At 59.7% G+C, this 57671-nt stretch carries 56 protein-coding genes, 1 tRNA gene and 2 pseudogenes (1 of these 59 only partly in view); 35 read left to right on the plus strand and 24 right to left on the minus strand.

Annotated elements, in window-relative coordinates; genetic code table 11:
* The first annotated feature begins 117 nt into the window (after positions 1-117).
* The 3 genes and pseudogenes from RXV90_RS12990 (at position 118) to RXV90_RS13000 (ending at position 1882) form a co-directional block, all read left to right on the plus strand.
* A pseudogene (locus tag RXV90_RS12990) lies at positions 118-911 on the plus strand (IS5 family transposase).
* A gap of 188 nt (positions 912-1099) precedes the next feature.
* Entirely contained in the window at positions 1100-1444 is a 345-nt protein-coding gene (locus RXV90_RS12995) for a DUF883 family protein (RefSeq protein ID WP_316649193.1), read from the plus strand.
* Entirely contained in the window at positions 1445-1882 is a 438-nt protein-coding gene (locus RXV90_RS13000; protein ID WP_316649194.1) for a phage holin family protein, read from the plus strand.
* Between the two features lie 172 nt (positions 1883-2054).
* Here RXV90_RS13000 and RXV90_RS13005 read toward each other — a convergent pair.
* Positions 2055-2312, minus strand: a pseudogene (locus RXV90_RS13005) (transposase); the annotation flags it as partial.
* Between the two features lie 462 nt (positions 2313-2774).
* On the opposite strand from RXV90_RS13005, the gene RXV90_RS13010 reads away from it, so the two are divergent.
* From RXV90_RS13010 to RXV90_RS13020, 3 genes are all read left to right on the plus strand, one after another.
* Entirely contained in the window at positions 2775-4829 is a 2055-nt protein-coding gene (locus tag RXV90_RS13010) for a mechanosensitive ion channel domain-containing protein (RefSeq protein WP_316649195.1), read from the plus strand.
* 6 nt (positions 4830-4835) lie between these two features.
* Entirely contained in the window at positions 4836-5093 is a 258-nt protein-coding gene (locus tag RXV90_RS13015; RefSeq protein WP_316649196.1) for a hypothetical protein, read from the plus strand.
* A gap of 177 nt (positions 5094-5270) precedes the next feature.
* Complete coding sequence (locus RXV90_RS13020; protein WP_316649197.1) at positions 5271-5564, plus strand: hypothetical protein; 294 nt, start codon at positions 5271-5273, stop codon at positions 5562-5564.
* A gap of 568 nt (positions 5565-6132) precedes the next feature.
* Here RXV90_RS13020 and RXV90_RS13025 read toward each other — a convergent pair.
* Positions 6133-6837: an IS6 family transposase gene (locus RXV90_RS13025; protein ID WP_316649198.1), complete on the minus strand. Its 705-nt coding sequence runs from the start codon at positions 6835-6837 to the stop codon at positions 6133-6135.
* Positions 6838-6868: 31 nt separating this feature from the next.
* A complete protein-coding gene (gene terL, locus RXV90_RS13030) occupies positions 6869-7270 on the minus strand; it encodes a phage terminase large subunit (protein ID WP_316649199.1) in 402 nt (133 codons plus the stop codon).
* Positions 7271-7509: 239 nt separating this feature from the next.
* Here terL (RXV90_RS13030) and hypE point away from each other — a divergent pair, with 239 nt between their 5' ends.
* Positions 7510-8562 (plus strand): hydrogenase expression/formation protein HypE, encoded by a 1053-nt coding sequence (gene hypE / locus RXV90_RS13035; RefSeq protein ID WP_316649200.1) that lies wholly within the window; start codon positions 7510-7512, stop codon positions 8560-8562.
* Between the two features lie 6 nt (positions 8563-8568).
* Here hypE and hypD read toward each other — a convergent pair whose 3' ends face one another.
* From hypD to RXV90_RS13065, 6 genes are all read right to left on the minus strand, one after another.
* The gene (gene hypD, locus RXV90_RS13040; RefSeq protein ID WP_316649201.1) at positions 8569-9711 is read right to left on the minus strand and encodes a hydrogenase formation protein HypD; all 1143 of its coding nucleotides are present in this window, start codon (positions 9709-9711) and stop codon (positions 8569-8571) included.
* A complete protein-coding gene (locus RXV90_RS13045) occupies positions 9708-9998 on the minus strand; it encodes a HypC/HybG/HupF family hydrogenase formation chaperone (protein WP_316649203.1) in 291 nt (96 codons plus the stop codon). The genes hypD and RXV90_RS13045 overlap by 4 nt, the downstream gene beginning before the upstream one ends.
* 75 nt (positions 9999-10073) lie before the next feature.
* On the minus strand, positions 10074-10850 hold the full coding sequence (locus tag RXV90_RS13050) for an ABC transporter permease (RefSeq protein WP_316649204.1): 777 nt from the start codon (positions 10848-10850) through the stop codon (positions 10074-10076).
* A 71-nt stretch (positions 10851-10921) separates the two neighbouring features.
* Positions 10922-11887, minus strand: coding sequence for an ABC transporter permease (locus RXV90_RS13055; protein ID WP_316649205.1), 966 nt, complete (start codon positions 11885-11887; stop codon positions 10922-10924).
* 6 nt (positions 11888-11893) lie between these two features.
* Complete coding sequence (locus tag RXV90_RS13060; protein WP_316649207.1) at positions 11894-13453, minus strand: ABC transporter substrate-binding protein; 1560 nt, start codon at positions 13451-13453, stop codon at positions 11894-11896.
* A 78-nt stretch (positions 13454-13531) separates the two neighbouring features.
* Positions 13532-14440: a CobW family GTP-binding protein gene (locus RXV90_RS13065; RefSeq protein ID WP_316649208.1), complete on the minus strand. Its 909-nt coding sequence runs from the start codon at positions 14438-14440 to the stop codon at positions 13532-13534.
* Between the two features lie 39 nt (positions 14441-14479).
* Between RXV90_RS13065 and RXV90_RS13070 the strand changes: the two genes are divergently transcribed.
* From RXV90_RS13070 to RXV90_RS13130, 13 genes are read left to right on the plus strand one after another with little or no spacing between them, the layout of a single operon-like run.
* Complete coding sequence (locus RXV90_RS13070) at positions 14480-15334, plus strand: ATP-binding protein (RefSeq protein WP_316649209.1); 855 nt, start codon at positions 14480-14482, stop codon at positions 15332-15334.
* A 9-nt stretch (positions 15335-15343) separates the two neighbouring features.
* The gene (locus tag RXV90_RS13075; protein WP_316649210.1) at positions 15344-15763 is read left to right on the plus strand and encodes a helix-turn-helix domain-containing protein; all 420 of its coding nucleotides are present in this window, start codon (positions 15344-15346) and stop codon (positions 15761-15763) included.
* 57 nt (positions 15764-15820) lie between these two features.
* Complete coding sequence (locus RXV90_RS13080) at positions 15821-17074, plus strand: NADH-quinone oxidoreductase subunit B family protein (protein ID WP_316649211.1); 1254 nt, start codon at positions 15821-15823, stop codon at positions 17072-17074.
* A gap of 9 nt (positions 17075-17083) precedes the next feature.
* A complete protein-coding gene (locus RXV90_RS13085; protein WP_316649212.1) occupies positions 17084-17365 on the plus strand; it encodes a hypothetical protein in 282 nt (93 codons plus the stop codon).
* A 10-nt stretch (positions 17366-17375) separates the two neighbouring features.
* On the plus strand, positions 17376-17699 hold the full coding sequence (locus RXV90_RS13090) for a hypothetical protein (protein WP_316649213.1): 324 nt from the start codon (positions 17376-17378) through the stop codon (positions 17697-17699).
* A 4-nt stretch (positions 17700-17703) separates the two neighbouring features.
* Positions 17704-18000, plus strand: coding sequence for a hypothetical protein (locus tag RXV90_RS13095; RefSeq protein WP_316649214.1), 297 nt, complete (start codon positions 17704-17706; stop codon positions 17998-18000).
* On the plus strand, positions 17997-18290 hold the full coding sequence (locus RXV90_RS13100) for a hypothetical protein (RefSeq protein WP_316649215.1): 294 nt from the start codon (positions 17997-17999) through the stop codon (positions 18288-18290). The genes RXV90_RS13095 and RXV90_RS13100 overlap by 4 nt, the downstream gene beginning before the upstream one ends.
* 3 nt (positions 18291-18293) lie before the next feature.
* Complete coding sequence (locus tag RXV90_RS13105) at positions 18294-18566, plus strand: hypothetical protein (RefSeq protein WP_316649216.1); 273 nt, start codon at positions 18294-18296, stop codon at positions 18564-18566.
* Positions 18567-18591: 25 nt separating this feature from the next.
* On the plus strand, positions 18592-20472 hold the full coding sequence (locus RXV90_RS13110) for a nickel-dependent hydrogenase large subunit (RefSeq protein WP_316649217.1): 1881 nt from the start codon (positions 18592-18594) through the stop codon (positions 20470-20472).
* Positions 20473-20476: 4 nt separating this feature from the next.
* The gene (locus tag RXV90_RS13115; protein WP_316649218.1) at positions 20477-21133 is read left to right on the plus strand and encodes a hypothetical protein; all 657 of its coding nucleotides are present in this window, start codon (positions 20477-20479) and stop codon (positions 21131-21133) included.
* Positions 21130-21489 (plus strand): hypothetical protein, encoded by a 360-nt coding sequence (locus RXV90_RS13120; RefSeq protein ID WP_316649220.1) that lies wholly within the window; start codon positions 21130-21132, stop codon positions 21487-21489. Before RXV90_RS13115 ends, RXV90_RS13120 begins: the two co-directional genes overlap by 4 nt.
* A 14-nt stretch (positions 21490-21503) precedes the next feature.
* Positions 21504-22226, plus strand: a complete 723-nt coding sequence (locus RXV90_RS13125) for a Rieske (2Fe-2S) protein (protein WP_316649221.1) — start codon at positions 21504-21506, stop codon at positions 22224-22226.
* 8 nt (positions 22227-22234) lie between these two features.
* A complete protein-coding gene (locus tag RXV90_RS13130; protein WP_316649222.1) occupies positions 22235-22711 on the plus strand; it encodes a hydrogenase maturation protease in 477 nt (158 codons plus the stop codon).
* An 11-nt stretch (positions 22712-22722) separates the two neighbouring features.
* On the opposite strand, the gene RXV90_RS13135 is transcribed toward RXV90_RS13130, so the two are convergent.
* The 5 genes from RXV90_RS13135 to RXV90_RS13155 form a co-directional block, all read right to left on the minus strand.
* A complete protein-coding gene (locus tag RXV90_RS13135; RefSeq protein WP_316649223.1) occupies positions 22723-23463 on the minus strand; it encodes an ABC transporter ATP-binding protein in 741 nt (246 codons plus the stop codon).
* Entirely contained in the window at positions 23460-24509 is a 1050-nt protein-coding gene (locus RXV90_RS13140; protein ID WP_316649224.1) for a FecCD family ABC transporter permease, read from the minus strand. The genes RXV90_RS13135 and RXV90_RS13140 overlap by 4 nt, the downstream gene beginning before the upstream one ends.
* Before the next feature lie 9 nt (positions 24510-24518).
* Positions 24519-25571: an ABC transporter substrate-binding protein gene (locus RXV90_RS13145; protein ID WP_316649226.1), complete on the minus strand. Its 1053-nt coding sequence runs from the start codon at positions 25569-25571 to the stop codon at positions 24519-24521.
* A gap of 86 nt (positions 25572-25657) precedes the next feature.
* Complete coding sequence (locus RXV90_RS13150; protein WP_316649227.1) at positions 25658-26278, minus strand: glutathione S-transferase family protein; 621 nt, start codon at positions 26276-26278, stop codon at positions 25658-25660.
* Entirely contained in the window at positions 26275-26814 is a 540-nt protein-coding gene (locus RXV90_RS13155; RefSeq protein WP_316649228.1) for a hypothetical protein, read from the minus strand. The genes RXV90_RS13150 and RXV90_RS13155 overlap by 4 nt, the downstream gene beginning before the upstream one ends.
* Positions 26815-27114: 300 nt before the next feature.
* Here RXV90_RS13155 and RXV90_RS13160 point away from each other — a divergent pair, with 300 nt between their 5' ends.
* Positions 27115-27393 (plus strand): integrase core domain-containing protein, encoded by a 279-nt coding sequence (locus RXV90_RS13160; protein ID WP_316649229.1) that lies wholly within the window; start codon positions 27115-27117, stop codon positions 27391-27393.
* Between the two features lie 297 nt (positions 27394-27690).
* On the opposite strand, the gene RXV90_RS13165 is transcribed toward RXV90_RS13160, so the two are convergent.
* A complete protein-coding gene (locus RXV90_RS13165) occupies positions 27691-28395 on the minus strand; it encodes an IS6 family transposase (protein WP_316649230.1) in 705 nt (234 codons plus the stop codon).
* A gap of 123 nt (positions 28396-28518) precedes the next feature.
* Between RXV90_RS13165 and RXV90_RS13170 the strand changes: the two genes are divergently transcribed.
* The 4 genes from RXV90_RS13170 to RXV90_RS13185 all read left to right on the plus strand — a co-directional run bounded on the left by RXV90_RS13170 (position 28519) and on the right by RXV90_RS13185 (position 33925).
* The gene (locus RXV90_RS13170; protein ID WP_316649231.1) at positions 28519-29493 is read left to right on the plus strand and encodes a helix-turn-helix transcriptional regulator; all 975 of its coding nucleotides are present in this window, start codon (positions 28519-28521) and stop codon (positions 29491-29493) included.
* A 119-nt stretch (positions 29494-29612) separates the two neighbouring features.
* Positions 29613-31196, plus strand: coding sequence for an arylsulfatase (locus RXV90_RS13175; protein WP_410482366.1), 1584 nt, complete (start codon positions 29613-29615; stop codon positions 31194-31196).
* A gap of 253 nt (positions 31197-31449) precedes the next feature.
* Entirely contained in the window at positions 31450-33192 is a 1743-nt protein-coding gene (locus tag RXV90_RS13180) for a HEAT repeat domain-containing protein (protein WP_316649232.1), read from the plus strand.
* Positions 33193-33211: 19 nt separating this feature from the next.
* Entirely contained in the window at positions 33212-33925 is a 714-nt protein-coding gene (locus RXV90_RS13185) for a hypothetical protein (protein WP_316649233.1), read from the plus strand.
* Here RXV90_RS13185 and RXV90_RS13190 read toward each other — a convergent pair.
* Both RXV90_RS13190 and RXV90_RS13195 read right to left on the minus strand, forming a co-directional pair.
* Positions 33915-35041 (minus strand): IS3 family transposase gene (locus RXV90_RS13190; protein ID WP_316649234.1). Its coding sequence is split into 2 segments (ribosomal slippage): positions 33915-34777 and positions 34777-35041, totalling 1128 coding nucleotides; the frame shifts between segments, so codons are not numbered across the junction. The genes RXV90_RS13185 and RXV90_RS13190 overlap by 11 nt on opposite strands.
* A gap of 258 nt (positions 35042-35299) precedes the next feature.
* Positions 35300-36268, minus strand: coding sequence for a helix-turn-helix transcriptional regulator (locus RXV90_RS13195; RefSeq protein ID WP_316649235.1), 969 nt, complete (start codon positions 36266-36268; stop codon positions 35300-35302).
* Between the two features lie 433 nt (positions 36269-36701).
* Between RXV90_RS13195 and RXV90_RS13200 the strand changes: the two genes are divergently transcribed.
* The gene (locus RXV90_RS13200; RefSeq protein ID WP_316649236.1) at positions 36702-38279 is read left to right on the plus strand and encodes a L,D-transpeptidase family protein; all 1578 of its coding nucleotides are present in this window, start codon (positions 36702-36704) and stop codon (positions 38277-38279) included.
* Positions 38280-38378: 99 nt separating this feature from the next.
* The gene (locus RXV90_RS13205) at positions 38379-39041 is read left to right on the plus strand and encodes a TetR/AcrR family transcriptional regulator (protein ID WP_316649237.1); all 663 of its coding nucleotides are present in this window, start codon (positions 38379-38381) and stop codon (positions 39039-39041) included.
* A gap of 167 nt (positions 39042-39208) precedes the next feature.
* Here the strand turns inward: RXV90_RS13205 and RXV90_RS13210 are convergent.
* A protein-coding gene (locus RXV90_RS13210) for an IS3 family transposase (protein ID WP_316649238.1) occupies positions 39209-40320 on the minus strand; the annotation gives its coding sequence in 2 pieces (ribosomal slippage) (positions 39209-40065 and positions 40065-40320; 1113 coding nt in all).
* 327 nt (positions 40321-40647) lie between these two features.
* Between RXV90_RS13210 and RXV90_RS13215 the strand changes: the two genes are divergently transcribed.
* From RXV90_RS13215 to RXV90_RS13235, 5 genes are all read left to right on the plus strand, one after another.
* Positions 40648-42114 (plus strand): sulfatase-like hydrolase/transferase, encoded by a 1467-nt coding sequence (locus RXV90_RS13215; RefSeq protein WP_316649239.1) that lies wholly within the window; start codon positions 40648-40650, stop codon positions 42112-42114.
* 115 nt (positions 42115-42229) lie between these two features.
* Entirely contained in the window at positions 42230-44149 is a 1920-nt protein-coding gene (locus RXV90_RS13220; protein ID WP_316649240.1) for a DUF3604 domain-containing protein, read from the plus strand.
* A 31-nt stretch (positions 44150-44180) separates the two neighbouring features.
* Positions 44181-46064, plus strand: coding sequence for a DUF3604 domain-containing protein (locus RXV90_RS13225; protein ID WP_316649241.1), 1884 nt, complete (start codon positions 44181-44183; stop codon positions 46062-46064).
* A gap of 60 nt (positions 46065-46124) precedes the next feature.
* Positions 46125-46934 (plus strand): peptidylprolyl isomerase, encoded by an 810-nt coding sequence (locus RXV90_RS13230; protein WP_316649242.1) that lies wholly within the window; start codon positions 46125-46127, stop codon positions 46932-46934.
* Positions 46931-47935, plus strand: coding sequence for a HupE/UreJ family protein (locus RXV90_RS13235; RefSeq protein ID WP_316649243.1), 1005 nt, complete (start codon positions 46931-46933; stop codon positions 47933-47935). Before RXV90_RS13230 ends, RXV90_RS13235 begins: the two co-directional genes overlap by 4 nt.
* A gap of 191 nt (positions 47936-48126) precedes the next feature.
* On the opposite strand, the gene terL (RXV90_RS13240) is transcribed toward RXV90_RS13235, so the two are convergent.
* Genes terL (RXV90_RS13240) through RXV90_RS13250 form a run of 3 tightly spaced genes read right to left on the minus strand, consistent with a single transcriptional unit; the run spans position 48127 to position 51516 of the window.
* Entirely contained in the window at positions 48127-49581 is a 1455-nt protein-coding gene (gene terL / locus RXV90_RS13240) for a phage terminase large subunit (RefSeq protein ID WP_316649244.1), read from the minus strand.
* Positions 49556-49993, minus strand: coding sequence for a DUF5681 domain-containing protein (locus tag RXV90_RS13245; RefSeq protein ID WP_316649245.1), 438 nt, complete (start codon positions 49991-49993; stop codon positions 49556-49558). The genes terL (RXV90_RS13240) and RXV90_RS13245 overlap by 26 nt, the downstream gene beginning before the upstream one ends.
* Positions 49993-51516 (minus strand): DNA modification methylase, encoded by a 1524-nt coding sequence (locus tag RXV90_RS13250; RefSeq protein WP_316649246.1) that lies wholly within the window; start codon positions 51514-51516, stop codon positions 49993-49995. The genes RXV90_RS13245 and RXV90_RS13250 overlap by 1 nt, the downstream gene beginning before the upstream one ends.
* A gap of 323 nt (positions 51517-51839) precedes the next feature.
* Here RXV90_RS13250 and RXV90_RS13255 point away from each other — a divergent pair, with 323 nt between their 5' ends.
* From RXV90_RS13255 to RXV90_RS13265, 3 genes are read left to right on the plus strand one after another with little or no spacing between them, the layout of a single operon-like run.
* Complete coding sequence (locus RXV90_RS13255; protein ID WP_316649247.1) at positions 51840-52076, plus strand: DUF3489 domain-containing protein; 237 nt, start codon at positions 51840-51842, stop codon at positions 52074-52076.
* Entirely contained in the window at positions 52073-52480 is a 408-nt protein-coding gene (locus RXV90_RS13260) for a DUF2924 domain-containing protein (RefSeq protein ID WP_316649248.1), read from the plus strand. The genes RXV90_RS13255 and RXV90_RS13260 overlap by 4 nt, the downstream gene beginning before the upstream one ends.
* Positions 52480-54135: a recombinase family protein gene (locus tag RXV90_RS13265; protein WP_316649249.1), complete on the plus strand. Its 1656-nt coding sequence runs from the start codon at positions 52480-52482 to the stop codon at positions 54133-54135. The genes RXV90_RS13260 and RXV90_RS13265 overlap by 1 nt, the downstream gene beginning before the upstream one ends.
* 368 nt (positions 54136-54503) lie before the next feature.
* Here RXV90_RS13265 and RXV90_RS13270 read toward each other — a convergent pair.
* The 3 genes from RXV90_RS13270 to RXV90_RS13280 form a co-directional block, all read right to left on the minus strand.
* Positions 54504-54593, minus strand: a tRNA-Ser gene (locus RXV90_RS13270).
* Between the two features lie 54 nt (positions 54594-54647).
* The gene (locus tag RXV90_RS13275) at positions 54648-57005 is read right to left on the minus strand and encodes a DUF3772 domain-containing protein (RefSeq protein WP_316649250.1); all 2358 of its coding nucleotides are present in this window, start codon (positions 57003-57005) and stop codon (positions 54648-54650) included.
* Positions 57005-57671, minus strand: the 3' portion of a protein-coding gene (locus RXV90_RS13280; RefSeq protein ID WP_316649251.1) for a cysteine synthase A. It continues 365 nt past the right edge of the window; 667 of the gene's 1032 nt are visible here — the last part of the coding sequence; the start codon falls outside the window, past its right edge — the gene reads right to left on this strand; the stop codon is at positions 57005-57007. Before RXV90_RS13280 ends, RXV90_RS13275 begins: the two co-directional genes overlap by 1 nt.

Here is a 57671-nt window from a genome sequence, read left to right on the forward strand (position 1 = left end):
CCGGCCTCGGCTAAGGTCGGTGACGGGGTCAGATTAGCAGACCGGAGATACAGAAGGCTCAGGACCCATTGATCGGGTTCTGCGCTTGTGATTCACCGGCGAAAAACGAGTGGTGACATGAGCAGTCTCTTCTGGCTGACCGAGGCGCAGGTGGCGCGCCTCGAACCTTACTTCCCGAAATCACACGGCAAGCCACGTGTTGACGACCGGCGTGTGCTCAGCGGGATTATCTTCATCAATCGCAATGGGTTGCGGTGGCGCGATGCGCCTGCGGAATACGGCCCACACAAGACACTCTACAACCGCTGGAAGCGATGGAGCGACAAGGGCATCTTCGCACAGATGATGGCCGGGTTGGCTGCCAAACACGGCGAAGAGAAAACCGTCATGATCGATGCGACCTACCTCAAAGCCCACCGAACAGCGTCCAGCCTGGGCGTGAAAAAGGGGAGCGCGGACGCCTGATTGGCCGGACAAAGGGCGGCATGAACACCAAGCTGCACGCCATCTGTGATAGATGAGCCATGAAGCGCCATTGGTCCGAGCGACAATGGCGAATGGCGCCCGCTCAGCCTGTTTGTGACCGCCGGAGAGGTCAGCGACTACATCGGCGCGCGGGCTCTGCTGGGCAGCTTGCCGAATGTGGAATGGCTCCTCGGCGACCGCGGCTATGATGCCGATTGGTTCCGGGAAGCATTGAAAGACAAAGGGATCCGGGCCTGTATCCCTGGCCGCAAACAACGCAAGACCGCTGTGCGCTACGACAAGCGTCGATACAAACGGCGCAACCGGATCGAGATCATGTTCGGCAGGCTCAAGGACTGGCGGTGTGTCGCGACACGGTATGATCGGTGCCCAAGGTCTTCCTCTCCGCAATCGCCCTCGCAGCAACCGTCATCTATTGGCTATGAGTCCTGAGCCTAGCCCCTCTGTCCGATCTGCGGCTTCGATGGGCATCGCGACGACCTTGTCCGGCGGCTCTTCGTATCCGATCCCAACGGTGGAACGGACAAGGAGACCGCGGCCGTCCTGCCCCGGCTAGAGTCAAGTACTTCTGACGAGACCCTCGATCAGGCTTGAACAAGTGTGCTACTCTGCAATGCTTACGCACGCATATTACTTTGTGGAGGGCACAATGACACAAAACTCTCATCCAGGTGGCGAAGATATCGAAGAACAGTTCAAGCTTGTCCGGGATGACGTCGCCCGACTTGCCAGACTTATAAGGCAGATCGGCGAAACGAAGAGCACCGAAGCACGTGATGCGGCTCTTGCAGAAGCCAATAAACTATTAGAACGGTCGCAAAAAAAGCTCGATGAGGGGATGACTCGAGCAGAACGAACAGCGTCTTCAGTCGAAGAGTACATCCACGACAAGCCGGTGCAATCCACCCTAATCGCCCTCGGTATTGGCATTCTCGTCGGCCTCTTGGCCCGACGCTGATTGGATCAAGAAGTCATGCTCAGCAATATAATCGGCGCTGTCTTGCAGGCTAAGGCGGCTGAAATAAAAAGAAAGGCAACTGGCGCAGTGGTGCAAATGGCTGCGTTCGGGCTTTTTGGTGTATCTTTAATATTTGGCATTGTTAGCGGATTTCTTTGGCTTGCAGGCAAAATGGATCCTTGGCTGGCTGCTCTTGCGATCGCGATCGTGGTGCTGATCGCTGCAATTGTATTGATGCTGATCGGTCGGATGATCATGCAGCAGAAATCCAAAAGAGATCGCGAACAAACTGCTCGAGCGCTCGGTGAATCCAACGCTATTGTCCAAGCCCTGACCGGCACCAACATGGACGGCAAAGGAACCAACAATCCGAGCCTTGAACTGATTGCTGCAGCCCTTGCAACGGGTATCATTTTAGGGCGTTCCCTCGGCCGCTAGATCAAAATCGCAATAATCGCTGATCACAGATCTTTATAGATCCCATTCGGGGTCTATAAAGTACAAAGACGTACTGGCACCCTTGGAGCAAACCTATCTGACCAAGGACTATCGTCTCGCGAGACCCCGGCCGCAATTTAGCATGCGCCGCAATCATTCGGCGCCGTCAGTTCTTTCCCAACAGATCCTTGAGTACGACGTTGTCCAGCATGGCGTCGGCCAACAGGCGCTTGAGCTTGGCGTTCTCGTCCTCCAGCGTTCTCAGCTTGGCGACTTCCGACACTTCCATGCCGCCGTACTTCGACTTGTACTTGTAGAACGTGCCCTGGCTGACACCGTGCTTGCGGCACACCTCCGCCGTCGCCATCCCGGCTTCCTGTTCCTTGAACATCCCGATGATCTGCGCCTCGGTGAAACGGCTCTTTCGCATTCGTTTGCTCCTTCGAAAGGTTGAGCAAACTCTACGCTAGAACGAGGGAAGTTTCGGGGGGCAGGTCACGCCGGATACGATCATTCAGCAAATGGTCTGGAGCCCGCAGTTTATACCTCTATGTTAGGCCGCAAACCAATCTGCCTTGAAAGTTCTATGACGCAAATCGAAAAGCTGAAATCTGCAATCCGTGCCTTGGCCATTCTCTGCATCTTCGCGTTCACCCCAACTGTAGCGATAGCGCAAGATGCAGCATCGCAAGCGGCAGCCACTCAGTAAGAGAGCGGCGCGGCCCCGGAAAGCCAGACAGGACGTCTTCTGGAAATCCTGAAGGACGAGACCTCCCGCGCCGCCCTGATCGAAGAGCTTGAGCGCGCGGTTGCGGCGACGCCGGAGGGCGCCGCGGATATCGCAGCGGCGGCCCCCGAAGAGCAACCTGTATCTCTTGGTCGTCAGTTTGCGTTGATTACTCAGCAGGTAGCCGAAACCGTCGCGGATGGGGTGGCGCAGACCTGGTGCAGCCTCACGCGCAGCCAGAGCGTTTTCACCAGCCTCGGCACGGATGAGATTCGCATTCTTGCCGATGCCCTTCGCGATCTTTTGCTTGTCATCCTGATAACGACCGCCGTGTATCTCACGCTCCGCAGGGCGATGATGCCGGTCTACAGGCGCATGGGAGAGCGCGCGAAGGGCATGGCCATGGTGCCGACGGCGCTTTTGTTTTCGGGCTCCGTCGCGCTCGATGCCCTGACGGCGATGGCCGCCTGGGGGATCGGCTATGCAATCTTGGTGCTGGCGGTGGGTGAATTCGGGACAATCGGCATCCGTCAGTCTCTGTATCTGAATGCCTTTCTTGTCGTTCAGATGACGAAGGTCGTGCTTCGGGCACTGTTGTCGCCTTCCACGGCGGGTTTGCGCCCGGTGCCGCTTTCTGACGACGGCGCGCGCGACGTCTACCGCAGTGCCGCGCTTGTAGTCAGCGTGCTCGGTTTCGGTCAACTCCTGGTGGTTCCGATCGTCAACGCCAACGCTTCCTACTTCGCCGGTCGCGGGGTTTCTGCGCTTATCCTGCTGTTCGTCCTGGTCTATCTGGTCGTCTTGGTCATGCGTCGCCGCAAGACCGTTTCGAACTGGCTGATTTCCCGGCTGGTGGCAAAGTCGGCCGCTCCAGAAAGCGACATCGAGCCTCTCGACGCCGAGCCGGAAGCCGAGCCGCGTGCGCCGCGCGCCCTGGCGGCAATCGCCCAAAACTGGCACTGGTTCGCCTTTGCCTATCTTGCAGTGATGCTCTTCATCGTTCTGACGCGGCCTTCTTCGGTTGTTTTCGCGGCGGTGCTCGCTTCCCTGAAGATCGTGCTCGCGCTTGTCGTCGCGTCCCTCGTATCCGCCGTAATAGCGCGGACCATCGCCCAGGGGATCAGGCTGCCCGAACATGTGAACAGCCGTCTGCCGCTTTTGGAACGGCGGGTGAACCAGCTGGTGCCGTTCATCCTGATCGGCATCCGCTTCCTCATCATGGCGGCGGTCACGGTGTTCGCGCTCGACATGATCGGGGTGATCGAGATCGCCTCATGGTTCCAAAACCCTCTAGCCCTGCAGGTTACCGGCACAAGTGCCAGTCTTATCTTGATCCTGGGTCTGTCATTTGCCATCTGGCTGGCGGTAGCATCCTGGGTCGAATACCGGCTCAACCCCGACTACGGAGCTGTGCCAACGGCGCGCGAGCAGACATTGTTGACGCTACTGCGCAATGCAGTTGCAATTGCCCTCTTCATCTTTTCACTAATGTTCTGCCTGTCGGAAATCGGCATCAACATCGGCCCGCTGCTGGCCTCTGCCGGGGTGCTGGGGCTTGCCATCGGGTTCGGGGCGCAGAAGATGGTGCAGGACATCATCACCGGCGTCTTCATCCAGTTTGAGAATGCGATCAACGTGGGCGATGTCGTCACCGCTGGAGGCATTACGGGGGGTGTGGAGAAGCTCACCGTCCGCTCGGTCAGCCTGCGGGACGTGAACGGCGTGTTTCACATCGTGCCGTTTTCCTCTGTGGACATGGTTTCGAATTTCACCCGGGACTTCGCCTACTTCGTGGCTGACATGGGTGTTGCCTATCGCGAGGATACAGCAGAGGCAAAACAGGCGATGATCGATGCATTCGACGAACTGCGGGCAAGCGACGAGCATGGCCCGTCGATCATCGGCGATTACGAGTGGTTCGGGCTCAACAGCTTTGGCGCTAGCGAAATTATTCTTCGTGGAAGGATCAAGACCCTGCCTGGAAAGCAATGGGGGATCGGTCGGGCTTACAATGAGATCGTCAAACGGGTCTTTGACGAAAGGGGAATCGAGATTCCCTTCCCGCATCAGACGATTTACTTTGGGGAACGCAAAGACGGCACGACGCAGACGATCCATGTCGCCACGGACGGACTTTCGGAAGGGATTCAGAGCGAGACGGAGCCGAAGCGGTTGACCAAAGAGGACCGAAACCCGCCGCATCGTCGACGTGCTCACTGAGATGGAGTGCGTATCGCCGGCAAAAAGTCGAACCTCGTTTGGCTTCTTTGTTCGGCGGAATCGAAGGATGGTCGCGACACTTCAACTTTGAAGCAGGATGAAGTGTTTGAGATGGGCTTTCGGCGCCGGATCTGTTTCACGGAGAAGCAGAAGGCAGAAATCTGGGATCGCTGGCAACGCGGCGGGTCTATGAGTTCGATCGGCCGATTGTTCGATCGCAACACCGAGTTTTGTCAACGCAACCGGCTCTACGCGGCCATCTGAGAGTTTGACTCATTTCCGCACCGGCGTGGTAATCACGCTCAGTAGCAACTCACTTGAAAGCACTTGCATATCTATACGAACACTGAAATTTTTGTCGAGTGAAGCGGGCTTTTTAGGACGTACTGGTATTGGTAGGCCTGCTCACACAGAAGACATCTGACCAACTGGGAGAAGAGAATGATCCACAAATTGATTCTGCCCTTGGCGGCGACCGCAGTCGTCGCATCCGTTTCAACGGCCTCTGCAGATATAACCTTAGTAAACTGCACAGAGTTCACGATCGGTATCAGGGAAGACATTGCCATTCAGGCGGAGGTGCGGGCAGGCTCGCTGGATGCAGCGAAAGAGATGATTTGCGCCACTGCTGAGCAACTTGAACGCCCGGATGGTACCGATCCAGAGCGCAAGCTGGTCCACATCATGCCTGCCGATATCCATACGGTGGTTGTCTACTTCCCAAGGGCGAACTAAAAGAGTTTCGCGGACTCGCACACCAGCAGGCCCCGGACCCATTCGGGGTCTGCTCTTGTTTTGGATATCGATATATGCGGCTTCCGAACTATCACTTAGCGGCACATTTGGCTTTGTTTTGGTAGAGGATCTACACCGGGCCTTCGGTCGTTAATTTGGCGCGCGGCGCTGCCGGAGCGGCGCTGCGGGTTCGAGTGATATAATGAAATTGGCCGGGTAGTCTGGATGATGGCGCCAGAAACCGGCCCTGACCGCGGTTTCATCGAGATGCTCATTGATCTCAAAGGAGGAAGCCGGATTCGAACTCTGGGATCGGAATCGCGAATATCATTGTAGAACTAGCTTTTTTGTTGGCTCCACTCCTTGGCGCAGCGGCTTCCTACCAAGCTGCGATTACTCGAGACTTCGCCCGATGCGTAGGATTGTGCATGTTGTGCTTGTAGGGGCGACTGAAGAACCAGAGAGCCTGTGAGAGCGCATCGACCTGGTCATTGTTGGCACCGTTTGGAAACGCGGGTGCTGTCAGACCAATGCGAACCAGTCTCTGCTAGGACAGTGTGACTGTCCCTTATGCCGCGCCAAGCTCGCGCCACTCGGCAAGAGCAGCGGCGCGGTTCTGCTTGAAGAGGTTTCGGGAGGAGAGGCTGCGCTCGTGGTTGAAGTGGTTCGTGACAGAGGCGTGGACGGAGGCGAACATCTGTAGACTTCGGATGCGCCGGAACCGCTGCATCGCCCGCTCCCGCCGTCGGAACGGCAGGTGTGAATTCTCGGCGCGATTGTTGAGCCAACGGCCGGTTTCGTGGCGGTCTGCCGCACCGATCTCCTTCAGTGCTGCCCCATAGGAGCGGAGTTGGTCCGTCACAAGCACCCCTGCACGGCCGTGTTTCTTCATTGCTTTCTTGAAGAATTTCAGTGCTGCCTTCTTATCCCGCGTCTTGGTCACGAAGCTCTCCAGGACCTCGCCCTCATGGTCAACCGCCCGCCAAAGGTAGTGCATCTCCCCATTGATCTTCACGAACATCTCATCGAGATGCCATCTCCACTGGCTCGAACGCATCCCCTCGATCCGCCGCTTGCGGATCTCTGCGGCAAACATCGGTCCAAATCGATGCCACCAATAGCGCACCGTCTCATGGCAGACGTCGATCCCGCGCTCATGAAGCAGGTCCTCGACGTTTCGTAGCGAGAGCGGGAACCGGACGTAAAGCATCACCGCCAGCCGGATGATCTCAGGGTGCGTTCTGAAACGGCGAAACGGATTGGGCTTGGTCATTCGCGGACGCTATCCACGGCCACTACACCACTCAAGCCGGTTTAGTCTGACAATGCCCGTCAACCTGATCGTCGTTGGCACCACTGGGGAAGGCTAGCAACTCGCGGATCAGCTCAGGTAACCACTCGGCGTCGTCCGGAAGATACACTTTGCCGGCTGCGATCGGCACCATGGCAAGATCCATGCGCACCTCCTTTGAGTCTTTCGGGGTGTAGGTTTGGACAACATGTGAGCGCTGTTCCGGAGGGATCAGCCCCTGAAGTTCTTGGGCAAGCGCCCGTCCGCTTGAGGCGTTCTCGATAAGGAAAAAATCAGCCGAGAAGGGTTTTTTCAGCAGGAGTGCCCGTTTACGCAACTCGGGGAAGGCCCAGCGACCTCTCGAGGACCCCAAGAGATAGATGTTACCATCCGTGATCTGCCAGCACTGGATCACGGAGTAGGAACCTGAGTCCGATCCCGAGGCCGCATCGAGGTACTGTCAGAACAAAAGTTGGTGCCCGTCCTTCCCCGACCACCTGCTCCGGCACAGGGTCAATTTTTCCTTGTTTGCTTGACTACGATCAAGCACGCGACAGTGACCAGCGCTGAAATTCCCGCCTCGAACCTGACAGGGCCAGTTTAATCTGACAAGACCGGACAAGCTGCAGTAGCCCTAGCCCGGAGCACCAAGTAATGACGTCTCAACAAGCCCAAATAGCGAAAGCGGGTATTCGCGATGAACGCGTTTCCCTGGCCCACGGAGGCGGGGGCAAGGCGATGCAGGCCCTGATTGCCGATGTCTTTGTCCCAGCATTCGATCCACCGGGAATGGAAGATCAGGCGCGGCTTCCTGCGCCCACCGTGCTTTCTGAGGGAGGCGAACTTGCTTTTACCACCGACAGTTTCGTTGTGACCCCCCTGGAGTTTCCCGGCGGCGACATCGGATCTCTCGCCATATGCGGAACTGTGAACGATCTCGCCGTTGGCGGCGCGCGGCCGCTCTGGCTGTCTGCATCGTTCATCATCGAGGAAGGGTTCGAGGTGGCGCGGCTGCGGCGGATCGTGGCAACAATGGCGGAAGAAGCGCGAAAGGCAGGTGTGCGGATCGTCACGGGCGATACGAAAGTTGTCGAGCGCGGTTCGGCGGATGGCCTCTATATCACGACCTCTGGCATAGGCGTCATCGAAAAGGGCCGCGCGCTCTCCTCCAAGCGGATCGAACCTGGAGATATCGCGATTGCAAGCGGTGTCCTCGGCGATCACGGAGCGACGATTTTGGCCGCCCGCGGCGACCTTGCGTTGTCGGCACCGATTGAAAGCGATTGCCAGTCCCTTGCCGCATTGATGGAGGCGGTTCTGCACGCGGCCCCCGGAGTTAAGGCCGCGCGGGACGCCACGCGGGGTGGGCTCGCTTCGGCGCTGAACGAGATGGCTGAGGCAGCGGGCGTCACCATAAAGATTGACGAAGACCGGCTTCCGGTCCGGGCCGAAGTCAACGGAATGTGCGAGATACTCGGCCTGGACCCGCTCTACCTGGCGAACGAGGGAACACTTGTTTTGTTCGTACCTGAGTCGGAGGCCGATGCGGCGCTGGAAGCGATGCGTGCAACAGAAGCCGGTCGCGGCGCGGTCGTGATCGGACAGGCGGTCGCTCGGGGGCCAATTCCCGTCGTCATGAATACCTCGTTCGGGGGGCAGCGGGTGGTTGATATCCTCGTGGGCGATCAGCTTCCGCGTATCTGCTGAGGCGCCCTACTCTGCCGCGTGGCGGCGGCCGCCATACTGCCAATAGGCAGCACAAGCGCCTTCCGACGAAACCATGAGAGCGCCCAAGGGCGTCTCGGGGGTGCAGCCCGTTCCGAATTGCGCGCAATCGGTGGGCTTGCAACGGCCGGCCATGACGGCCCCGCAGGCACAGCCATCGGCCTCGGGGGTGACTGCGCGGTCCTTGCCGGCCCCGTAGCCGATTGCGAATTTCACCTCAGCATCATAGGCTTGGTAGGCGTCCCTTATCCTGAGCCCGCTTGCGTCGATCTCTCCCAGACCACGCCACTCAAAAGACGGGCGCGGCTCGTAGACATCCGCGATAGCGGCGATACTCACCGGGTTGCCGTGTTCGGGCACCACCCGGGCGTACTGGTTCTCGACCTCGGCCCGCCCGTCTTGGATCTGCCGAAGAACCATCAGCACCGATTGCAGAAGGTCGAGCGGTTCGAACCCTGCGACGACGATCGGCTTGCCGAATTCCTCGGCCACGAAATCGTAAGGGTGGGTCCCGATCACCATCGAGACATGGCCCGGGCCCACGAAACCGTCCAGCACCATATGCGGATCGTTCAGGAGCGTGCGGATCGGGGGCGGCACCGTAATGTGATTGCAGAACACCGAAAAGTTCGTCAGCTCCTCGCGTGCCGCCTGCTGGATCGAGAGCGCGGTCGACGGTGTCGTCGTTTCGAAGCCGAGGCCAAAGAACACCACTTCCCGTTCCGGGCTGCGCCGGGCGAGTTCGAGGGCATCGAGCGGCGAATAGACCATGCGGATGTCGGCGCCGTCGGCCTTGGCCTGAAGCAGCGATTTCTTCGTTCCGGGCACACGCATGGCATCGCCGAACGTGGTGAAAATCACCTCGGGGCGTTCCGCGATTTCGATGCTTTCATCGACGCGGCTCATGGGAAGCACGCAAACGGGACAGCCCGGCCCGTGGATGAACTCGATCCCCTCGTGTACCATCCTGTCGAGCCCATGACGAAAGATCGCATGGGTATGCCCGCCGCAGATTTCCATGATGTTCACCGGCTTATCGCGGGTCGCCCCGATATCTTCGGCGACGCTGGCAATGGCCGATAGTACCCGGCGGGCCGCTTTCGGGTCGCGGAATTCCTCGACGAATTTCACGCCCTGCCAGCCACGGCACGGTCGCCCGCGAACATTGCTTCGAATTCTTCCTGCGCCTCGCCCAGGTCGATCAGCGTTTCCATCGTCTTGCGCGCCTCGTCTTCGTCGATGAGGGCCATGGCGAAGCCGACATGGATCAGGACCCATTTGCCGACCAGATCGTCAATGCCACCCCCCATTACGCAGGTCACGTTGACGTTGCGCCGCACGCCAGAGACATCCGCGACCGCGATGTTCGTCGTCGCGTCTACGATTTCTACGATCTGTCCTGGAATTCCAAGGCACATGGGCGACAACTCCTTATCTCATAGACAAGGTATTGATATGCTGCCTCTTGGCAATAGGCATCCGGACCTCTCCGGTCACCTCTCGGTTCCCGCCGAAATCTCTGTCTCGTAAAGCCCCAGGAGGGTCAGCCCAAGGCATGACAGGACAATGGCCAGGCCGGGAAAAAGCGATAGCCACCAGCCTTGATGAAAAAAGCTCTGACCGTTCCGGATCAGATCACCCCAGCTGATCAGGTCGGGATCCGACAGGCCGAGATAGCTCAAACCAGCTTCCGTCAGAATGGCCGCGGTTGCGATGGGACCGATGACGGACAGCGCGGGGCCAATCGCCGCGGGCAGGATGTGGCGTCGGCCGATACGCCAATCAGTGGCGCCAAGGGCATGCGCGGCGAGAACGTGTTCGGCGTATTTCTGCGCCCGGCTCTCGGCCCGGACGATCCTGGCGAGCCCTGGCCATGACATCAGCCCGATCGTCACGGCCGCAAGTTCGAGCGACGGGCCAAAGAGTGTCGCAAGCAAAAGAAGCACGAGAAGCCTGGGCATGATGGCGACGAATTCCGCAAACCGGGTAATGACCGCATCGACAAGACCGCCGGCCAGCCCGGCGGCAACCCCCAATATGCCGCCAACCAAAAGGGTCAGGATCACCGATACTACGGCGAGGATCGCCGCACTGCGCGCACCATGTACCAGCATGGAAAACAGATCTCGGCCAAGATCGTCGGTTCCGAACAAATAGTCGGCACCCGGCGGCGCGAGGGCCGGGCCCACCGCCGCCTGTGGATTGTAGGGGGCGATAATCCCGGGCATCAGGGCCGCAAGAACCACCGGCACAAGGATAACAAAAGCCAACCGGCGCGCCTGTCTTTCCGAGGCATTCTTTGCACCGACGGGTGTGCTTGGGGCGTTTCGCTCGATTGCCATCATGCCGCACCAGCTTCGTTGCGGAGCCGCACATCGCTCGACATCTGCGTGAGATCGGCCAGGAGGTTGCCCAGCATCGTGAACAGACAGCCGACCAGAACGATTCCCACTACCAGCGGCGTATCGCGGTTCTGGATCGCTGCGACAGTCAATTGCCCCAATCCCGGCCAGGCAAAGACCACCTCGACGAGGATCGCGCCCGACAGGAACCAGCCGATCCGGTTGCCGAAAAGCGCAATGATCGGAGGGGCTCCATTCGGCAGTGCGTGTCGCCACTCTACACGGCGCCGAGACGCCCCTTTGGCAAAGCCGGTCTGGACATAGGGGCGTGTCATCTGAGCCTTCATGGCCCGCCGGGTGATCAGCACGGTATAAGCCATCTGATGCAGAACCAGCGTCAGGCACGGCAAGATGGCATGATGCGCTACGTCGAGGGCAAAGGCGGCGCCCTCGTGAAACGCTCGCGCATCCGTCATGCCCTGAACCGGGAAAATCTGTCCGACGCCGGGAGAAAGCCGCAGCATATGCCCAAGCCAGAAGATCGGCATCGCGAAAGCGACCAGCGCAGCGGCAACAATCAGCCCGGATGTCCGGCCCGGGCGCACGGCCCGGATTCCGAGCGGCAGTCCCAGAAGAGCTGCCAGCAGGATGGCCGGAACGGCAAGGATCAGCGTCGCGGGAAGGTGCGCCCAAACCACGTTCAAGGCCGGGCGTCCGTACGTGTAGGAGTGTCCAACATCCCCCGATGCCAGCAGACCAAGAAACCGGCCGTAGCGTTCACCCAGTGGTCGATCGAGACCAAGGCGCGTCTCGATCCGGGCAACGGTGTCGGCGTCGGCAAACTCGCCCGTCAGTGCGACCACTGGTCCGCCGGGCACCGCCTCCAGCAAAAAGAACAATGCCGTCGCGACCGCCCAGAGCATCACTACAGCCTGGGCGCATCGCAGAAGCGTGACGCGCAGCATCGCGGCCTATTCGACGATCTGGATGGTCTCCAGATAGTGACCGGTCCAGGGCCGATAGCCCGTGAAGCCGTCGCTTGCCGCAGTAATTCGAACCGTCTCCACCAACCAGAAATATGGAAGATCTTCTGCGAGGATCGTCTGGATCTCACCATAGGCCCTCGCGCGCTCCCCCTGATCGGCAGTGCTACCGGCGGCGGCGAACAGGGCGTCTACCTTTTCGTTGCGATAGGCTGACGCGTTCGAGAACGGAATGGGACCGATATTGTTCGATACATACATCCGCTTGATCCCGATCTCGGGATCAACCCCGTTGCAGTATGAGATCAGGTTGGTGTCAAAATCCCGCGCTTTGAAGATTGCGTCGATGGCAGCCGGCCGATCGAGCGGCCGTGATGTCAGCCTGATCCCGACCTTTGCCAGATCCTGCGCCATCAGTTCAGCGTATTTGCTGAAGGTTGGGAAATGAACCATGTCGATCTCGGCCCGTATGCCGTCAGCACCGGGTTCGAGCCCGGCAGCGTCCAGAGCCGCAGACGCCGACGCGGGATCATGGCCGAGGGAGGAAAGCGACCCGGCAGCATGCGCCCAGCCGATGGCGCTGGAAAACGGCGCTTCGGCCACGTTGCCACGACCGAAGAGCACCTGATCGTTCAGACGCTCGCGGTCGATCCCAAGCGCGATGGCACGGCGCACGTCTGCCGGCTGCAGCAGCTCGCTTTCGAGGTTGAAGGACACGGTCATAATGCAGTTCCCGCCGCCGGGTCCGGCCGTTGCGGTCAGCACCTGCCCGGCATCCTCGGCGCGCACGATATTCTGGCCGCCGATGCGGGGGATATAATCCACTTCGCCGCGTTCGAATGCCAGAAGCGCGGTTTCGGCATCCTGGATGATGCGAAAAACCACTTTGTCTACATCCGTCGTGTCGCCCTTGAAATAGTCACTATTCTTCTCAAGCACCACGCGGTCGCCGGGCGCGTGAGAGACGAAACGATAGGGTCCGGTGCCAACCGGGGACGCGTTCTGTGCCGCCTCGGTCGGATCTCCTGCCCCCTCGTAAAGGTGTTTGGGCAGGATCGGCGCCTCGGTCACGTCGAACCGGCGCAAGAGCGCGGGATGCGGTGAGGAAAGTCGGAAGACGACCGTCCTCGGATCGGGCGTCTCGATGGACGAAACCACGCCGCTCAGTCCCGATTTCGTACGGGCGTGATGCTGGAACAGCACTTCTTCGAAGGTAAACTTCACATCCTCGGAGGTAAACGGCGCTCCGTCGTGCCAAGCGGCCTCGGCGAGAGTGAAGGTGTAGGTCGTCCCGTCATCTGAAACGGTCCATGAGGTCGCGAGGTCTGGAATTGGCTCCAAATTCTCGTCTAGCGCGACGAGACCGTTGAAGATCGAGTCTGCCACTGCATGCACGTGAGCGCCCGTCGTGATCGCTGGATTGAACTGGCCGGGATCCGACGGGACGGCGACGATGAACGTGGTTTCGGCAAGCGCAGAGGCACCGAATGCCGCGGACGCAACCGTCCCGAGGATGGTCGACCGGACGAAGTGACGGAATTGAATCATTTTTTCCTCCCAAGACGGGGGAAGGCTAACCCTGGACTTGGAAGTTGAGAAGCGCTTTAGACCCCAGTTGCCCGGAAATTATGTGCACCGCTCGATATCTTTACGAATTTCTGCTTCAGGCAGGTCGAACCCGATGAAAACGAGCGCCGAAGGGCCAGCGTCATGCAGCGGGACAATCTCGGCAACATCGTGCACGACATTTAATAGCCGCGCAGTATCTTCGCCCCGAAATCGGACTATACCTTTAATCCGCAAAATGCGCTCCGCATGACGCATGATCCAGAAAGACATAACATCCCGAAAACGGTCCGCGTCGAGCGGTTCCGGCAACGGCACGGCGAATGTCGTGATCCCGTCGGTATGCTTATGCTGAGTATCGTCCGGCACCGAGCGCGGCTGTTCGGGTGGGCGGAACATCTCTGCGATATCGATTATGCCGTCCGATACTTCGATCTCAGCAAGGGGATTTCGCGTCGCCAGTTCCAGCATCGCGCGCGCAACGCTGTCCCTTCCGGCGATGTCCGCCTTAGTCGCCAGAATCCGGTCGGCGAGCGCGATCTGCGCGGCGGCTTCTGGGAAGCGGCGTAGTTCCGATGCAATGCTGGTCACGGCCGCGACCGTCAGTGTCTGGCGCACGGCGACAAGGGATCGAAGCCGAGGGTCATGAGCCATCCCGCGCAAGATGCTTCCCGGTTCGGCAAGTCCCGTCGTCTCAATGACACAATGCCGGATTCCGGAGCTCTCGCACCCCACCGCAACTTCGATGAGCGCTGCAGCCAGATCCTCCTGGACTTCACAACATACACAGCCATTTGGCAGCGTCATAAGGCGTGCCTCGTCCTGGGCGCTGCCGAGGACGGCGCCATCAACATCGACCGCACCGAACTCGTTAACCAGCACTGCGGTGCCTTCGCCTTGCGGACTTTGCAGATAGCGATTCAGAAGCGTTGTTTTCCCGGCCCCCAGAAAGCCGGTGAGGATCGTCACGGGCAGCAAGTCGTCGGGTGGAATTGACTTGTTCATAAGATGATTTTTACCCATTCTTTGGCTAAACGGACATTCTCCAATCAGTCGGAGATCTCACTGCACAAAGAGGATCGCATGAAAATAGCAACTGTTGGCAAGGGCGGATCAGGGAAAACAACGATTGCGGGCACGCTTTCACGCGTTTTTGCCGAGAATGGACGCAAGATCCTCGCGATCGACGGCGATCCCAACCCCAACCTGGCACTGACCCTCGGTATGAGCCGGGAAGAGGCAGACGCCATCACCTATATTCCGGCTTCAATCATGCAGCGGGGCGACGAGGTGGATGGTGTCATACAGATGGTCCCAACCATTCCGCGAGAAGAGATCATGTCGAATTACGCGTCCGCGGCTGCCAAGGACGTGGACCTGATTGTCATGGGTCAACCGGCGCATGGCACCGCCGGATCGGGATGCATGTGCGCCTCACACCGGGCCGTGCGCGGCCTTGTCGCCGAACTAACCTCTTTCGGGGAGCACACGGTGACGGACATGGAGGCCGGTCTTGAACATCTCAAACGCGGCACGGCGCGCCATGTGGATATGATGCTCGTGGTGGCTGAACCCTATTACCGCTCTCTGGAGGCGGCGATGCGGACGGCGGACCTGGCGAAGGAATTGGGCATCCCGCACATCAAGGTCGTCGCTAACAAGGTGCGTAACGAAGATGACATGGCCGCGATACAGACATTCTGTGACCAGCATGGAATGGAAATCATCGGCACGGTTCCGCTGGACGACGAGATGGTTGCCGCCGAACGCAAGGCACAGTCTCCCTACGATTTCGCACCACAGTCCGAGGGCGTCACGGCGATCCGCAGGATCGCGGCGGAAATCGACCTTCTGGCTGCCTGAGCCAGCATCATGCAGATCGGCGAACTTGCGGCGGATCTGGGTGTATCGACCAAGACCCTGCGCCACTACGAGCGCATTGGCCTCTTGCCTGCCGCCGTACGGCGTGAGAACGGCTATCGGGATTATCCGCCGAAGGCAGTTGCCCGTGCCAGACAGATCGTTGCCCTGCGCGCGCTGGACCTACCGTTAAACGCTATTGCCGACCTGCTCGCGGAAGAGGAAATCGAGTTACGGAAATCGCTGCTGACCCTCCTGGACGAAAAGCGGAGTGCGATGTCGCTTGAGATTTCGATCCTCCAGGGGAAGCTCGACGAATTGGACATGCGGCTCATCAATCTTCTTCGGACGCCGGACGACCGGCCGAAAAGCTGTATCTGCGCCCTTCTAAACGAAGACTGCGCCTGCGAAAAAAAGCTGGACGAAGCTTGACCTTGCCCTAAGGGCAATGCCCCATAGTCGTGTCGTCGACAGATCCGGGAGGTTCTCATGGCGACAGACGGCATCCGCGCTACGGCGCGTCCGGCAACCCGGGAGGGCTATATGCCCCGTTTCGGGCTCGATAAGGGGCCGGTAACCGAGGTTCACGCGTTCTGGCTTGCAGGCATGAGTTGCGACGGCTGCTCGATCGCGGCGGTGGGCGCGCAGAACCCTACCGTCGAACAGCTCATTACCGGCTCTATCCCCGGCCTGCCGAAAGTCATATTGCACCATCCCGTGCTGTCCGTGACCGCCGGGAAGGATTTCATGGCGGCGCATCACCTCGCCAAGTCGGGCAAACTTGGCGCCCCTTATGTTGTCATCCAGGAGGGCTCGGTCGCGGATGAGGATATTGCCGGTGCCTTTGGCGGCTACTGGTCGGGTATGGGTGTCAATCACGAAACTGGCCAGCCGATCCCGACGGCGCATTGGCTGCGCGACCTCGCCCCCGGCGCAGCGGCAGTGATCGCCGTCGGCACCTGTGCGACCTGGGGCGGCATTCCGGCGGCCACGGGCAATGTCACAAACTCGATGTCCGTCATGGACTACCTGGGCAAGGATTATCTCTCGACCCTCGGCCTGCCGCCGATCAACATCCCCGGCTGCGCGCCGCTGGGCGACAATATCACCGAAACCGTGGCCTCGGTCCTGATGTTTCTCGCGGGAGTAGGCCCACTGCCCGAGTTCGATGAGCTTGGCCGCCCGGCATGGATGTTCCAGTCGACCGTGCATCGCGGCTGCGTCCGCGCCGGGAACTACGAAGAGGGCAAATTCGCAGACGAGTACGGTCAGAAAGAATGTCTTGTGGAGCTCGGCTGCTGGGGGCCGGTGGTTCAGTGCAACATGGTCTCGCGTGGGGCAATCGGCCACAACGGCGGCTGCATGAACACCGGTGGTATCTGCATTGGTTGCACCATGCCGGGGTTCCCGGACGCCTTCGCGCCTTTCTATAAGAAACCGCCTGGTACAATGGTGTCATCGAACCTTTCGCGTGGCGCCGGGTCGTTCATTTCGTATCTGCGCCGCTTCACGCAACGCAGCCGCAATATGACGACGCGCTGGAAAGAAAGCGGAGAAGTGCCGTCGGGCTGGGCGAATGTCAACGGGAGCCCCGGGCCAGTCGACAGCGCGGTCAGCTATTTCTACGAAAAGATCAAGCTGGCCGGCACCGAATTCTCACCCGGCTCAGACCGCCAGAAGGCGCTGCAAAAATCGGCCCGTCGGTTCCTGGACAAGGCACCCGACAAGATGGCGGCGGAATAGGAGGATCTGATGACACTCTGGACACTGGGATTTGTTGTCGGCGTGGTTGTCGTTCTGGTGGTCGCACTGCTGTTGATTGGAATCCTCATGCAGGCACGACGGATACGCGGGCTGGCAGATGCCGCGGCGGGGATTGTCGCCGAGATCGACGCGAATACGCGGTCGGTCTGGGCTTTGAAAAACACAAACGCCGTGGCGGCGGATCTGCTGGAGGGCGCGCGTGCCATCGACACAAACGCGGCGGCCATCGTGAAGGCCGTGAGCCACGAAGACGAAACGACAGCGGCGTGAGGAGGGAGATATGGGACTAATTACCGGAAACGACCCGATCGCAAGCTGGTGGCTGGCGGTCGTCGTCGTCGTGGTCGTGACGGTCGTAGTCGCGATCTTGCTGCGTGCCATCATTCGCGAGGCCGCCGCAATCGAGGACGGGGTTGCAGTGGTCTGGGCCAACGGCCAGCGGGTAGCCAACAACACGATCCACATCGCCGCGCTCTACAAGACCCATGAGTTCGTCGAGGGTATCCTGGGTCGGGCGGGCCGGATCGCGGGCAGCGCCAAGGCGATCGAGGAGCATGCTGAACATTGCGATAGCTGCCCGCGCTGCATCTGGCACAAGGGGTAGGACAATGATCACGCTGCTTACCCTCATCACTTGCCTCGCCGCACTCGTCTTTCTTGCAGTCGTCGCACTCGCGCTCGTCCGGATCGTGGCACTTCTAGAAAGCATCGGCGGCAAGGGGGACAGCTATCTTGCGAAGCTGCGCCTGGGTCTCCGGGCCATCGAGCGGGAGACATCGCATCTCCCGGCCGCCGCCCCGGCGCTCAACCGCGATCTCGGAGCCATCGCCGAGGGCCTGACTGCGGTCGACGCTACCCTGGGTCGGGCGCACGCCGCCATCGTCGCGCAGGAGGGCCGATCATGACCGGCGTCGCACTTACCATATGGATCGTCACACTGCTGATCGTCGTTGTGGTGATCGTCCCCGTAGCACTTTCGCTTCTGAGCCGGGCGCTCAACGCCGCACAGGCCATCGAGCGCTACCTCGCCGACATGCTGGAGGCGGGCGTCAAAATCGTGGGCCACACCGAAGCGGTGCCGGCGCTAGACGACACGCTCGCGACAGCCGGGGCCATGGGCCCTGTGGCAGAGGCCATCGAGGCGAAGACAGGCGCGGTTGCGGCGCTGCTTTCAGAACGCGCGAAGGAGGGCTGAAGCATGATCGTTCTTCTTGGATGGGTCTCTCTGATCGTCGTCCTCGTTATCGTTGCGGTCGTCGCGTACCACCTGATCGGCATCTACGTCGCGCTGAAACGCGGAGCTGATCATCTTGAGAAACTCGCCGGAGGCCTGACGGCGATCCGCGACAACACCGCCCCCCTGAATGGCCGGGTCGATGACATCAACGTCGGGCTTTCGGGCCTGATAGCACCGCTTCTGGCGGCCAACGGAAATCTTGCGGCGATCGTTAAGGTCGCGGGAAGCCGCTAAGGGACTACGGGGAAGGAACCGCCGCATGTGTTTTGAACATCTGCCGATTGAGTTTGACGAGAACGGAAAGGCGCATCTGAAAGAGGGGATCAAGAATCCCTACGAATACCAGACCCGGACACTGGAACAGCGCCAGGCGGCGCTGCGCGAGATCGCGGCAAAGAACGGCCAATTAGCAGATGTGGATTTTGATCCGGTGACGCGAGTTGCCGGGGCGCTGGCCTTTCATTCAACCGTCGATCTGGGCGAAGGCAAAGTCCTTGAGACCAACGCAATGGCCACGCTCTTTCGTGGCTATGAGGTGATCCTGCGGGGCCGCGATCCCCGCGACGCGGCCTTCATCTCTTCCCGCGCCTGCGGGGTCTGCGGGGGCGTGCATTCCACGGCCTCGGCGCTGTCGATCGAAATGGCTCTGGGGATCAAGCCGCCGCCCCTGGGCGTAGTCGTCAGGAACCTGCTCCTGAGCTGCGAATACCTCTACGACAACCCGCTGCACCTCTTCGTGCTGTCGGGACCAGACTTTTCCGAGAGCCTCGTGAAGGCCACCAATCCGGAGATATGGGACAAGGCGGTCGACTCCGCCGCGCCGGGAAAGGATATCCACGGCTACGGGACGATCGGCGAAATCATGACCGATCTCAATCCGCTGACCGGCAAACTTTACCTTGAAGCCCTGCAGATGACCCGCGTGGCGCGCGAGGCATATGTGCTGCTCGGTGGCAAGTATCCGCACCCCGAGACGATCATTCCCGGCGGCGTGACCACGACGATCACCACGTCCACCTTCAACGAGTTCTACCTGCGCATTCAGGAGTTCTTCGACTACGCTAAGAAATGCGTCGCGATCTGGGACGACGTGTTTGACTTCTTCTACGAATGCGATCCCAAATACCGCGATGTCGGCCGCATCCCCGCAACCATGGTGGATCTTGGTCAGTGGGACCACGAGGACTACTACGACGCGACCTATGAAAACTGCAACGCCTGGGGCGAAAAGCGCTGGTCGACGCCCGGTGTCGTTGTGGACGGCAAGCTCGTGACGACACGCCTGACTGACATCAATGTCGGCCTCGAAGAGTTCATCGAGCATTCCTATTACGAACAGTGGGAGGACTATCCGTTCAAGACGGATCCCCTTGGCAATCCCCTGTCGCCGAACCACCCTTGGAACAAGACGACGATCCCACGTCCGGGCGCGCAGAACTGGAAGGAACGCTATTCCTGGTCGACAACGCCCACCTGGGACCGCCAGACCTTCGAGGCGGGCGCCTATGCCCGCGTGTACATCTCGGCCTTGGCCCAGAAGATCCCTCATAGCGAATATTTCCAGTCCACCGGACATAGCCTCGTGCTGAACATTCCCGAAGGGGCCGCCCTGCCCGCACAGAGGCTGGAGTGGGAGGTGCCCGAGGTCTGGAACGCCTTCGAGCGGAACCGTGCGCGGGCCTATGCCGTGGCCTTCAACCTCTTGGTCACTATGGAAAATCTCGTTCGTGCCTTCGATCTTCAGAAACAAGGCGAAACCCAGGTAGCGACCCCGTTCGAGATCCCGTCGAAGGGCCACGATATCGGCGTCGGGTTCTGGGGGGCAGGTCGGGGCTTTCTGACCCATCATTGCGAGATCAAGGACGGGCTTCTGGCCAATTACCAGATCGTCACGCCCTCGACCGTGAATGCCTGCCCCGCTACACCCTGGGGCGAGCACGGGCCCTACGAACGCGCGGTCCTTAACACGCCGATCATCGAGACGGCGTTTAAGGACGAGAGCGACTTTCAGGGGATCGACATTCTGCGCGCGCTCAGATCCTTCGACCCCTGTATGCCATGCACCACGCATGTGATGGTCGAAGGCTCGGACAAAGTCGTCACGCGCGAGGTCACGACCTGCGCCTGCGGCATCGACTAGACTCTTGGGCGGGGGCGGCGGCACCATCATCGGGATCGTCGGCTATTCGGCGATCCTCGACCCCTACCCGCTCGGCCCCCCGTTGATGACCGGTCTCACCGAGGCCGTGGCCGATCGGCCGGACGTGCGCGTCGAAAATTTCACCTGGAGCCCGGTTCACGTCGTCCAGAGGTTCGAAACCGGTGAGATGGCCCGGCCCTCGCGGATCGTGCTGATCGGAAGTGCAGCCGTATCCACCGAACCCGGGCTCGTTCGCGCATTCCGCTGGACTGGCGGGGAGCGCGACCCTTTGGAGGTGCAGGAACGTATCTATGAGGCCGTCACCGGGATCGTGGACCTGGAAAACACGCTGATGATTGGCGCACAGTTCGGCGTCTGGCCCGAGGAAACCTTCACCGTTGAGGCCGACCTTCCGTCTGACACCTTCGGGCGCATGGTCATGGCCGACAACGATGGCGTATCGGACGATGCGGGCTTTGAGGAACGGATCGGTTTCTCTCCGGCGCGACAGCGTCAGGATCTCGTCCGCACGGCGGCCGCGTTGGCACGGCACGGCCGCACTGCTGAGATCTCCTGGCTCGATAAGAGCGCCGACAGGCTTGCGCGCGTCCGCCCCTTCACCGAAACTCACTTTGCCGTCGCTTCAGGAGGCAGAACATGACCGACGAGAAAGTTCCGGGCGCACTCGACCGGATGATCGTGCGCGAGGACGTGCTGCAGATCTGCTACTGGTTCCAGGGCGAGGGGTTCGGCGATGCGTTCACTCCGCAGGCGGTGATGCCCTTTCTTCAAAGCGACCCGGACATGGTCGAGATCGTCATGGAAGAACTTGCCGCCGAAGGGACGCTTGCGCGGGACGGAAATACCTATCGCTTTAGTGAAGGTGGAAAGCGCAAGGCAGGCGTGATGTTCTACGAAAGCTTCACCGAGTTTCAGCAGGGCACCCATGGCGAGTGCAACGCCGGCTGCTGCGATGGGGATGAGGTCTGCGACCACGAGCATCATCACCACCACTGACGGAGACGCACACCATGCCGGACACGAGCTCCGATCAAGCTCTGGTGGGATACCGCAGCAACGAGGAGTGGCAGGACCTCCTTGCCCAGACGGCTGCGATGATTGGCGGTCTTGAGGAAATCATGGACGAAGATGTGCGCGCGCAGGTCTTTGGCGCCCTGGCCGGCATCGATGCGGTCCATCGCGAGGCCCTTCACCGCCTGGTCCGGCTGTTCAAAGAAGGCGTGCTTGAGCAGGTGGTGACCGACCCCGCGATCAATTCGTTGATGGGGATGTACGATCTTTTGCCACCCGAGACGCCGGGTTGCCAGAAGGTCTGGGACTTCCTCGACGAGGATGCGGTGCCCGACCTCGGCACACGCAATTCCGACATCGGCACCTCGGCGATGCCCGAGCCGCCACACTGGTCGCCCGTGCCGGACGCCGCCGTTGCCGAAGAGGGCTCCGCCTATATGTGCGAAATGGACGAGGGACCCTTGCTCGTGTTGCGCGTGGGCAAAGCAGATTTTGCGTTGTCGGCCGTGTGCCCGTCTCACCGCGCCACGCTGGAAGGCGGAGCGCGGGACGGCTTTACCTGGCACTGCCCGCACGGACCGGGTTGCTCCTATGATATCCGCAATGGGAACCGCCTGGGCGGCGGCCCAGGCCTTCAGCCATTTCCCGTGCGCGACGAAGGAAGCGGGCGACGCATGATCGGCTTCGGCGTGCCCTTCGAACCCAAACTTCCCGCGTTCTGATCGCTGACGTGAGGGTTCTCGCCGCAGGCGTTGGTAACGAACTCAAGGGCGACGACGCCTTCGGCCTTCACGCGGCACGCGCCCTAGGGTCCGATCCACGCCGACCGGCGGCTTGCACGGTGATCGAAACCGGCATCGGGGGCATCCACCTTGTTCAGGAATTGATGCGAGGCTACGACGCCCTGATCCTGTTTGACGCCTTCGATCGGAAGGGCGTGCCTGGAGATCTCTGGCTTCTGGAGCCCGAGCTGCCACGGGCAGAAGAGATGGACGACCGCGCACGCCGCGATTTTTTCGCTGACGTGCACTATGCCACGCCGATCCGCGCCCTGACGCTTGCGCAATCCGTGGGCGCGTTGCCGCCCCTGGTGCGCATCGTGGGGTGCCAGCCTGCCGATCCGGACAGCTTCGAGATCGGCATGTGTGACGACGTCCGGGAGGCGATCCCCAAAGCCGTCGAGATGGCGCTTTCCGTTATGGGATAGGGCCGCCGAGGTCAGAGGAAAAGCGGAACGAGTGCGTTTGCGGTCCGTCCGCGATGTTGGAGTTCCAATGCCTTGATGGGCACGCCGTAGAGCGCCTCAAGACGATCCTCCGTCAGCATGTCGACCGCCGCGCCCCATTCCTGACGGTCGGGCCCATGCATCAAAAGGACCTTATCCGCGAGGAGTTGCGCGTGCTGCGGGACATGAGACGTCATCAGCACGGTCAGACCGTTTTCCGCCGCGATCCGCTCTAGCATCTCGAGGATCAGTGCCTGGTTCGAGAAATCGAGGGCCGAGGTCGGCTCGTCTAGGATCAGGATGTCGCAATCCGACGCCAGGGCCCGGGCGATCATCACAAGCTGGCGTTCTCCGCCCGAGAGATGAGTGTAAGGGCGATCCGCGAATCCGCCGATCCCCAGACGGTCAAGGGAATGACGGGCGATTCTGTAATCTTCGGCCCCGGGGGTCCGGAACAGTCCGACATGTGACGCGCGCCCCATAACGACAATATCGAGCACCCGGTAAGAGAAGGCCATGTCGTTGCGCTGTGCCACGTAGCCGATCCGCCCCTCGGTCGTGGCCACCCCGGCTGTCAGGGTCAGAAGTCCGACAATGGCCTTCAGCAGCGTCGTCTTCCCACGCCCATTGGGACCAAGGATCACACCAGTTTGCCCCCGCTCCAGGTCGAAACTCGTCCCACGAAAAACCCTTACGTCCCCGTACTGAACCTCTGCATCCCGAACCCGGATCATTCCGACGACCAACCCTTGTTGGCCGCACGGCGCAGGAGATAGGCGAAGACGGGTGCCCCAAGAAGGGCGGTGATGATGCCAACAGGTATCTCTGCCGGGATCGACGCCCGGGCGACATTGTCCACGTGGATCAGGTAAATCGCTCCTATAAGCGCAGATGCGGGGATCAGGAGCTTGTGATCCGGGCCAGTCAGCATGCGTGCGAAATGAGGGATGACCAGCCCGACCCATCCCACGATGCCCGCCGCCGCAACGACGGCAGCGCTGATCAGCGCAACCGCCACAAGGACGATCCAGCGGGTTCGCTCGACCTTGAGGCCGAGCGTCTGTGCCTCTTCGTCGCCCAGCGACAGCACGTTTATCTGAAACCGCATAAGGTAGACGACAAGCGTCCCCGCAACGACCGGAATCGCAATCAGAAGAACCTTATCATAGCTTGCCGAGGCGAAACTTCCCATCAGCCAGAACACGATCGCCGGCAGTTTATCGTCGGGGTCAGCCACGAATTTCGTGATCGACACGAGGGCAGAGAAGAATGCGCTTGTGACGATACCCGACAAGACCAGCATAAGGATCGAAGCGCGTCCCTGCTGGCGGCTGATCGTATAGACGACGACCATCGCCAACAGACCGAAGCCGAAAGCGCCGCCAATCAGAAGAACCTGACTTTCCGAAACGAGGATCGCAAAGGCGCCTCCGAACGCCGCACCTGACGAAACCCCGATGATCTGCGGCCCTACGAGAGGATTCCGGAACACGCCCTGAAGTGCCGCGCCCGCGACAGCAAGCCCCGCCCCCGCGAGCCCCGCCATCAGTATGCGCGGCATCCGAATGAGCTCGACGACACGCTCCTCGACGACCGGCCAGGCTTGCTCAATTGGCAGGACATTCGATATCAGAATGCCCGCCACATGAGAAATCGGCACGGCAAAACGCCCGATGCCGAGCGAGACGAGAACGGAGGCTCCTAGCAGGATGAAGAGCACACCCCACAACCCGAACCGACGTCCAGCGGATCGGGCCGTGTCCTCATTCGTGATGCTCACCGCGCTGGCCTAGCCATCCGCAAAGATATCGTAATGCGCAGCATCCGCGTTCATATCGAAGCGAAGGATATTCCTGACATCCTCGTCTGTGACGCCCTGCCCGTATATGAACTCGTAATTGCGGTTGATCCGGTCGTTCAGATCCCAGTCGAACTTGTCGGGGTGCAGCACCATCGAAAGCCATAGCCACGTCAGGGGGCTCTCCTGGTTCGGCGGATCCCAGCGATATCCGCCGAGCGGCATTTTGTAGACACGGCGGTTTTTGACCGCCGACACATCTGCCAGAAGCGGGTTGTCGTAGACATCCTGCGGCGACAGTTTTGCCTCGAACCCATTCAGAAGAATGACTTCCGGATCCCATGCTATGATCTGTTCAACGCCAACTTCGACGAACATGCCGAGATCGGAGGCAACATTCCTGCCACCAGCAAGGTCGATGTAGAAGTTGTTGTAAGATTTGCCGCCGGCAACCCTGAGGCTCGACAGGTAATTCATGAAGTAGAGCGTCCGTGGACGGTCCTCCGTCCCGATTCCGTCAGTCGCAGCCTTCACTTCCGCAGCGACCGTGTCACGCCAGTCGATCATCGCCTGGGCCTTCTCCGGCTTACCGGTCACCGCGCCCATCATTTCAAGCCATTTCCGGGTGAAGGCCTCCTGCCCGATTTTGATCAGCGCGACGTTCAGACCGGCATTGACCAGCGGGTCGATGATGTCGTCGTTCAGATGACCCCATTGAAAAACGAGATCCGGTTCGAGAGCTAGTAGCTCCTCGACATTAGGTACGAAGCTAAAGCCCTTGCCCGTAATGTTCGACGGAATGGCCAGCGCATCGGGAAAAAATCGCTCGAGAATGTGACCTTTAATTGCGGTCTTGGACAATTGATGCATGCCAACGAGCCGGTCCGTGCCGCCATCGACGGCAATGAACATCGAAGCGGCCGGGATCGGAATGGTGACAACCCGCTGCGCCTCTCCTTCAAGCTCTACGCTCCGATCTCGCTGATCGATAATCTCAATGGGGTCGGCGAACGCGCCCTGAACGCAAAAACTGGCACCGAGCACAGCCGCAAGTATTGGCAATCGCATAACAATCCTCTCCCTGTTCCGTTGGCAATGAAGACAGACCGGGGGTGACTGTCAATGCATTCTCAGGTGGAGGGGGCATCAATCTGCGCCGCGCGAAACTCCGCAAGCGCCTCGGCTTGCCCGGTCGCCGACCAAAGACCGGGCAGATCGTCTTGTTGAAGCGTCCCCGGGAAGATGTGATTGACGAAGGTAAAGCCCACTGCGGATGTAATATCGGGTTGGCGCAGCCTCGCACCATCGAAGAAGTCCTGGTCGCGCTCGAGCGCCTCGAACCCCTGTCGGCATTGCCGGAGCAACCGGTCAATTCGCACCGGATCAGGGTTATCACGACGCCGTTCCGCATTCGCTGTCATCGCTCGGTCAATAGCGCCTGTTGCAATCGCAATGCGCCGAAGCGCATCGCGCCTTTCGGACCCGGATACGGGGATCAGCGCCCGTTCGGGTCCGACAACCTCATCGAAGTGATCAAGTATCGCGGCGCTGTCGATCAGGACTTCTCCGGATGACAATTGCAGGGCAGGAACGCGACCCACAGGATTGATCGCTTCCCGCTTAGACTCATCTCCGATGGCAGACACGACCACGTGCGAGAACTCGATCCCGAGGAGGTTGAGACTAACGGCCACGCGGCGCACGTAAGGCGACAGCAGACGTCCGAAAAGGATCGGATCGTTTGTGATCATGTCGGTACTTCGCGATGCTCAAGGACATTTATAGCGTCACTCGCCGACATGGCCCGCAACTGATCGGAGAATGCAAGTTGCAGGGCCCTGAACTCCGCTGCCTCTGCAGCAGACGCCACACCCCGTGCCAATTTGCGACGGCGTGTGACGAACTCAGGCGGAACGACCTCGGGCTTCAACCCCAGTTCAATGATGTTTCGATCATCTGACAGGCGAAAGAAATAGGCCCCCTTGGCTGCCTCGGCGACACGCGGTCCGGCCATGACCTCGGAGAGGATTTCATAGGCGCCTCGCGTCACGGCGCGTGTCACCATCTCGAACCCGTCGCGTGCGCCTGGCCCCGGGAAGCCGCTGGCAACGACGAGGCGATCACGCTCTGGAGGGGTGCCTGTCCAAGCGGTGTCCCAGGCGGCTTCCATGACCTTATAGGCGACCGTTAATCCGCAGATGCTTCTCTTGCCGTGGTAACGGACGAGATCATCAAAGTCGAATGACAGCGTCTCATCGTTTTCGGTCACAACCAGCGCAGGCAACATCGCGCCCCTTTTTCGTCTATTCTATCGAGCCCTTCGCAGTCGCAATTCGAAGGGACACCCCCTGCTCAGCAACCTCGCCAGCCCAATAAACACCGGAAACAACGTGGCAAGTAAATGTTTTCGCGCAACCATGCGGACTTGTGGCGGAGAATTTGCCCTCTATATCGGGATTTCCCGAGAAAACCCGCTTGAGAAGCGGTAGCGTCGCGGGATTGCAATCGTCCCGATCCGCTATCACCGCCGGCCCATATTGCGATGCCCGAGCCATGAAATCCGGGGCCGGAGTTTGCTGCCGAAGCGATGCAAGCATGGCTTCGAAGAGTTGGTATCAAGCCAATCCGTATCTATCCCGGATCGCCCTGGGAGAACGGATACAACGAGCGGTTTAGCGGCACGCTGTGCCGAGAGGTTCTCAACGCCGAGTGGTTCACCACGACCGAGCAGGCGCAGATCGTCATCAATCACTGGCTCAGGCAGTACAATCACACACCGCCGCATCAGGCACTCAACATGCGTCCGCCCATTCCAGAAACCATATTAGAGAAAGCCCAAATCAGTTGCCCAGAAACAGGGGGCTAGACACATCCGGTAGCTTCACTGGCTACCAGTCCGCACTTCCAAGATGTCCCTGCGCGCATCGCGTACAATTATCCAGGACCGCTTTGGCATGACTCTGCTTCCACACGCTACACATACTAAAGGTGCTGCCAGACGAATGCGAACCAGTCTCCACAAGGACAGTAGACCTGTCCCTTATGCCGCGCAGAGACCACGCCACTCGGCGAGAGCGGCGGCGCGGTTGGCCTTGAAAAGGTGTCGGCTGGGTGCTGCCAGACCAATTCGAACCCGTCTCCACAAGGACAGTAGACCTGCCCCTTATGCCGCGCAAAGCGCGCGCCACTCGGCAAGAGCAGCGGCTCGGTTCAGCTTGAAATTTGGTCTGGTGTTGAGGCTGCGTTCCGAGTTGAAGAGGTTGTAAATCGAGGCGTGGACCGAGGCGAACTTCTGCAAGCTTCGCATGCGCCGGAAACGAAGCATCGCCCTCTCCCGTCGTCGAAACGGCAGGTGCGAATTCTCCGCCCGATTGTTCAGCCAGCGACCCGTTTCCTGCCTGTCAGCTGCACCTATCTCCTTCAGCGCCGCGCCGTATGAGCGCAGCAGATCCGTGACGAAAACATCTGGACAACCATGCTTACGCATTGCTTTCTTTAAGAACTTTAATGCCGCCTTCTTATCGCGTGTCTTCGTCACGAAGCTTTCGAGTACTTCACCTTCGTGGTCAACAGCCCGCCAAAGATAGTGTCTCTCGCCGTTGATCTTCACGAACATCTCGTCCAGGTGCCATCGCCATCGACTGGATTTCATGCCTTCGATCCGGCGCTTGCGGATTTCCGCGGCAAACATAGGCCCGAACCGATGCCACCAATATCTCACCGATCCATGGCTGACATCGATGCCCCGTTCATGCAGCAGATCTTCCACATTTCGAAGAGACAGAGGAAACCGCACATATAGCATCACAGCCGGGCGGATGATCTCGCGGCTCGTTTTGAAATAGCGAAACGGATCAGGTTTGGTCATCCGACGAAGCTACGTAACTGCCCTGCACGTCTCAAGCTAGTTTGCTCTGACAGTGCCGGCTAGAGTGGTGATGAACCACCGTTCGGGTGCGGGAAGCCAGAGTTGGGGATTTGGAACCGAGCGATGAAGAGCAGATCATTTGACGTTGTGCGAGCAGCAATGCTTTTCCCAACCTTTGAGGTGCTGGAGAAGTCCGGCGTCTCAGTGAACCGCCTTCTGAACTCAAATGGCTTCCGCGCGTTTCAATTCCGAGATCCTTGCGCCACGGTGCCATATCCCCTTGTGAGCGAACTCTGGGATCGCATTCTTCGCACCGAGGGTGTTGAGGTAATCGAAGTGATCTCACGAGCATACTCAAAGGATCGAATTCCCGGCTGGGGGGCGGCGATCCTCTCGCATCCCACCGTACTGGCAGCGCTGAAAGCTGGCGCATCTCCCTCACGGCGAACGTTCAGCAGTTGGCGCGCTGGGCTCGAGTTGCGGGATGCGGATGCCGTGTACACCTCCCGAATAAACTTGAACAGCCGCGATCGGGTATGGGAAGCCGCAATCGCCATCCGCCTGACATTGGACACGTTTCGTGCCGGCGGTCAGGAGGATTGGATGCCGACGAAAATTGATCTGCCGCTGAACGTCCCTTCCATGATCGACGGGCTCTTCGACTTCGAGGCGGTTGACGTACGTTTCGGGCAAGACGCGATGCGCCTCTATTTTGATCCGATTATTCTTGGCGAAAAGCTCCGTGACAAGGGCGAGCAAGATGCCTCAAGCTTCGGCGTTCCAGACCTGACCAGCGCTAAGATTTTCGATTTGCTGCAGTCACTTAAGCCTGACTGTCGGCCGTCGATCGAAGTCATCGCAGAGTCTTTTGAGGTCTCACCGCGAACAATCGAGAGACGGCTTGAACAGGAGAACACAACGTTCCGCGGGGTGCTCAAAACCTGGCGCACTGGACGAGCCCTTGAACTTCTACAGAATTCACGTTTGTCCATCGAAGAGATTTCGACAATCCTGCACTACAGCACGGCGTCGCACTTCCATCGTGCGTTTCGGAGCTGGACGGGCATGACCCCGGGTCAATATCGAGATGCGATGTGACCTAGGTTTACACGCCCCCCAACACACACAACCTGTCGCGAAATGGTAATTTGTTCTGTTTCGCAACTACGATAGCATGCACTGGGATAAGCATAATTCGTCCGGGGGGAGTAGCTTCTATGTTGCTGATTTCTAATTCTTTTCGCGGAATGATTTGGGCCGGTGCCGTGCTATTCACTGCGGTGATTTCAACTGCAGCGTTCTCACAACCCAGCGAGAAACCGAATATTTTGGTCGTGTGGGGCGATGACATTGGAGTCGCGAATATCTCCGCCTACACACGCGGACTAGTTGGTTATCAGACGCCCAATATCGATCGGATGGCGAATGAAGGTATGATGTTCACCGACTATTACGGCGAGCAGTCATGCACCGCGGGGCGTTCGTCTTTCATCACCGGACAAAGCGTCTTCAGAACTGGTCTATCCAAAGTAGGCTTGCCTGGCGCGGAACTTGGGATGCGCGAAGAAGACCCCACGATTGCGGGTTTGCTCAAGGCACAGGGCTATGTGACCGGTCAATTCGGCAAGAACCATCTTGGTGACCGAGATGAACATCTGCCGACAAACCATGGCTTCGATGAATTTCTGGGCAACCTCTACCATCTGAACGCGGAGGAAGAACCCGAACTCGAGGATTATCCTCGCGACATGGTGTTGAAGGATGGCCGCACCTTTCTGGAAGCTTTCGGCCCGCGCGGCGTGATCCACTCCACGTCAGATGGCGCGATTGAAGACACTGGACCTTTGACGCGGAAGCGGATGGAAACCATCGATGACACAACAGCCGAAGCTGCCCTTTCATTTATTGAAGCCGCCCATGCTGACGGCACTCCGTTCTTCGTTTGGTGGAATGGGACTCGGATGCACTTCCGCACCCACGTCAAAGAAGAATTGCGCGGAATATCGGGGCAGGATGAATATGCTGACGGGATGGTTGAGCATGACATGCATATCGGCCTCTTCCTCGACAAGCTCGATGAGCTGGGGATCGCGGAAAACACGCTAGTCCTGTATTCGACCGACAACGGCGTTCACATGAACACATGGCCGGATGCCGGCATGACACCGTTCCGCGGCGAAAAGAACACCAATTGGGAAGGCGGCTGGCGCGTACCCGCTATGGTGCGGTGGCCAGGCCGGATTGAAGCGGGTGCAGTGTCCAATGACATCATGCACCACATGGATTGGTTGCCCACCTTTCTGGCCGCAGCAGGTGTGCCCGACATCAAAGAGCAACTCATGGAGGGCGGCGTCGAAGCCATCGGCCGTGAGTATCGCGTGCATCTGGATGGGTACAATTTCCTGCCATACTTGACCGGTGAGGCAGCAACCGGTCCTCGGGAAGAGGTCTTCTATTTCTCGGATGATGGCGACCTAACAGCTCTGCGCTGGAACGATTGGAAAATGATCTTCATGGAGCAACGGCAGGAAACGACGCTTGGTGCCTGGTTTGAGCCCTTTACTCCGCTGCGCGCTCCTTTGCTGTTCAACTTGCGCCGAGATCCGTACGAACGGGCAAACCTGACGTCGAACACCTACTGGGACTGGTTCATAGATCATGCCTATCTGATGGTTCCGGCACAGGTCTACGTCGCTGGGTTCCTGGAGACGTTTGTCGAGTATCCGCCGCGACAGAAAGCGGCCAGTTTCTCGCTCGACCAGGTGCTGGAAAAGCTTCAACAGGGTACAGGCTCGCAGTGATATCGGGAACCGGATGATCAAGTTACTATCCGGTTCCACCATGCGGCAACTCGCATGCCAGAGAGTCCGCCGCCCCGCATTGTACCTCGTGTTTGGGGTGCTACTTCCCGCGTTCGCCTTTGAAGCCGAGGCACAGGCGACACCGAGCTACGTAGGCTCAGAGCAATGTGCCGGGTGCCATGAAGCCGTCGGTCTCGCCTGGCGGCAGTCGCATCACGCATTGGCTTGGACGCCGGCGCGCCCGGATACCATCGTGGCCGATTTCGACGGGACAGACTTCTCTGGCGAGGGCGTCGAAGCCCAATTCAATATTGGAGAAGGAGGAACGTACGACATTACCGTGACCGAAGCAGATGGGGACACCAGAAGCTACGAGGTGCATTCTGTCGTAGGGATCGAACCTCTACAGCAATACCTGTTGGAAACGGCGCCGGGACGCTTACAGAGCTTCGACATAGTTTGGGATGTCGAGAAAGAGCGTTGGTACCACCTCTACCCGGGGCAAGACCTTCCCCCAGACGACGGGTTGCATTGGACAGGCCCGTACAAGAATTGGAACGGTCGCTGCGCAGAGTGCCACGCGACCGGTTTCAAGAAGAATTACAATCCCAGCACGCGTGGCTTTGCGTCGACGCAGGCGGAAATCGGAGTTGGTTGTGAGGCTTGCCATGGTCCGGGCTCCGAACACGTCGATTGGGCGGACGGGCAGGGTCTCGCCGAGGACGCCAACGATCTTGGTCCGAAGGGCTTTTCTGCATCGTTCGACGAAAGCGAGAAGACAATCCAACAATGTGCGGGGTGCCACTCGCGCCGTGAGGCCCTCGGTGACGGCAACCCCTTGCCAGGAACACTCTATCACGACGCCTACAACCTCGCCCTTTTGAGGCCCGGGCTTTATCATGCTGACGGGCAGATACAGGACGAAGTCTACGTCTACGGATCGTTTCTCCAGTCGAAGATGTACGCGCGAGGCGTCGGTTGTTTGAACTGCCACGATGCCCACACGGCTGAACTTGTGGCTGATGGAAACGCTGTATGCACCCAATGCCATTCACCCGCCGGCAATCCCGCGTTCCCGACTTTGTCGGGCTTTGAATATGATAGTGCGGCTCACCACTTCCATGCACCGGCCGGCGCCGGCGCTGAGTGTAAGAACTGCCACATGATCGAGCGGACCTATATGGGGATCGACGGCCGTCGAGATCACTCATTCCGGATTCCGCGGCCCGATCTGGCGCCGATCACCGGTGGGCCGGATGCCTGCACGGACTGCCATAATGACCGTGATCCTGCCTGGGCCGCAGCCCGGGTCACGGAGTGGTTTCCGGAGAGCCGCAATCGTGGTCCCCATTTCGGTATGGTGCTGGCGCGCGGGCGAACAGACCCTGCCGCCGAAACCGGCGACCTTTTGGCGTTGGCCGCCGATGAGGGACAGCCGGGCATCGTCCGTGCGACGGCTATGTGGCTCTTGGAGATCGCCTCCGACGGTGCGGCTGCGAGCGCCCTAGTCCCGCTTCTGACTGACTCCGACCCTGTCGTGAGAGCCGCCGCCATACGGCTTCAGAGAATTGCTCCGCACCGCGAACGGGTCTCCAGACTGGCCGGCGTATTGAATGACCCGGTCCGGACGGTGCGGATTGCGGCCGCGCAGGCACTCTTGGACGTATCGTCCACGGAATTGGGGGACGGCACCACGGCAGCTTTGCGCGCAGCTCTTGATGACTGGCAGAGAGCCATCAGAAATCGTCTCGATTTCCCGGAAACGCATCTGCAGAACGCAGGGCTCGCGTTGACGCAGAGAAACGTTCCGGCTGCGGTCAGGGCATTTCGCGAGGTAGTCACTCTTGATCCTCAGCGAGTGGAAGCATGGTCTATGCTGGTCCGCCTCGCGGCCGCGACCCGAGGTGCCGAAGGCGCGAGAGCCGTTTTAGATGAAGCACTCGCTCTGAACCCAGAAGATGAGGAATTGCGCAGTTATGACCGAGAGATCCCGTAGTTGTCAGATTGCCCCGAGGGTGATCACAGGCCTTTCTGGACAACCCTTTGGGTGCCGGTTGGTCGCTACGGATTCTTTCAAGATCGCACGGGAAACAGAGGCTCTCATGTTGGCACCTTCCATAAAAGTCGCCGTGGCGAGTGGGATCACCAGTACTCGTCAGGCGATTAGCGCCAATAAAATATCGGGTATGGGCGCAGGAAATCCCGGGCGGAGTTTTCGTCGGTTCTTAAAATTCCGACTTGGAATTTGGCGGGCCGTAAGAACCATAATTTTGAACGGCATCCGCGGATCTTTCCCCCTTGTCGGGATGCTTGCATTGTCCAGTGGTGCAGTAGCGCAATCCGACACCGAAGCCTTGGCCAAGCAGCTCTCTAACCCGGTTGCATCCTTGATCACCGTTCCATTTCAACTGAATTTTGACGACGGGCTTGGTCCGGACGGCAGTGGGCAAAGGACAACATTGAACCTACAGCCGGTTGTCCCGATCTCTCTCGGAGAAAACTGGAACCTGATTTCTCGCACAATTGTTCCGATCATTGACCAGAAGGACGTCATACCTGGTATTTCACAATCTGGCGTGGGCGATATCGTGCAAAGCTTCTTTTTCTCACCCAAGGCGCCCACCGCGGAAGGATTGATTTGGGGGGCCGGCCCAGTCTTTCTGTTGCCCACACATTCTGCAGTCTGGTCCGCCCCCACTGAGTGGTCCAAGTTAATTGTTAGTGCATGACGAGCCTCCGATCCATCGGGATGATGCTTTCCGGAGCTGGTGGGCGGTATCCGAGAGCACTGTGCGGGCGAACGGTGTTGTAATGGATACGCCATTGCTCGATGAGGATCTGCGCCTCGCGGAGTGAGTAGAAGATCTCGCCATTGAGCAGTTCATCCCTGAGCCGGGCGTTGAAGCTCTCGACGTAGCCGTTCTCCCAAGGTGATCCCGGTTCGATATAGGCGGTCTTGGCGCCGACCGCGGCGATCCAGTCACGGACCGCGCCGGCAACGAACTCGGGGCCTTTGTCCGAGCGAATGTACTCTGGTGGCCCCCTTAGTATGAAGAGATCGATCAACGCGTCGAGGACATCGATCGAGTTCAGCTTGCGTGCAACACAGATCATGAGCGCCTCCCGGGTGAACTCGTCGAGGATGACGAGGATGCGATAGGGTCGGCCGTCGTGGGTGCGATCCTGAACAAAGTCGTAGGACCAGACATGGTTTGGCCGCTCCGGCCTGAGCCGGATGCAGGAGCCGTCGTTCAGCCAGAGCCGGCTTCGCTTCTTCTGCTTCGGTGGGATCTTAAGCCCTTCGCGCCGCCAGATGCGCTCGACCCGTTTGTGGTTCACGTGCCAGCCCGCCTGGTTCAGCAGTGCCGTCACCGGCCTGTAGCCGTAGCGCCCATACTGCGTCGCCAGTTCGATGATGTCCGCCGTCAGGCGATCTTCATCCGGGCGGCCCCGCGGAACCTTGCGCTGTGTCGAGCGGTGCTGACCGAGCGTGCGGCAGGCGCGGCGCTCCGATACGCCAAGCGTCTGCCGCACGCGGTCGATGCACTGCCTGCGACGCGAAGGGCTCAGAAGTTTCCCTTTGCCGCCTCGGTCAGGATCATCTTATCGAGGGTCAGGTCGGAGACCGCGCGCCTCAGCCGGGCATTCTCCTTCTCCAGCTCCTTCAGGCGCTTCAACTGATCCCGGCTCATCCCGCCGTACTGTCGGCGCCAACGGTAGTATGTCTGCTGCGTCACGCCGATCTGGCGTACCGCCTCCGCAATACTCATGCCCTGACCCTGCAGCACTTCAACTTGCCGCAGCTTCATGACGATATCTTCAGGCTTCTCTCGCTTCCCAGCCATCTCCTGGTCCTCCAATAGACGGGGCAAAACTACCCCAGTTGGTGGACCACTTCAGTGGGGGCACTCCAAGGCGGGAGCCGGCGCGGCAGGGATCAATTTCGCAAGTTTCCGGAGGTTTTGGGCGGTTGCGGCGAGGAGGAACCCGCTCATGTCGGATCATTTGCTTCTGGCCTCACCGGCTGACTAACGCTTATCGAAAGTTTCATTGAAACCAGCGGTCTGAAGCAATAACCATTCGGCGAAAAAAAGGGATGCGGATCAAGGCGCCCTATGTTCGCGGTATATCTTCGGTGTCAGGCCCGTCCATCTGCGGAAAGCTCTTATGAAGTGAGAGCTGTGCCGGTAGCCAAGGCGCCCTGCGAGTTCCCGAACTGACATGCGTGTGTCTTGCAGCGACTGCACCGCAACTGAGAAGCGCCAGTGCTCCAGCATCTCTGAAAATGTCGTACCCTCCTCAGCGAGAGATCGCTGCAACATACGAGACGACATTTCGAACATTCCGGAGATCGAGGTAATGTTGAGATGCACTGGCGATTCGATTGAACCGAGTATCTTTTGCAGCCGGTCCCGCCGTCGTTCCGGCACATGCGGCAAGCCAGGTCTTCCACTCTCGCCGGGCGGCATCTTTCGGGTGAGAAGCGACGAATCGAAATACAGGCAATTGGCTATCTGACCGGTCCGAACCTCGACAGCCGAAAGGTCGAACAACTCTTCGAGAAACTCGGGATCGTTGAATTCAGTGTCTATCCGATCAGGCATCCAGTCCGGACCGCATGCGGCCCGGAAACCGTCGATTGCAAGAGGAAGGGAAAACATCGACTTCCATTCTGACCCGCGCTGTGCACCTGCCAGATACCGATCTTCGAAGATGGCCGTGCGGCCTTCCACTCTGACCAGAATTTGGTTGTCCGAGAAGATCCGGGCTTGCGTCGAACCTGCGAGATCTATGGCTTCCAGAACGTCATAGGTGCCGGTGATCGTTTCGCCCCAGCCAGGGATGTTTTGCATTGCGTACCATTGGGCGACGAACGCGTATGCCTCTCGTCCTTGTTCGGCGGCGACCTGTTCGAAGAATTGGCACACGCAGGCCTGCGGAACGATTGCTCCGGGATCATCTAAGCAAAATTCACCAAGGGACGTCTTGCGGTTTAAGCGGTGTAGATTAACGCCGGCAGACGACAGCGCTTGGAACGCGGGTTGAAGAAATCCAACGCTGACGCAATCCATTGAGGTACTCACGTATCGCCTGGCTCATCACCATGATGCTTGAAGGATTGTCGAGCCGCAACACAGTTGGCGGAAAGTGGTCAAAGATTGAGCCGAGGGCCATTGTCAGATTAAGCGGGCTGGCACTGTTAGAAGAACCCGAGCGCGATGGAGTGCACATTGGGGTGAAACGTTCAGATGACCGTGAGCAGTCCAATCTGATTGTACCATGTTGGGTGTTAGTGCAGGGGCGGCCTTGCCCAGGTTACAGTTGAATTGCGTCTTTTGCTTGTGAGGGAGGAAACGATCAGTTGGTTTTGGGCCACTTTCAGCAGCTCTTTGAGGGATAAGCCGTCTGACCACGATCATCAGTATCCGCTAGCTGAACGCGCAGGATGCTGCTTGAGATCGCTATCCTGTCGGCTAACCTAAGTCCAAAACAGTGGAGAGCAGTATGAAGAACTTCCTCCTCGCACTTCTGTTGGCTTTGCCAGTCTGCGGCCATGCAACGACAGCTGCAGCGCAGTTTGTCGAGGTGCCGCTCAGTGGGGCGGAGCAGAAGCGACTTGGGGCTATCCTGGGGTTTTTGAAAGCCTTCTATGCGGCCAGAGGTGACACGCCTGCCTGGGCAGATCCAAAGGACGTTCAGACGGCTTTGACTGTCATAGCCGAGGCAGAGGCCGATGGTCTCGACCCAGAAGACTTCGCGTTCACGAAGCTCCAGGCTATGGCTCAGCAAGGGCACTCAAGAGAACTCGACATTCAGCTTACTGCCAATATCGCGTTGCTCGGCTATGTTCTGCGAAACGGCAAAACAGACCCAAACGATCTTCTCCTCTCAGGCTTCTGGGAGCGTGTTTCCAAAAGCGACCCTGCATTTGATCTGAACTATGCAATCGAAGGCGGCATCCTTCGGGAGGTTATTGGGCGGCTTCGTCCTCAATTCGCATACTACGGTCAGCTCCAGCGGGCCTTAACTGACCTCAATGCGGTCTCTGCGCGGGGCGGCTGGCCTCAGGTTTCAGAAGGACCAACTCTTCGGCTGGGAGATCGGGGACCTCGCGTCGCAGAAGTCATCCAGAGGCTCGCTTCAGGTGGGTACATGGCCACAATCGCGATGGTCGGCGCTGACCCCGGGGATGTCTTTGACGAAGGCGTTCAACAGGCCGTCCGAGACTTCCAGATTGCGCATGGCGAAGATCCTGATGGCATTGTGGGTTCAAAGACCATAGCCGCTATGAACGTGTCTGTTCTCGATCGGATTGATCAACTGCGCGTCAATCTCGAGCGTGCGCGATGGATTGGAGAACTGCGAGATGAACGCCACATTATCGTGAACATCGCGGGCTACTACGCCGCCGTTATAGAGGATGGACGGCCTGTTTGGACGACACGGGTTATTGTTGGTGACGAGTACACCCGTACCCCGGTATTCCTCGACGAGATTGAATATCTTGAGTTCAACCCAACTTGGACGGCACCGCGAAGCATTATCCAGAACGAACTCGCTCCAAAGATCATCGCGGACCCCCGATACTTGGAGAGGAACGACTACTACCTTGCTGAGGCAAACGGTCGACGAGTAAGCCCAAGTTCGGTCGACTTTTCCACACTGACCCCGCGCAACTTCCCCTATTGGGTCGTTCAGGAACCGGGAGACAAGAACGCCCTTGGTCGGGTTAAGTTCGTGTTTCCCAACGCTCACAGTGTCTATATGCACGATACGCCGAGCCGTCAGCTCTTCGACAAGACGAAGCGCACGTTCAGCCATGGCTGCATCAGGACAGAGAACCCCTTGGAACTCGCAGAGCTCTTGCTGTCGGATCAAGGCTGGGACGCTGCACGCATTCAATCTGTCCTGGCCTCAGGGCAACGCACCCGCGTTCCTCTGGAGACGTCTGTTCCAGTCGCAATCCTGTACTGGACAGCAGATCCAACGCCCAGCGGCGTCAGGTTCTATCCCGACATCTATGGGCGGGACGCTGCAGTCCTGGAAGCGCTGAACACGCCGCTCCAGCTATCAGATCGATAGGCAAATCGTTTCGGTGCAGTTGATACCAACATACTTGCGCATAAGTGAACGCAAACTACGCTGTGAAGTCTTCCCGTTAATGCTAGCGAGGCAACATCGATGAACAGTGACAAAGGTCGAACGTTGCCAAATGGTGAGACCTCTGGTGCAAGAGGCAATACTCATAAAGGATCACACGCGACTGTGGAGCGCATAATTCTTGCGGCGCAGCAGATGCTGATTGAAGTCGGAAGCGCCGATCTAACTATGCGCAAGGTTGCAGAGGTTGCGGGCCTCTCACTTGGAAACGTTACTTATCATTTCCCTTCGAAGCGAGATCTTTTGATCGCGCTAATTCAAAGGCTAACGACTCAATATGCGGAGCAATTTAAACAAATTCTTGGCGAGATAGCCAAAGACCCCAACACAACATTGGATCAACTAGTTCGCTGGCTTCTCGGCGATGCGGCTGAATATGAGACAGCGGCAATCTTCCGGGAGCTTTGGGCAATGTCGCTTCATGACGACGTTATTCGGGATTGCATCGACAGTTTCTACGACCGTCATATGGCTGAAGTTGCAGCCATGCTCGAAGACCTCTATCCGGAAGTAGACTCGCAAGCGGCCGCCGAATTTGTTCAGATTTTAGCAATGCTTAGTGAAGGCACGGCAGTTTTGTACGGAACATGCCGAGACCGCAGGGTTCGACACGAGCGTGCTGTCGAAAAGGCTTGCGAAATTATGGGGGACTTGCTGCCTCTTGGGGGCGCTCCGCAAGATTGATTGAACTTTGAGCCTCTGATCGGCTCCCTTACGTTAGCGCGACCTCGATCCAAGAGAATGGTCATTGGGCCACGCTCAGCGCCTCATTGTAAGCCGACCAGTTCGTGGTCTTATAATTCGTAGGGGCCCAACTGCTCATGCTGACCTGCTCCCCATGGAGTCCGCATTTATTGATTAGCTCTGTTCAGGGTTTGGTCCTCTTCTGACCGTTGGTGATACTCCCGCGGGGTGAGCCCGTCGAGGCTCGAGTGCGGGCGGTGGTGGTTGTAGTCGTCGCGCCATGCCGCAATCAAATGGCGGGCATGGCGCAAGCTGGAGAAGAGGTGCTCGTTCAGGCACTCATCCCGCAGTCGTCCGTTGAAGCTCTCCACGAAGCCGTTCTGCATGGGCTTGCCCGGCGCGATGTAGTGCCATTCCACCTGGCTATCCTCCTGCCACTTGAGCATGGCGTTACTGGTCAGCTCCGTGCCGTTGTCGGAGCCCACCATGCAGGGCAAGCCGCGCATCTCGGCGATGCGATCCAGCTCTCGGGCGACCCGGATGCCGGAGATCGACGTATCCACAACCGTCGCCAGGCATTCCCGGCTGAAGTCGTCGATCACGCAGAGGATGCGGAACCTGCGGCCGTCATCCAGCGCGTCCGACACGAAGTCGAGCGACCAGCGCTGGTTCGGCCCCTGCGGGATCGTCATGGGCGCTCTTGTCCCGATCGCGCGCTTGCGTCCGCCCCGTTTTCGGACCGTTAACCCCTCTTCGCGGTAGAGCCGGTAGAGCTTCTTCCAGTTCACACCCCAACCCTCGCGCTTGAGCAGGACGTGCAGCCTTCGATAGCCGAACCGCCGCCGTTCAGACGCCAGTTCTTTCATCCTGGTACGCAGCTCCGTGTCCGCCGGGCGCATCGACTTGCGCCTATAGACACGCGGATCGATCCCGGCCAACGCACAGGCCCGCCTCTGCGAGTAGCTCTTCTCCTTCATGGCCCAGTCCACAGCTTTCCTCCTCGAACCGGGCCTCAGAAGTTTTTTCCGAGCATCTCTTTTAGTGTGGCCACATCCATCATCTGCTCGGCCAGCATCTTCTTCAGCTTTGCATTCTCGGCTTCGAGCGCCTTCAGCCGCTTCGCGTCGGCCACCTCCATGCCCCCGTACTTGCGTCGCCAGTTGTAGAATGTCGCATCGCTGATCCCGTGCTTGCGGCACAGGTCAGGCGCGTTCATGCCCGCTTGATGTTCCTTCAGGATGCCAATGATCTGCGATTCACTGAAACGGCTTCTCTTCATCGTCTGTCTTCTCAGATGGAGAACAGGCTAACCCCAAACCGAGGACTTTTCAGGGGAGCAGGTCAATGCCTCCAAGCTATCATGCTGGATTCATGCAGTGAATCCCTCGAACGATTTGTGCAACAAGGCCCTTCGAAGTGCCGCCCTTCAATTCCAACAAGCCTGTCTGATCGCCAGAAAGTTCCCAAGCGCGGCAGCTGAACTGATTAGGTCATCTGTACTAGATTGAATATGGCCTTTCTGATACCATAACACTCGGTCCGCAAAAAAATTGCGGCGAGCGTCAACCGTGACATCGATCCAAAACGTAGGCCGAAGGAGACGACGATGCGCACCAATGCACTGAACCTCGCTTTTGCGCTCCTGCTTGGGTTCTCGGCCACAGGCTCCGCCTTGGCACAATCCAGGCAACCCAATGTTGTTCTAATGCTGGCCGACAACCTGGGATATGGCGACGTTGGCGCATATGGCGCTGGCGAGATCCGCGGCATGCCGACGCCACATATAGATCAGCTTGCGGCGGAGGGTTTGCGCCTTACGCAGTTCTTGGTGGAACCTGGCTGTACACCTTCCCGTGCGGGATTGATGACCGGGCGTTACTCAATCCGCTCGGGCCTCTCGAAGATCCTTCTGCGTGGGACGACGAACACCCTAAAAGCCGAGGAGATTACGCTCGCCGAGGTTTTCAAGTCACGCGGCTACCGTACCGCGTATATGGGCAAATGGCACCTCGGCTCCGACGAAGAAAGCCAGCCCCAAAATCAAGGCTTTGACGAATGGCGGTTCGGCTTCTTCGGCACAACAGAGGCAACGCTCTACGGCGAGAGCATGGCGCGCACGAAGGCGCCAGAAAAGTGGCTAGCACTGATCCCTCAGATCATCGAGGCGGACCATGCAGGAGGACCGGTGAAGCCTGTACGAGCCTATGACTTGGAGTATCGGCGCTTCGTTGATCGGGATATCGCGAATGCAGCGGTCGACTACATCAAGACCCATGCTGGTTCGGACACACCTTTCTTCCTTTTCCTCGGTTGGACGCGACCGCATTATCCTAATGATGCAGCTCCAGAATATCACGGCAAATCACGTATCGGGTCCTACGGCGATAGCGTCATGGAACTGGATGGCAGAACCGGCGAGGTCTTGGGTGCGCTTTCCGAAGCTGAAATCGAGGACGATACGATCGTCATTTTTTTATCAGATAACGGACCAACCAAGACGAGCGGTACGGTCGGTGAAATCAACAACGGGTCAGCAGGACCATGGCGCGGCGAACTAGGTGACGGTCTGGAGGGTTCTATCCGCACGATCGGCATGATCCGCTGGCCAGGAAGAATCGCACCAGGCGTTACAAACGAGATGATCTCGGTCCATGATTTCCTGCCCACGCTGGCGAATATCATTGATGCGGACATTCCGTCGGATCGGCCAATGGATGGCATAGACCAGTCGGCTTTTCTTTTCGGTCAACAGCCGACCTCCAATCGTGAGCACCTGCTCACGTTTATCGGTGATCGGTTGGTTGCCGTGCGTTATCGACAGTGGAGGATGTATCCGGTCTCCTTTTCGTCGACCGACGGAACTGCGACGACCGGAGGATACCTTGGCCGCATGGGCGAGACGGCGGGTTTGCCTGAAATCTACAATATCGAGGCTGATCCACGCGAGGAACGCAATGTCGGTGCGGAAAACGGATGGCTCGTCGTCCCCTATCTGCAATTGATCGGGGAGTACATGGCGACACTCCAAGACCACCCAAATCCGAAAGCTGCAAACCTTACTGATTTCCGATGACTAAACGATTTTCTTCTACCCGGCTACCAACTGAAAAATGTACCGGGCGTCATAGCGAAGTCTCTGGCCCAGTAGCCCTGAAGCTGAATGCAAAAGAAAAGAAGGGGAGACAACGATGATCAGACGCCTTGCCTTGCTAGCGGCGACCGTTCTTTACGCGAACATTGCATCGGCACAGTTTTTGCCTTCGGAAGAATCTCTCTCCGACCTCTATTCCGGCAAGGCCTATTCTCCCTACGCCAACCGCGGCTTTCCCAGCCGAGTGTTTTGGGGCGACACCCACTTGCATACAGGGCTGTCGCCCGATGCTGGGCTTTTTGGCAATACCACCGGGCTTGACGAAGCCTACCGCTTTGCCCGTGGCGAACAGGTTATGGCGTCGTCCGGCCAGCCTGCCCGGCTAGCACGCCCCTTGGACTGGCTGGTCCTGACCGAACATTCCGATGCGATGGGCATGATCTCGGACATCTTCGCTGGCACGCCGGCAGTGATGGCCACCGAACAGGGCGCGCGCTGGCATAAGGCGCTGAGCGCCGGTGGAGAAGAGTCCGCAGCGGCGGCTTTGGAGCTGATCACCACCTTTTCACAGGGCCAAGTGGAGCCAGCACTAATCGGAAACTATGTGCCCGGCACTCCTGGCTATCAGTCAGTCTGGCAGTCGATCATCGACGCGGCCGAACGCTACAATGAACCGGGCCGGTTTACAGCGCTCATTGGATTTGAGTGGACCTCGGTTCCCTTGGGCAACAACTTACATCGAAACGTGGTTCTGCGCGACAATGGCAATAAGGCATCACTGGTGGAGCCGCCGGTCACGATTCCGCCCTTCGGCAGTACTGATCCACACCACCTTTACGACTGGCTGGAAGCCTATGAGGAAAAGACCGGTGGCAAGGCATTTGCACTCGCTCATAACGGCAATCTGTCGAACGGGCGAATGTTCCCCACCGAAAAAAGGTTCGACGGCAGCACCGTCGATCAGCGGTACGTGGAACGGCGCGCCCGTTGGGAACCGCTTTACGAGATCACCCAGATCAAGGGCGACGGCGAGGCCCACCCGATGCTTAGCCCCGACGATGAATTCGCGGACTATGAGAACTGGGATGCCGGCAACCTCGATCTTTCCGAAGCGAAGACCACCGACATGCTCGCAGCAGAGTATGCCCGCGAGGCCTTAAAGCGTGGCTTCGAACTTGAGGCTAGGTTTGGGACCAACCCATATCGCTTCGGTTTTTCGGGTGCCACCGACAGCCACACATCGTTGTCGACTGCGGATGAGGACAACTATTTCGGCAAGTCAACCATTGCCGAACCCTCGCCTAAACGTATGGAACATCCATTTACCAAGAACGAGAACGGGGCGTTCGAAGGCTATGAATTGGTCGCTTCGGGCTATACCGGTGTCTGGGCGATGGAGAACACCCGCGCCTCGCTGTGGGACGCGATGGTGCGGCGTGAAACATATGCCACGACTGGCCCGCGCATGACGGTGCGTTTTTTTGGCGGATGGGATTTCACCGAGAGTGATCTCAACAGCCGCCAGCCCGCCTTCCGTGGCTACGAAAAAGGCGTGCCTATGGGTGCTGACCTGCGCACAAGGGCGAGTGATGCGCCAAGCTTCATGGTCTATGCCCTACGCGATCCGATCGGCGCTAATCTGGACCGGATTCAGATCGTCAAAGGATGGCGCGACGCCGACGGATCCTTGCAGGAAAAGGTCTATGATGTGGCCTGGTCGGACGACCGCCAGCCTGCCGCCGATGGCTTCGTCCCGCCCGTTGGCAACACGGTAGATGTCGAAAATGCGAACTGGTTTAACACCATCGGCGCATCAGAACTGGGCACTGTCTGGACCGATCCGGATTTCGATCCTGCAGTTCCAGCCTTCTACTACACCCGCGTCCTTGAAATTCCGACACCGCGTTGGGTGGTTTATGACGCGTTCCGGTTCGGAGTGGAGATCCCCGAAGGTGCCGAAACCTCGGGCCAGGAGCGCGCCTATACCTCACCCATTTGGTACACGCCGCAAGGCTGATTTGAAGAAGGAACCCGATATGAAAACTCTGATGACACCCCTGCTGGCATGTACCCTGCTGACACTGTCGGGCACCACAGGTGGCGCCCAGGAGTCTTTTGGCGAGGGCACGGTCGGCGTGCTGGCGCAGCCGAGCTATTCTCCCTATGCGGGACGCAACTTTCCTACTAGGCCGCTTTGGGGTGATACGCACCTGCACACCGCCTTGTCGCTCGACGCTCGCGCCGCGGGCGTAATTCTGACTCATGACGACGCTTACAACTTCGCCAAGGGCGAAGAGATCACTACCTCGAATGGCATGCGCGCGCGGATCGGCCAGCCACTGGACTGGCTGGTGATCACCGACCATTCCGATGCCATGGGCGCAATGAACGAAGTTGTGGCTGGCAATCCGATGCTGATGACCGACGCAACAGTGCGTGACTGGCATGAACGCATCAACCAAGGTGGTGCGGTAGCGCTCGAGGCTGGGTTGGACATCGTTGACAAGTTCTCTCAGGGCAATTCGCCAGAGATCCTCTTGTCCCGCAAGTTCCAGCGGCAGATCTGGGATGGCGTGCTGGAAGATGCTGAAGAGCATAACGATCCAGGTCGGTTCACTGCGATCATCGGATTCGAGTGGACCTCGACTCCAGGCGGTAACAATCTGCACCGCAACGTGCTGCTCCGTGATGGAGCCGACAAGGCGGGTTTGGTGCTGCCGCTGACGGTGGCCGAGGGCGTGGATCCGCGCAAGCTCTGGGCATGGATGGAAAACTACGAGGAAAAGACCGGCGGACAGATGCTGACGCTGGCCCATAACGGTAACCTATCGAACGGCATTATGTTCCCGGTCGACAGGCTCGAATTCGGCGAGGAGATGACTGCTGAGTACGTCGAAATGCGCGCCAGGTGGGAGCCGCTGTACGAATACACCCAGATAAAGGGTGATGGCGAGGCGCACCCCGCGCTGAGCCCCAATGATGAATTTGCAGACTACGAAACCTGGGACCGCAATAACCTTGGCCCGGTGCCAAAAGAGCCGGACATGATCCAGTACGAATACGCTCGCGAGGCGCTGAAGAATGGACTGCTGCTGGAAGACCGGCTCGGCACCAACCCATACAAGTTCGGCGCCTCGGGCGCCACTGACAGCCATACCGGCATGGCCACGGCGGAAGAGAACAACTTTTTTGGCAAGCATTCGCTGACCGAGCCTAACGAAAATCGGATGACCACCGATGTAGGGCATTTCGACACCGTTAGCTGGCCTGGCTGGTATCAAGCTTCGTCGGGTTACACCGCTGTCTGGGCAACCGAAAACACGCGCGAAGCTATTTTCGACGCGATGATGCGCAAGGAAACTTACGCGACCACCGGATCGCGCATCACTGTGCGGTTCTTCGGCGGCTACGACTTTGTGGCCAAGGATGCGCTCAGTCGGCGGCCTGCGAATGAAGGCTATGCCAAGGGAGTGCCAATGGGTGGCGACCTGCCACCAGCACCAGAGGGCAAGGCACCGACGTTTCTCGTGGGCGCGTTGAGGGATGCCTACAGCGGCAATCTCGATCGCATACAGATCGTAAAAGGTTGGCTAAACGCAGACGGGACAACAGGCGAGAAAGTTTACGATGTGGCCTGTGCTCAGAGGGCAATTGTCGATCACGAATGTGCGGGCGATGTCGGGAACACTGTAGACGTAGCCAATGCTACTTGGACAAACACCATCGGTGATCCAGAACTCATAACGGTTTGGGCTGATCCGGATTTCGATCCCGCGCGACCTGCGGTTTACTATGCCCGTGTGATTGAAATTCCGACCCCGCGTTGGACGGCCTATGAGGCCAAGTATTTTGGCATCGAGGCGCCTGCTGAATCACCTATGATCACGCAGGAGAGGGCGTACACCTCGCCAATTTGGTATACGCCTGACTGATAACGAAACCTGTTTGTGACAAGGGAATCGATCACGTCTGCTGCTTTGCTCGTTCGTGCCTTGCGCGAACCCCTCGTTCATTTTCTGATCGTTGGTGCATTTTTGTTCGTTGTACTGGAAGCGTCCGGCGAGGAAAAAGACTGGCGCCCAGGAAAGATCGTCATAACCGAGGAGACTGTCGATCGTCTGTCGGCCAACTTCGAGGCGACATGGCGAAGGTCACCGGACCAACGCGAGTTGAATCTTCTGATCGAAGACTATGTTCGGGAAGAAATCTATGTTCGCGAGGCCCTCGCCCTCGGCCTGGATCAGGACGACGCGGTAATCCGAAAGCGACTGCGCCAGAAGATGGAGTTCGTCGCAGCGTCGTTTGCCGCAGCGATGGAGCCTACGGAAGAAGAACTTCGCGAGTTTTTCGCAGAGAATGCCGACAAATACGTGATCGAGGGCGCTTTGGCCTTCCAGCAGGTTTTCTTAGGCGAGCGGCCCCACGAGGCGAGAGTGGTTGCAGTTCGCAAAGCACTTGCAGATGGAACGGACCCGATGACGATTGGCGAGCGTACAATGCTGCCAAGTGAAATTGGCCTCTCCAGCGCCGTGACCATCGATAATTCCTTCGGTCCGGGGTTCTACGAAGCGGTGATTCCGTTGGAGGCGGGTGAGTGGCATGGCCCGGTGAGTTCTTCCTTCGGAGTGCATATAGTTCGGGTGACGGACAGGAAGGAACCTGCCGCACCGGATTTCAAAAAGGTCATTGTTGCCGTGCGGGACGATTGGCGCCGGGCGAATATCGAACGCATCGTAGAGATGAACTTTGATCGGCTGCGCGAACACTACGAGATCAGTTTGCCCGAACCGGACGAAAAATGAAGAAGGCGCTGGTCCTCCTTTTCGTCGTCTTCGGTACATTAATGCCCGCTGGCCTAACATTCGGGCACGCGCTTGAGCCCGGCTACCTCTCGATTGAACAGGCGGAGGGTGGCGACTTTCGCATTTTTTGGCGTCGACCGGATGTCGGCGGCGCACCAATGCTGCTTGACCTTGAATTGCCCGAGAACTGTTCGCCTCGGCAGGCACTGCCTCCGCGCTTCGACGGGCGCGCCTGGATTTCAACGTTTTCCTCAGAATGCGTTGACGGCTTGGGCGGCGGCCGGATCACCATCCATGGTCTGGAAGCGACCCGAACAGATGTGCTCGTGCGCCTTAGTGTCTCCAGCGGCACAACGCTGACAGAACGGCTCACGCCCGACCGAGTCATGATGGTGGTGCCGACCCGGCACGACCTGATCAGCGTCTTCGCGTCCTATTTCGGGTTGGGCTTCGAGCACATTCTCGAAGGTTGGGATCACCTTCTGTTCGTCTTCGCGCTCCTTCTTCTGATCCGTGACAGTTGGCGTCTCGTCGGGGCAGTCACGGCGTTCACGGTGTCCCACAGCATCACGTTAGCTGGCGCGACGCTCGGGTGGCTTTCTGTTCCGTCGGCGCCGGTCGAGGCGACGATTGCACTTTCGATCGTGTTTCTTGCATCGGAGCTCGCCCAAGCCACGCCCGGACGGCATCGGCTTTCGGAACGGTTCCCGTGGTTGATCACGTTCAGCTTCGGTCTGCTTCACGGACTGGGTTTCGCGGGCGCGCTCGCCGAAATCGGCCTACCATCCGGCGAGGTGCCGCTCGCTCTCCTGGCCTTTAACCTGGGTGTCGAAGCCGGTCAGCTTGCCTTTATTGCCGTCATCCTTGCCGTAGGCTGGCTAGGCAACGCAATCCCGAGAGTGAACCGATTTATGCTGAACGCTACCACTCGAACTGGGGCGGCCTACGTTATTGGTTGCGCTGCTAGCTTCTGGTTGATCGAACGGATTGCCCAAGTTTAGGGCCAGAGGTAATGGCGTCCGTTGTTCGCGCCGTTGCCGGAAATTCTAAAACTACTTCAAAGTCGTCACAGAGCCGCCTCCCACTCATGAGCGGCCAGGGAGGAAGCCGGATTCGAACTCTGGGATCGGAATCGCGAATATCATTGTAGAACTAGCTTTTTGTTGGCTCCACTCCTTGGCGCAGCGGCTTCCTACCAAGCTGCGATTACTCGAGATTTCGCCCGATGCGTAGGATTGTGCATGTTGTGCTTGTAGGGGCGACTGAAGAACCAGAGAGCCTGTGAGAGCGCATCGACCTGGTCATTGTTGGCACCGTTTGGAAACGCGCGCAGTTCGCTGATCAGCTGTTCCAGCCAGTCCGCTTCTTCGGGAAGATAAACCCGTCTCGCCGAGATCATCACCATGGCCAAGTCCACTCGCACCTCCTTGGAGCGTTCTGGCTTGGGGTAGAACCTCTGGACCAACTTCTCGGCCACTTCCGGCGGGTATTTCGCCTGGAGTTCCTGCACAAGCGCAATCCCGCTCGAGGCGTATTCGATCAGAAAGAAGTCAGCAGCGAGCTTCTCCTGCAAGATCACAGCCCGCTTACGCAACTCTGGGAACTTCCATCGTCCGCGCCACGAACCTATGAGGTAGATGCATCCGTCACTGATCATCCAGTGCTGGATGACAGAGTAGGATCCCGATTTCGAACCGGAGGCCGCATCGATGCTAAGGAACGTCGTATCCCAGGTCTTCGGCAACACCTTGTAACGGCGGAACAGAGACAGATCGATCAAGCCGCCTCCCGCCGGCAGCGGGGCCTGTTGGTACTGGGCAGAGTAAGCCGCGGGGCCCATGGCGCTGCATCGGCTCTCCAGATGGTCTGCCGTGAGGTGGTGGGGATGCAGAAGCTCGCCCTTGCGGAAGAGATGCGTCTCATCCGGCCCAATGGGAACCTCCACGTCTTTTTCAGCTACGGCCGGCAGGGACAGGTGGGACCAGGGCTCGATCTCAAGCAGATGCGCCGAGGCATCGTTGAGGGCGAGACGCTGTTGAACGACCAAGAAGACGACCTCGGAGGGCTTGTTGACCCGCCCCATCAACACCTCGCTGATCCAGGTGTTGACCTTCTCCAGCGCCTGTTCGTTCAGGGCGTCGGACGCATCCTGCGGATCGTCGATGATGATATAGTGCGCCCCTTGGCCGGTGATCTTCGAGTCAACCGAGATGGCCTTGCGCTGGCCACCCTGGCTTGTGCGGTAGATCAGTTCGGTGTCTTTGTCTGCGGCTGGCGACATCGTCGGGAACACCTGCTTGTACCAATCCGACTCCACGATCTTCCGGAAGTTGGCGTGAAACTCGGCCGCAAGATCGAGGTTGAGCGACACGCAAAAGATCGACTTGGTTGGATCGTGGCCCAGCAAAAAGGCCGGCCAGGCGACCGAGAAGATCAACGACTTCAGGGTTCGCGGCGGCACATTGATCATTACCCGGCGGGTGTCGCCCAGCGTTGCCTGCTCCAGCTGCCAGATCATCGCCTCGATGTGCCAGTTGTGGAGGTAGGTGTCCCCCGGATGGAGAGTGTCGAAGACCTTCCGAACGAACGAGCGAAAGTCCTGTCGGAGGAGGGCCCAGATTTCAGAATTCGTCGGGTAATGGTTCATCGGATGTTCCTTTCTGATCCGGGAGTGCCTGCCCCGTCGCGCGACGCACGTACTCAATCAGGAGCGCTGCGTCCTCTTCGCTGGCCGGCAGGGAGGCATCGTTTGATGCCGGTTCGTTCAGGTGGATGTTGATCTGGCGAAGAAGTTCAGTGAGCTTCCGCGGGTCACCCGCAAGAGCATCGGCCACAAGGCGCTTGGCCAAAGCCTCCATCTTGGAGACCTCTCGTCTGCCGCTGCCATCCGAGACGACGATCTTCTCGGTCAGTTCGTTCTTGATGGCAGATTTCAGGGAGAGAGAGGCGGGTTTTCGCCCGGCCGGATTGCCGGACTGACCCTTCTTCCACCGCGTATGCGTTGGTGTCCTATACTTGCCAACCTCGTAGTCGCCCGATTTCTTGTCGTCATCAGACATCACAAGCCCTCCCGTGCTGCTTGATGGGCTGCGTTCTGCGCGCGGTATTCCGAATCTGCCTCTTCCGAAGGGCTTTCGACGGACCGCTCCTGCGCCAGTTCCTCGAACATCTGGCCGGTCTTGGCGAGCACCGCCTGCCCGCTGGTCATTGCCTGCCAGCGGCGGATCGCGACATCGACGTAGCAAGGCTCTATCTCGACGCCGAGACAGCGCCTGCGCGTCCGCTCGGCGGCGAGCAGTGTCGTGCCGGAGCCAAGGAACGGATCGAGCACGAGATCACCCGGAGCGGTGACATCCAGGAGCGCATCCATGACCATCCGGAGGGGCTTCGTCGTGGGATGCAGGCTGTGATCGTCGTCGGGATCGGTCCGCCCACCGGTAGCCCCGGCATAGTGCCAGACATTCGAACGGTTCCGACCGTGCTGGCCAAGCTCGATGTTGTTTCGGTGCGAGGCACCGGGTTTTCGGGCGACGAAGATGAACTCGTGCTGGCTCCGGTAGAGGCTCCCCATCCCAGGGTTGGTTTTGACCCAGACACAGATATTCAGGCGATCAAGCCCGAGCGCGTCGAGCGCTTCGGCCATCTCACCGACGTGGCGCCAATCGATGCAGGCGAAGAGGACACCGCCAGGCTTCAGAACCGCGACCGCGTTTCCAAGAGTGTCCGTGAGAAACGCCAGGTAATCGCCATCGGACATCTCGCCGCTGGCTTCGACAAATTCCTGGAACCCCGCGTTGGTCGACCGGGCATTCCCGGCAATCTTCACGTTGTAAGGTGGATCCGTGAAGACGGCGTGGATTGCCACGCCTCCGAGCATCTCACGGATCTTGTCGCCGTCGCGGGCTGACCCGCACCAAAGCCGGTGGTCGCCCAGGATCCACAGATCGCCAGGACGGCCCACCGGAGCACGTTCGTCATTGACGTTATCGTCCAGTTCATCCGCCGGATCAGGTTCGGCGGCATCGAGGTCCCCAAATTGGATCGCTTCGATCTCTGGAAGCGCAAAGCCAGGGAACTCGAGATCGCCGGTGATCTCAATGATCTCGTTGATCTCGAGGTGGACAGCCTCCTCGTCCCATTCGCCCGTTTCCTGGGTCTTGTTGAGGGTCAGGGCTAAACGGCGGATTTCTGCGCCGGGAAGATCATCGACGACAATACAAGGTAACTTCTCGGCGCCGAGAAGCCGGGTGGCGGCCAGGCGGCTGTGGCCATCTACGACTTCATACCGAGTCTTGCAGTCCTTGCGCCTGACCAGGATCGGGATCCGGTTGCCGAAGCGCTCGATCGAGCGCTTGATGGTCTCTACCTGCGTCCTGGCCGCGCGATGCAGACGTCGCGGAGCGTCGTCAATCTCGTCTTCGCTGACCCAAAGGATTTCTAGATCGGGGAAGGGGTCGTTGCGACCACGCTTCGCTTCGGCCGGCAAGTCCGGGCGGGCAGTATTATGTCGTGTCAATAGGGCCGACGCGGCGGTTTCGCCACTCGGCAAGCTCTTTGATGAATCGGGCATACGTGCCTCCATCCTTCGAGTTTCGGTCTCGATGTGATGGTGGAGGGCCTCCCGTAGACAGACTCCGACCAACCATTCCCATCAGGTTGGCCCGGGGCGTCCTTATCCACGGGCAGATATGATAACTCATATGCCATGCCCCAAGGCCCGTCAATCCCCTAAGTCATTGATAATGGTTGACGAACTCTTTTCGAGGGTGTTGGTTGCTCGTCAACTTCGACAACGGACTGGACATCGTCGCGGAACAGAGCGTCAGTGTCGTCACGCCCGGCCGTCCGGGCGCGCCTCGGTAGGGCCGACAGGGTGTCGGCCCGGTCAAACCCGAGGAGATCAGAATGACCAAATCACCCAAACCCCGAGAGACAAAGGCCGCGACCTTGCGCCGTTTGCTCGCGCGCAAATCCGGCGCCGACCTGGCCGCGCTTCAAGACGCCACGGGCTGGCAACCACACTCCGTGCGCGCCGCGCTCAGCGGATTGCGGAAGGCCGGCTACACGATCAACCGGGTGCCGCCGAAGACTGAGGGCGGCACCGCGGTCTACCGGATCACCGTGGAGCCCGCCGAGGCATGAGCTTGCCCTCTGTCACGGAGATCGAAGCCATGGACCGGGCGGCGCTCCTGTCCGCCTGGGATCAACTCTTCGGCACGCAAGTCCCGAAGGGTTTGAGCCAGTCGTTTCTGCGCCGCTTCATCGCCTTCGAAGTCCAGGCGCGCCGCTACGGGGGATTGCCCAAGGGCTTTGTCACCGGTCTCGCACGACGTCCGTCGGGCGCTGTGGCCCCGTCTACAACCGCTCTTGAGGTCGGCGGTCGGCTCCTTCGAGAGTGGAACGGCGTGACCCACACAGTAGAGGTCACAGAGAACGGATACCGCTGGAACCGGGCAACTTATCGGTCGCTGTCGGCCGTCGCGCGCGCCATCACCGGGGCCCGGTGGTCCGGGCCCCGGTTCTTCGGCCTCAGGGAGACGGGTTGATGGCGACTTCGAAGATCCGCTGCGCGATCTACACCCGGAAGTCCTCCGAGGAGGGGCTCGATCAGAGTTTCAACTCTCTCGATGCGCAGCGAGAGGCGTGTGCGTCCTATGTTGCGAGCCAGAAGCACGAGGGCTGGATCCTGGCGAAGGACCACTTCGATGACGGCGGCGTCTCGGGCGGCACGCTCGACCGCCCCGCCCTCGCCCGGCTCCTCGCCGAGATCGAGGCCCGCCGGGTGCAGATGGTCGTCGTCCACAAAATCGACCGGCTGACGCGCTCGCTTGCGGATTTCGCGAAGCTCGTGGAGCGCTTTGATGCGGCCAACTGTTCCTTCGTCTCCGTGACCCAGGCCTTCAACACGGCCTCCTCGATGGGACGGCTCACGCTCAACGTGCTCCTCTCCTTCGCCCAGTTCGAGCGCGAGGTCACCGCCGAACGCATCCGCGACAAGATCGCCGCCTCGAAGAAGCAGGGGATGTGGATGGGCGGGCTCTGCCCCCTCGGCTATGATCCGCATCCCGACACACAGGTCCGGGAACTCGTCGTGAACGACGCGGAGGCAAAAACTGTCCGCGCTCTGTTTGAGCTCTACGAGCAGCAGGGCAAGATCACTGACGTGGAGCGCGCGGCTTCGGAGGCGGGGCTTCGTTCGAAGCAGCATAGGTTCAGCTCGGGCCGGGAACAGGGTGGCGGGCATCTCTCGACAGGGCAGATTTACAAGATCCTCACCAACCCGGTCTATCGCGGCCAGATCCGGCACAAGGACAAGACCTGGCCAGGACGGCATCCCGCGATCGTCAACGCGGACCTCTGGACCCGCGTGCAGGAGAAGCTTCAAGCTGCCTCGAGGCGGAAGCGGGGACGCACCTCAGATGCAGAGACGGCGCCGCTCACTGGCAAGCTTTGGGATGAGACCGGCGATCGGCTCACGCCCACCCACAGCCTCAAGGCGGGCAAGCGCCATCGCTACTACGTCTCGAACCGGCTGATCACGGGAGGCCCCGATCCCACAGGCTGGCGCCTGCCCGGCCGCAAACTCGAGACGCTCATCGCCGGCGTCATTGCCGATCACATCGCCCAGGCCGCGACCGAGCATCGGCTCCTGGCGACACCGGATCTGAGGTCGGACCCAGATCACGCCCAGTCTGCCAAAGCATTCGCAAGCGCGCTCTGGAAGCACGAGCCCGACATGCTTCGCCGGCTCCTGGCCCGCGGCATCATTACGCCCCGGGAGATCACACTCGAACTCGATCCAGCGGTCCTTGTTGAAGCGCTGAAGCTCCCACCCGAGGATCTCGCGCCCGACATCCTCAACTTCTCAGCACCGATCCGACTGCGCCGCCGCGGCGTCGAGGCAAAGCTGGTTGTCGGAACAACAAAGCCCGGACCCGACCCGGTGCTCTTGCGGACCCTCGCCGATGCGCATCGCTGGGCCGCAGCGCTCCGGACCGGGACGCCCATCTCCGAGGTTGCTCGTACGGCCGGGCATCACGATGCCTTCATCCGGACCCGCGGTTCCCTTGCATTCCTGTCCCCCAAGATCCAGGTCGCCATGCGTGACGGCACGCTTCCACCGGAGCTGACATTGCGCCGCCTATTGAAGCTTCCGATCTCGCTCGACTGGCAGGAGCAGGAGCGGATCTTCGGGATCTGACGGGACCCTTCGACGAGGGATCCTGTTGGCCGGTAACCCATTCCCTGTTCAGGCGACGGAATTCCCTGCTCTTTCCCTGCTCGAGCGAGCAGGGAAAACACATCTAAGTCGCTGAATTGGCTGACGTTATCGTGGCCAAAATTGCCGGAACATCGCGAATCGGGTGATTTTTCCCTGTTAATTCCCTGCTAGCAGGGAAAATCCGACCAAAACCGAACCCGCAGATGTGGCCGACAGAGACCCATCGCGGGTTCTCGCGCGAAACGGGCTCGTCCATGAGTCTCTCTGCTGTCGGCAAACGCGCAAGGCGCGGAAAAACCGGTCAGAAATCCGGATTTTTTCCGTTCAATATCAATATGTTAGGTCTGTGGCGGAGAGACAGGGATTCGAACCCTGGAGACGGTTTCCCGCCTACACGCGTTCCAGGCGTGCGCCTTCGACCACTCGGCCACCTCTCCGGCCCGCTTCCTCTAGCGTGGCGGGGCGGCGCGGTGCAAGGGCAAAGACGCGCCCTACCCTTCCTCGGCGGCCGGCGGCGGCGTTTCCGCGCGCAGGGCCTCGGGGTTCCTCAGCCAGATATCCCGCTGCGCGAAGGGGATTTCGATGCCTTCCGCGACGAACCGCTCCGCGATCCGGTGGTTCAGCTCGGTCTTCACCTGCATGATCTTGTTCACGTCCAGAAGGATCGCGCGCACCCGGAAATCCAGGCTGTCCGCCCCGAAGCCCAGGAAATCGACGCCGGGCTCGGGATATTTCGCCACGTTCTCGACGTCGCGCACGATCTCTTCGAGGATGTGCTGCACCCGCCGCGTGTCGGTGCCATAGGCCACGCCCACATTCACCGTCGCGCGCCCGATCTGGCTGCCGCGCGTCCAGTTCGTCACCGGGGCCGAGATGAAATCGGCATTCGGCACGATCACCTGTTGCTTGTCGAAGGTCTCGATCGTCGTCGACCGCACCGAGATGTCCTTCACGATCCCCATCTGCGATCCGACTTCGATCCAGTCGCCCTCGCTGATCGGGCGCTCGATCAGCAGGATGATGCCCGCCACGAAATTCTGCACCACGTTCTGCAGGCCGAAGCCGATGCCCACCGACAGCGCGCCGAAGACGACGGCCAGCGCCGTCAGGTCGATCCCGCCCGCGTTGACGGCCAGAAGCGCGCTCAGCGCGATCCCGGCATAGCCCGCGAAGGACACCGCGGCATTCTGCGCCCCGATATCCAGCCGCGTGCGCGGCAGCACGGTGATCCTCAGCGCGCTCTGGAACAGCCGGGTCAGCGCGATGCCGATCCCCAGAACCAGAAGCACGGCCAGGATATCGCCGGGCGTCACCCGGGTTTCCCCGAAGGTGATCCCCTCTTCCAGCCGCGCATAGAACTCGCCGATTTCCGCCGGGCGCGTGCCCCAGATCAGCGCCAGCACCGGCAGCGCGGCCAGCGCCAGAAGGAAGTTCGTCAGAACCGGCACAAGCGCCGCCCGCGCCTCTTCGATATCGGAGCGGGTCATCCAGGCATAGCCGTCCCGGATCGGCGCCTGAAACGCGATCCCGAGCCCGACAAGGCCCAGCGTCATGGCCGTCGGCACCATCAGCGCATCGGCGAAGTTGTGATAGCCGAGCGCGGCGATCACCGGCCCGACGATCGCAACCCCCATCAGCGCCTGCGCCAGCACCGCGAGAATCCGCTTTCCGAAGCGCGAACCTTCGTCTTCCGTCGCCCGCACCGACGCCGCCTTCAGCACCCGCCCCAGCCAGAAAAAGCCGAAGGCAAGCCCGGCATAGACCGGCAGCGCCAGAACGGCCTCCGCCACCGGCTCGATCACCGCGGCGTCCGCCAGCTGGCTGAGAAGCACGGCAAAGCCCGTCAGAACCCCGACAAGCGTTCCCGACCGCCGCGCACTGCGCTGGATCTCGACGCTCACATCGAAGGTCGCGGGCAGGTCCTCGCCGCGCGGAAAGACGCGCCCGGTCAGCCAGACGGCGCTCAACCCGCCGAAGATCACCGCCCCGATCCCGCTCAGCAGCGCCCGCCCGAAGGGGCCGAGGATATCGGTCGACAGGATCGCCCCGGCCAGCATCCCCATCCCGACCATCGGCAACAGCACCTGGCCCAGTGACACGCAGAAGCCCAGAAGGATCCGCCCCCGCCTGCGCCGCCGCGTCTGAACCCAGGTCGTGAACCGCGACATCCACCGCCGCCCGCGGGTCAGAAGCAGAAGGCCGATCACCGTCAGGCCCAGCGTCACCGGCGCCCCGTCCCGCACCGCGCGCCGCCGCCACTCGGTCGACAGCGAGCCCGAGATCTCCTCCGATATCGTATCCGCCACCGCTTGCGCGGCGCTCACCCCCGCCCCCCAGTTGGCCGGGTTCAGGGGCGACGGCCTCGCTTCCAGAAGCGCCTCGCGCTGCCGCGTCCGGATCTCCTCGTCGATCTCCAGGATCAGGCCATTGGCCCGGTTGAAGGCGGTCGTCGCCCGCACCCCGGGCGCCCGCGCCTCTTCAAGCTGCGCCGTAAGCCGGCTGCGCTGCTCGGCGATGACGTCCGGCTCGCTCTCACCCGCCTCCGCGTTCGGCGCCGGCCCCAGCGCATCGATCTGCGCCTGCACCGTCGCAATCCGCGTCTCGTTCGCCGACTGGGCGTCCAGGAAGCGCGACCGCCAGCCGGCAATCTCCTCGCGGAAGGTCTCCAGCCGCGAGGTTTCCGCATTGCCCTCGGCCAGAAGCCTCTCGATCGCGGTCGCGAACTCGTCCCACTGCGCGTAATCGACGGTGGTCTCGCCGGTATCCGCAGGCGCGGCCTGCTGCGCCAGGCCGAACCCCGGCCCGAGGGCCGTGGCAAGGACGATCAGAAGGACAAGGACGAAACGCATCAGTCGATGAAGACGGTGGGCAGGATCCGCGCGTCGCCGTCCAGCCAGGACGGCACCGGCAGGTTCTTCCCGCGCAGGAATTCGGGGTTGTAGAGCTTCGACTGATAGCGCGTGCCGAAGTCGCACAGGATCGTCACGATCGTATGCCCCGGCCCCATCTCCCGCGCCAGCCGCACGGCCCCCGCGATGTTGATCCCGGACGACCCGCCAAGGCACAGCCCCTCATGCTCCAGAAGATCGAACACGATCGGCAGCGCCTCGCTGTCGGGGATCTTGTAGGAATGATCCGGCGCGAACCCCTTGAGGTTCTCGGTCTCGCGCCCCTGCCCGATCCCTTCGGTGATCGAACTGCCTTCGGCCCTGAATTCGCCGGTGGTGTAGAAGGAATGGATCGCCGATCCTTCCGGGTCAGCCAGCGCGATCTTCACCCCCTTGGGCTGAAGCGCCATGCCCACGCCCGCCAGCGTGCCGCCCGTTCCGACGGCGCTGACGAACCCGTCGACGCGGCCCCCCGTCTGCTCCCAGATCTCGGGGCCGGTGCCGTCGATATGGGCCTGCCGGTTCGCCACGTTGTCGAACTGGTTCGCCCAGATCGCGCCGTTGGGCTCCGATTGCGCCAGCCGCTCCGCCAGCCGCTCGGAATAGCGCACGTAATTGTTGGGGTTC

The sequence above is a fragment of the Ovoidimarina sediminis genome (assembly GCF_032586175.1).
GTDB classification, from domain to species: domain Bacteria; phylum Pseudomonadota; class Alphaproteobacteria; order Rhodobacterales; family Rhodobacteraceae; genus Ovoidimarina; species Ovoidimarina sediminis.

Excerpts from the sequence above, each read along its gene's own strand:
- RXV90_RS12995 (WP_316649193.1), top strand. The coding sequence starts at position 1,100 with ATGCTTACGCACGCATATTACTTTGTGGAGGGCACAATGACACAAAAC.
- RXV90_RS13020 (WP_316649197.1), top strand. The coding sequence starts at position 5,271 with ATGATCCACAAATTGATTCTGCCCTTGGCGGCGACCGCAGTCGTCGCA.
- RXV90_RS13025 (WP_316649198.1), bottom strand. The coding sequence starts at position 6,837 with ATGACCAAGCCCAATCCGTTTCGCCGTTTCAGAACGCACCCTGAGATC.
- hypE (WP_316649200.1), top strand. The coding sequence starts at position 7,510 with ATGACGTCTCAACAAGCCCAAATAGCGAAAGCGGGTATTCGCGATGAA.
- RXV90_RS13045 (WP_316649203.1), bottom strand. The coding sequence starts at position 9,998 with ATGTGCCTTGGAATTCCAGGACAGATCGTAGAAATCGTAGACGCGACG.
- RXV90_RS13055 (WP_316649205.1), bottom strand. The coding sequence starts at position 11,887 with ATGCTGCGCGTCACGCTTCTGCGATGCGCCCAGGCTGTAGTGATGCTC.
- RXV90_RS13060 (WP_316649207.1), bottom strand. The coding sequence starts at position 13,453 with ATGATTCAATTCCGTCACTTCGTCCGGTCGACCATCCTCGGGACGGTT.
- RXV90_RS13070 (WP_316649209.1), top strand. The coding sequence starts at position 14,480 with ATGATTTTTACCCATTCTTTGGCTAAACGGACATTCTCCAATCAGTCG.
- RXV90_RS13075 (WP_316649210.1), top strand. The coding sequence starts at position 15,344 with ATGCAGATCGGCGAACTTGCGGCGGATCTGGGTGTATCGACCAAGACC.
- RXV90_RS13080 (WP_316649211.1), top strand. The coding sequence starts at position 15,821 with ATGGCGACAGACGGCATCCGCGCTACGGCGCGTCCGGCAACCCGGGAG.
- RXV90_RS13085 (WP_316649212.1), top strand. The coding sequence starts at position 17,084 with ATGACACTCTGGACACTGGGATTTGTTGTCGGCGTGGTTGTCGTTCTG.
- RXV90_RS13090 (WP_316649213.1), top strand. The coding sequence starts at position 17,376 with ATGGGACTAATTACCGGAAACGACCCGATCGCAAGCTGGTGGCTGGCG.
- RXV90_RS13095 (WP_316649214.1), top strand. The coding sequence starts at position 17,704 with ATGATCACGCTGCTTACCCTCATCACTTGCCTCGCCGCACTCGTCTTT.
- RXV90_RS13100 (WP_316649215.1), top strand. The coding sequence starts at position 17,997 with ATGACCGGCGTCGCACTTACCATATGGATCGTCACACTGCTGATCGTC.
- RXV90_RS13105 (WP_316649216.1), top strand. The coding sequence starts at position 18,294 with ATGATCGTTCTTCTTGGATGGGTCTCTCTGATCGTCGTCCTCGTTATC.
- RXV90_RS13110 (WP_316649217.1), top strand. The coding sequence starts at position 18,592 with ATGTGTTTTGAACATCTGCCGATTGAGTTTGACGAGAACGGAAAGGCG.
- RXV90_RS13120 (WP_316649220.1), top strand. The coding sequence starts at position 21,130 with ATGACCGACGAGAAAGTTCCGGGCGCACTCGACCGGATGATCGTGCGC.
- RXV90_RS13125 (WP_316649221.1), top strand. The coding sequence starts at position 21,504 with ATGCCGGACACGAGCTCCGATCAAGCTCTGGTGGGATACCGCAGCAAC.
- RXV90_RS13135 (WP_316649223.1), bottom strand. The coding sequence starts at position 23,463 with ATGATCCGGGTTCGGGATGCAGAGGTTCAGTACGGGGACGTAAGGGTT.
- RXV90_RS13150 (WP_316649227.1), bottom strand. The coding sequence starts at position 26,278 with ATGATCACAAACGATCCGATCCTTTTCGGACGTCTGCTGTCGCCTTAC.
- RXV90_RS13155 (WP_316649228.1), bottom strand. The coding sequence starts at position 26,814 with ATGTTGCCTGCGCTGGTTGTGACCGAAAACGATGAGACGCTGTCATTC.
- RXV90_RS13160 (WP_316649229.1), top strand. The coding sequence starts at position 27,115 with ATGCAAGCATGGCTTCGAAGAGTTGGTATCAAGCCAATCCGTATCTAT.
- RXV90_RS13165 (WP_316649230.1), bottom strand. The coding sequence starts at position 28,395 with ATGACCAAACCTGATCCGTTTCGCTATTTCAAAACGAGCCGCGAGATC.
- RXV90_RS13170 (WP_316649231.1), top strand. The coding sequence starts at position 28,519 with ATGAAGAGCAGATCATTTGACGTTGTGCGAGCAGCAATGCTTTTCCCA.
- RXV90_RS13175 (WP_410482366.1), top strand. The coding sequence starts at position 29,613 with ATGTTGCTGATTTCTAATTCTTTTCGCGGAATGATTTGGGCCGGTGCC.
- RXV90_RS13195 (WP_316649235.1), bottom strand. The coding sequence starts at position 36,268 with ATGGATTGCGTCAGCGTTGGATTTCTTCAACCCGCGTTCCAAGCGCTG.
- RXV90_RS13200 (WP_316649236.1), top strand. The coding sequence starts at position 36,702 with ATGAAGAACTTCCTCCTCGCACTTCTGTTGGCTTTGCCAGTCTGCGGC.
- RXV90_RS13205 (WP_316649237.1), top strand. The coding sequence starts at position 38,379 with ATGAACAGTGACAAAGGTCGAACGTTGCCAAATGGTGAGACCTCTGGT.
- RXV90_RS13215 (WP_316649239.1), top strand. The coding sequence starts at position 40,648 with ATGCGCACCAATGCACTGAACCTCGCTTTTGCGCTCCTGCTTGGGTTC.
- RXV90_RS13220 (WP_316649240.1), top strand. The coding sequence starts at position 42,230 with ATGATCAGACGCCTTGCCTTGCTAGCGGCGACCGTTCTTTACGCGAAC.
- RXV90_RS13225 (WP_316649241.1), top strand. The coding sequence starts at position 44,181 with ATGACACCCCTGCTGGCATGTACCCTGCTGACACTGTCGGGCACCACA.
- RXV90_RS13235 (WP_316649243.1), top strand. The coding sequence starts at position 46,931 with ATGAAGAAGGCGCTGGTCCTCCTTTTCGTCGTCTTCGGTACATTAATG.
- terL (WP_316649244.1), bottom strand. The coding sequence starts at position 49,581 with ATGAACCATTACCCGACGAATTCTGAAATCTGGGCCCTCCTCCGACAG.
- RXV90_RS13245 (WP_316649245.1), bottom strand. The coding sequence starts at position 49,993 with ATGTCTGATGACGACAAGAAATCGGGCGACTACGAGGTTGGCAAGTAT.
- RXV90_RS13250 (WP_316649246.1), bottom strand. The coding sequence starts at position 51,516 with ATGGAGGCACGTATGCCCGATTCATCAAAGAGCTTGCCGAGTGGCGAA.
- RXV90_RS13255 (WP_316649247.1), top strand. The coding sequence starts at position 51,840 with ATGACCAAATCACCCAAACCCCGAGAGACAAAGGCCGCGACCTTGCGC.
- RXV90_RS13260 (WP_316649248.1), top strand. The coding sequence starts at position 52,073 with ATGAGCTTGCCCTCTGTCACGGAGATCGAAGCCATGGACCGGGCGGCG.
- RXV90_RS13265 (WP_316649249.1), top strand. The coding sequence starts at position 52,480 with ATGGCGACTTCGAAGATCCGCTGCGCGATCTACACCCGGAAGTCCTCC.
- RXV90_RS13275 (WP_316649250.1), bottom strand. The coding sequence starts at position 57,005 with ATGCGTTTCGTCCTTGTCCTTCTGATCGTCCTTGCCACGGCCCTCGGG.